This is a genomic window from Sphingobacterium sp. MYb382 (assembly GCF_037572665.1).
In the GTDB taxonomy this organism is placed as follows: domain Bacteria; phylum Bacteroidota; class Bacteroidia; order Sphingobacteriales; family Sphingobacteriaceae; genus Sphingobacterium.
In genome coordinates, this window is the sequence record NZ_JBBGZT010000012.1 from 461,372 (window position 1) to 519,042 (window position 57,671).

Sequence of the window (57,671 nt, forward strand, 5' to 3'; positions counted from 1 at the left end):
TTCAATCGTGAATACTCCGTCGCCTCCTTCCCACTGTGGTGGAATCTGGAACGAGAATTTACCGTCTTTAAGCTGAATATGTGACACTGGACGATTGCTCCCTGCATCGGCCACGAAAGCACCAACAAGCGTATTGAATCCTGAAAGCTTTACTTCTAGCCATGAAGGCACTTCTTTACCCTCTTTGTCAACGGTTAGATCCCAGCGTCCAAGCAAGCCTTTGGCTTCTTCAGGAATCGTTTGTGTAGCGGCATTATGGATTTCTTCTTTTTGCTTCTCCGTTTTTGTTTCAGTACAGGATAGCGCCAAGCTTGCTAAAGCACATAGCATGGTTCCCATGCTTAGGTATCTTTTTAACATATCTTTATGAGGTTAGATTTATAAACTACTAAACTACAAAAATTATTCTCCTTTTCATCGGAATTACATACAAATCAAGGGTTTTCAAAGCTAAATGCAAGGCATATTTTTCTTGGCTAGGATTTTGTGTTACGATTCACGTTACTGGCTAAAATGACAGTTCTAGCCTATATAAACAAATAAATATCGACGATTAACTATAAAATTCTTACTTTGTTGTATATTAAAAATTAACATGAAATACCGTCAAATAAATAACAACTCTATCAATCAGGTAATGTTGATTATCACCATCCTCCTTATCAGTGTGTTGGTGTTCAAAAATCTATTGTATTACCTACCCGGATTTTTAGGAGCTATTACTTTATACATTCTCTTTCGACAATCGTACACCAAGTTTACCACCATCCGCGGATGGAATAAACCATTGACCAGTATACTCTACATCTTGCTATCCATCGTCTTTATTGTCCTTCCTGTTTGGGCATTGATCGACTACATGGTTCCGCAGATAAATGAATTTTTAAGCAATAGAGATCTTATTGTCGAAAAATTTAACACCTTGAAGGTGTACCTATCGGACAAGCCTTTCTTAAAAGATATTGACATGTCGGATGCAGCCTTACTCTCCTTTTTACAGAGTCTAGCGCGCTTTATCCCGAATATCCTAAACTCTGTCGTGGAGGTAGTTATTAATATCGTGGTGACATTCTTTGTCCTCTACTTTATGCAGGTGCATTCCAAACGTATGGAAACGGTTATTTATAATGCAGTACCTTTCAGCCATACCAGCAAAAAAGAAATTTGGGATGAGATAAACTTGATGGTACGCTCCAATGCTATTGGTATTCCCATCTTAGGCTTTATCCAAGGGGTGGTTGCCATGATTGGTTATTGGATTTTTGGCGTCGACAATTATGTGATGCTTGGTATATTAACGGGAGTATCTTCTATCGTACCTATATTAGGAACCATGACCATCTATGTGCCCATCTGTGTGATGAGCTTCGCCACTGGCGATACTTACCATGCTATTGCACTGACGCTTTACTGTTTCTTCCTGGTAGGTGGTATTGATAATATCTTGCGTTTCTCCATCCTCAAAAGCATTGGTGATGTGCCGCCAATGATTACCGTATTTGGGGTATTACTAGGATTAAATATGTTCGGAATGCTAGGCTTAATATTTGGTCCTTTGATTCTTTCCTCCATTGGTGTACTCATAAAAGTGTATGGCAATGAATATGGTCGACGAAAATCAACACCCGAGGCCATCATCGCAGAGGAACTACCTCCAACGCCAACGAGCGAAGTCCAAGAATAAAAAAAACGTCCGGCTGTCAAATAGACAACCGGACGTTTTTCTGTGTAGTGATGCTACTTAGCGCGCTAAATAACCACCATCTACCGGATAGTAACCTCCTGTTGCAAAACTAGCCTGCTCGGAAGCTAACCATGCCACTAAGCTAGCGACCTCCTCTGGTCTACCTAAACGCTGCATGGCATGCGCACTCGCTAAATATTTATGTTTGCTATCATCTTCATCACCTCCAATCAGTGGTGTCGAAATAAATCCCGGTCCTACCGCATTGATGCGTACACCTTTGGTACCGTACTCCCATGCTGCCGTTTTCGTTAAACCTACGACACCATGCTTGGCCGCTACATAAGCGGAAGAATTCGCAAAACCTACAGCTCCCAAAATAGAGGCCATATTGATAATGGAACCACCAACTTTCTCAATCTCTGGCAACTGGTAATGCATACCGTAGAACACACCATTCAAGTTAATGGCAATAACCTTATCCCACGATTCAATTTGATATTCGCCTACTGGAGCCGTCGGCCCACTAATACCGGCATTATTAACGGCAATATGAAGATGTCCAAAATTTTCAATAGCGGCATCAACAATACGCTTATTATCTTCAGCAGATGAAGCATCTGCCTTTACGAACAATACATTCCCCTCCCCCAAGCTATTCACTAACTCATGGCCGAGTTTGTCATTCAAATCTGCAATGACAACTTTAGCGCCTTCTTTCACAAAAAGCTCCACAATCGCTTTACCAATACCCGATGCTCCACCGGTAACAATAGCGACTTTATCTTTCAACTGTTTCATACTATTTTCCTTTTGGTTTATATACAATGTAAGCATAATAAACCGGTGGATTAGCGCGATAATAAGGCTATGACAGCAAGATGATTGTAAGCTGACAAAAACAAGATAATCTGTGACTTAGCTCACTTTTACGATGGTACGGAAGGTTAAATTTATCCGTGGTGTAGCTATTTTTGTGGTGGGTGGCAAACGATGTAACCAATGGTCTTGGGTTTCATCTTTCATGATTAATAAACTGCCATGAGCCAGTGGAAAAGAAACCGTTTCTTTGCTTTCTTTATGCTTAAAGGCAAACTTACGCTCCGCACCAAAAGTTAAGGAAGCGATAGCGCCATGTTTCTTTAAATCGCGCTCGCTATCACTATGCCAAGCCATGCCTTCGGAGCCATCATGGTATAGATTGCACAGGCATGCATTGAAAGTTTCCTGACAGCGTTCCTCCACAGCTTTCTTTATGGCAAGTAAAGGCTCTTCCCAAAGCAGCGCTGTTTTTTGTATCCCCGAATAGGTATATGAAAAAGGAATGTCACCATACCAAGCTACTTTACGTTTGGTAAAAAGATGTTTCCCAAAGATGACAGCCTCATCATTTTTCCACGCTAAGTCCGTAAACAAGGTTTGAAAATAAGCATCACTTTCTTCCTTCGTGAATAAAGTGCCATAATAGTTTACCGTCCCATCATAAGGAAGGTAATTTTTCTCGGTATCGAAATTATCGTCAAAAAGCTTCATTAGGAGTTTGTTCTTAGGTTTTCTTCATGAGCACCTTCCCAGCCTATCAACGCGGACTTGCGATTCACACCCCAGCGATAACCGCCTAAAAGACCAGAGCTCTGAATAACGCGATGGCAAGGGATTAAAAAAGCTACAGGATTTCTACCGATCGCATTACCAACGGCACGCGATGACTTATCATGATTTATTTGTTGCGCTATATGTTGATAGGTACTTAACTTGCCAGCAGGAATCTTCAATAGGGCTTCCCATACTTTAAGCTGAAAATCGGTACCACGCAAGTGCAGCTTAACCGTCGAGAGCTCCTGCCAATCTTTCGCGAAGAATGCCAAAACAGGTTGATGCAACGTATGCTCCGCTTCCACACAGTTGGCTTCAGGGTACATCTTTTGTAAAGCCGCCAAGGCGTCCCGTTCCTTTTCTTCAAAGGCCACATAGCATATCCCCTTCTCCGTTGATGCGACGAGCAATTCGCCAAACAAAGTCGGGTAATGGGCATAGCTTATCAGCAGGTTACGTCCTCCGTTTTTATACTCTGCAGGTGTCATTCCTTCGATTTGTACAAACATATCGTGCAAACGACTGGTGCTCGAAAGTCCGAGCTCATGCGTCGCATCAAACAGGCTCAACTGCTTGTCGGCTAGTAAATGCTTCGCATGATACAAATCTATGTATTGCAAAAATTTCTTCGGACTGGTACCTGCCCAATCTTGAAATAAACGTTGAAAATGATCGGGGCTAACATGAACATGTTCGGCGATTGTAGCCAATGAAGGCTGACGCTGATAATGCGTTTTCACAAAATCAATCGCGGCTTCAATCCGCTCATAGTTAAGCATATCTTGTGTTGTAAACATATACAAATATCCTTCCTTCGCCCCAATTAAAAAATCTGATTCTTGCGAACCTTTAGGCTTAATCTTTTTGTATGATTGCTAAAGCTTCGGCAACAACAAAATTGCTACCACCAATGAAAATTAAATCGCCTTCGGCATATGCAGCTTTCGCTGCCGCCAATGCGTCACCTATTGTTCTATACACATCGCCATGCATACCTAAATCTGCTGCTTGTGCCTTAAGCATATCGGCAGGCATTGCCCGCGGCATGGTAGGGCTACAGAAATAATAATTAGCATCATTGGGCAACAAAGGAAGCATATGGCTTAAATCTTTATCGCGCATAGCACCAATCACAACATGTAATCGCTTGAAAGTGGTTAATGCTAGGTTTTTCACCACCTCACGCACGCCATCTTCATTATGTCCTGTATCGCAGATGATTCGAGGTTCTTCAGATAGGGTTTGCCAACGGCCTTGCAAGCCTGTAGCCGTTTGCACAGCCTGTAAACCTGCTTGCACCTGGGCATCACTCAGCTTCCACCCTTGCGCACGCATCTCCTCTACAACCGTCAAGACACCGAGAATATTTTTCTGCTGGTAGGAACCCGCTAGGTCTAAGAACCACGTTTTAGTTTCTTTTGTGGCACGCTGCTCAATGGTAATTACCTGCCCTCCGTTTTCGCGTTCTACCTGTTTAACGGCTAAATGCTCGACAGCAAAACTTAAAGGAGCATCTAAAGAGGCTGCACGATCTGTAAATAAACTAGTCAATTTGGGATCATTCTCCGAAACAACAACCGGCGTATGTGCTTTGATGATACCAGCCTTTTCGAACGCTATCTCTTCCAAAGTATCGCCCAAAAGGTTCATATGGTCCATACCAATATTGGTAATCAAAGAGACTTCCGGCTGAATGATATTGGTGCTATCCAATCGTCCGCCCAGTCCTACTTCAATAATGGCAATATCCACCTTTTCTTTAGCGAAGTAATCGAAGGCCATCGCTACCGTTACCTCAAAGAAAGAAGGTTCTAAGGTTTCAATATAATCTTTATGCTGATTGATAAAAGCAACCACCTCAGCTTCTGGAATCATAGCGCCATTGATGCGGATACGTTCGCGGAAGTCTAGTAAGTGTGGTGAAGTATACAAAGCAGTCTTATAGCCCGCAGCCGCAAAAATAGATGCCAGCATGTGGGATGAAGAACCTTTACCGTTGGTTCCTGCAATATGTATACTTTTAAACTTTTGATGTGGGTTGTCAAGGACTTGACAAAATTGTAGGGTATTATCGACGTCTTTTTTGATGGCTGCCGCCCCATCACGCGTAAACATTGGTAATCGAGCATATAGATACTCGATTACCGCTGCATATGTATTCATCATGGATGTTTATCTTAATTTGAAGTTGAAAACGATCACGCCCGTTTGCGAATCAGGTGCATTAGGCAGTTGATTCAAGCGAGCGCCCATCACAGCACGTTCACATTTTTCGAGTAACGTACGACTAGAAATTGTCGTTCCTTTTACTCCGGCACGTGCATAGGTCACGACACCGCTTCTATTTACTTTAAATTCAACGGCTACACGTCCGGCTTGCTGTCCATCATCTTGCAGCGTAGGGCGCACTTCAAAGCGTCTGTTTGCAATAGTCAACATCATGTTGCCATCACCAGAACCACCTTCGCCATAGTTGCTCGCCAATGGATCACCTAGGGCACTACCTTGATTACCTGGCGTACTCCCCGTACCGTCGCCACTACCTAAACCGTCATTCTTCTTACCTTTATATAAGGCATTCGGATTAACAGCAGGCGTTGCATTTTTCTTTTCTACCGTCGCTACTTCAGCGTTGGCTTTCACTGGTTTCTCCTTCTTCGGCACTGCCGGTGCATCTTCAATATCTTGCGTAGCAACCACTTTATCGGTTACTTGCTGCGATGGTGTAGGCACTGGTGTCGTTTCAGGATCTATTTTATCGGGTTTCACATTATTAGCATTTTCATCAACCGATGGTTCATCAACGCTCATATAATCATCCCCCATTCCTTCGTCGGAGGTACCGTAATTAACAATAATTCCTCCCATACCGTACTGCGGAGTATCACCTCCGAAGACAATAAAAAAACCAATTAAAACCAATACACCCATTACCAAGGCTGAAATGCCAAAGGCTTTAGGTAGATTGTTTTCTTCTCGGGAAGCGTAATGCATAGTTACTATTTCTTTAAATCGTTACTCATATAGACTACTTTCTGGTACTAGCGTTTAAAAACGAAAACCTGAAAAATAACCTTATCCCTTTAATTAGTCTTTTTTAGGCTCTGTGGCTAATACCAATTTCACCTTATTTTTGTTGGCTACGTCCATTACAGAAATAACATTCTGAATTGGCACTGTGCTATCCGCATACAGCATAATGGTTAATTCCTCACCATTGCTTACTTGCGTCTGAATCAAAGGCTCCAGCTGCTCGTAGCTTACTGTTTGCTTATCCACATGGAAAGCCAAATCTGAGGTGATAGAAATTGTCATCGTTTTCTTAGCAACCGACTGCTCGCCAGCGCTTGATTTAGGCAATAACAATTTTACAACCTGCGGATTTGATACCGCAGAAGCCAACAAGAAGAATAGCATCAAGAAAAACATGATGTCATTCAATGCAGCTGTGTGCACCTCTGCGCTAGGTTTATGTCTTCTATTTCTTAAGTTCATGTGCTAATAGATTTTACATTTAAAAATGAAAAGATACCTTATACAAGGCTCTTTCAATTCAAAATTTAAGCGCCTGGCTCGTCTAATAAATCAATAAACTCTACCGCATCCGTTTCCATACGAAGGATAAGACGCTCTACCATCATGTTTAAAACATGGTAACCAATGTAGGCTAAGATACCGACAGTCAATCCACTTGCCGAGGCAATCATCTTCACGTATAAACCTCCAGATACAGCACCGATATCGATACCACCTGCAACCTCTACATCACGGAAAATAAGAATTACCCCGAAGATCGTTCCTACGAATCCCAACATCGGCGCAATACCAGCTACGATACCTAAGATGTTAATATTTTTCTCCAATTTGGAAACTTCCAATTTACCAGCGTTCTCAATGGCACCTTCGATATCTTTAATCGGGCGACCAACGCGGCTTAAACCTTTTTGCAACATGCGCGACAAAGCGGAATTACTAGAGCGACATACTGCGATAGCAGCATCTAAGCGACCAGACAACACGTTACTTTTAATCTGCGCCATCAAGTTAGAATCTGAACGTGATGCCTTACGAATGGTGATATACCGCTCAAAGAAAATAACTAAAGCCAAAAACAATAGGAAAATGATAGGAATCATAATCCATCCACCTTTCATCAGGATCTGAATCAAATTAAGATTATCATCAGTTGTCGCTAGCGCAACCGCTTGCTGTTGAACGGAATTTAAAGAGTCTACTGTAACAGTTTCTTGCATAAATGACATAGTCGTTTGTAATAATATAGGGTTGTTGTTATTTGTTTATTTTATCCTGCCACGCATCTTTGATGATATGTTTCTTCACATAAATCGCCGCTGAGTCTACTTGGTCTTTGGTTTCATACGAATCCCAAATTACTTTTTTCTTATTTTTTGCTAAGTTGCTCGGCACGACACGTACATGCGGATAACCGGCTTTATTGTACGATTCTGCTTGCGTGTATGCTTGTGCTAATGTCGCGTGTGTTCCAATAACCAATTGCCATTCATGTTTCGGGTTGGTCTTGAAAGTCTCTTCTTTAACTTCTGGTTTTTCCGTTTTCACGCTATCTACCTGTACGCTGTCTACGGCTGCATGGTTCATATCTGCAGAGTCTGCTTCAAGAACCACAGTCGCTGTGTCCACTAGTGGCACCTCCAAAGCAGTGGTATCCGCAGGAACATTAGCTGGGAACAGCTGGATGTTGTTGTTCATCACGTACAAACCGCCCATCACGCCCAATCCAACAAGGATAAGCAAGATGTACCAAATGGTATTAGACTTCTTGCGGGTTTCAAATTCTTCCTCTTCGAAAGGCTCTTCTTCCGCTGCCGCGGGAATGTCGGCTGGCTGTGCTACCGGCGTTTCGGCAACGATAGAGGTCGCTTCTGCCGGAGCCGCTTCTACATCCGCCGCAGGCGAAGTCTCTACATTATCGATAAGTAAAGATTCAAAAGCAGGATTTTCAGCTATCACGACAGGCTCTTCCTCAGGTGGTACTTCCGCTACAGGAGCTTCTTCCCTAGCCTCAATGAAGATATCCCCGACAAATGGAGGCTCAATAGTAGGTTCCTCCTCTTTTATACATGCTGGATTAACAGCAACAGCCTCCAAATGGAAACCTGAAAGGTCGAGCGGTTTAAACACATAGGCTTCTCCGTAGCTCACTAGATAACCGAGGTCATCTAACTTTACTTGCCCCTCTTCAGTAATATGCTGCTTTATGATAGTGACCGCTTGGCTGACTTGATTGTCAGCCTCCGTGCGTTCAATTTCGTTTAACTGTTGAATGTACTGGATAAAATCGTAGCCCTCCAAACTTGCTTGATCAAAATCAAGATAAGCAATAGGCGGAAGATAGACGTTGTTCTTCTCGTCAAATGCGGAAGAGGTCAGGTTTCTTTTAAAAGAACCAAGACCTTTCACATAGACTTTCGTCTGTCTTTTTAAGAGGTTAAATACGTTTCTACCTAAATTCATTCAATTGTAATAATATGCAAATTTATAATCTTCTACGCTTAAAATGAAAAATTTAAGCCACCAATAAGATTAAAGCCCAATTTAGGGTAATACATGTATGTTTGATATTCTTTATTGAAGATGTTATTTGCTTTCACAAAGATGCCTAATTGTTTAGTCGCTTTGTATTCCGCGCCAGCGCTCAAGTCGAAGAACGAAGGAACATCACGCTTCACATAAGGTGTCTGAATAGTTACAGGCGTTGTTGAAGCATCATAGTTGTATACTTTCGCTTTAGACACTCCGTGGAATAACGCCTCTGCATCGATATACAATTTCTCCGATAGCGTAAAACGTGCATTAGCCGCCAACCTCATTTTTGGTGTGTGCCATGCTTCTTCCTCTTGAGCAGTAGTATACTGATCGATATTCAAACGACCGCCTAAGTTAACTAACTCCGATAAACGAATGTTAATTTCACCTTCTAAGCCAACATGTTTCGTTGATTTATCGCCGTTACCATCGTATACCAAGTCAAAAAGGAATGGTTTATCCATGTTGTTCACAAACAAAGGCATACCTTCTAGTTTACGGTAAATAGCTTTCACCTTGTAGCCGAAAGTAGCACCAGCATTACCTTTAATACCTCCGAAGAAGCTCAAACGCTCTACCATATTTTGGATGGTTTGGTCTGGCCCTAAGAAAGGATTTTGACGTGCAAAATCACGGTAAGATGCTTTTTTAACCGAGCCGTTCACTCCCCCGAAAATATGTAAATATTCGGGCGCTAAAGCAAAGTCAAGTTCCGCAGCAGGGAACACATTAAAACTTGTGCTATCACCAAACTCAGGAATTAAATTAGCACCTAAAGTCAAGTTATAGTTGTCGCCTTTGAAACGGATATACGGATTGATTACCGCTAAAGAGTTTTTCGTTGTTCCTTTTTTCGTACCATCTACGGTATTTAAATCAGCACTCAAATTAACTCCTATATTAAAAGCACGTACACGCTTGTTCAAGAAAGCAGATATCGCTACGGATGTTTCTTTGGCTTTATAATTATCCGAGAAAGTATAAGCATCCAATTTAGCGGAGTAGCTTAATGCCTCTTCATTTTTAGGGTCGTAATTACTCTTTAACTCACCTGTAAAATAGATATCGTTGAATGTCTGCTTATCTGGCGTAGGGTTCAACAAGGTTGTTTTATCTATAGCATAAGGAATACCATAGAAATTCGTCGCATAGCGATTGTAACCGATTAATCCATCTACGGTAAACATAGGGAATATACGACTTCCAAATACGCCTACCTCTTGTTTAGAGAATTTCTGCTGATTAAGGCTTCCTTTTTGGCTTAGGTGTTTCACAAAACCACCGACACGCATATCTTCATAGGCATCGTAGGAGAAATATCCTTCACCAAGCAGGGTATTCAAGTTGCCCAATCCAAATTTCACATAGTTGCTATTTGGATCTTGCCAAGCGACAAAAGGAGTTTCTTGAACATTCAGTTCTTTCAAACCAGTGTTGATATCCAACTTTTTATCAGGCACATTTCCGTAGCTAAGCTTCGGCATGTAGCTGCGTTTATTCGTCATGTCTGGGCTACGGCGAATTTTTACCGCATCCGCAAGAAGAGGCTTATAATCACGAACTACATCAAAAGAATCAATGGTTACCGGTTTTTCAGGCGTTACCTGAGCACTAGCTTCAAACCCAAAACCAAGCAACAAGGCCACGGTGGCGTAATTCTTAAATACTGTTTTATGCAATTTCATCGTTCTTCCTATTCTTGTTATTTAAGTTTGTCTAATCGTGCCTTTGCTTCTTTCAACACGTCATCTTTTTTATTGTCGTAGTTCGACATCACACTCTCTAGTGTGGACTTCGCTTGGAACTTATCACCTTTTCCAAGGTAAGCATCAGCCATTATGATAAATCCTTTAGCTACCCAATAATCATACGAAGAGAAGTTATTAGAAATATCAAACGCCGACTCGATTGCTTTGTCATATTGCTTAGCTTTCAGCTGTTGGTCCGCCACGCGGTAACGTGCCTCAGCACCAATAATCGTTTTGCTCTTCAAGGCCGCCAAGTTGAACTCTTTTAATGCATCAGCCGACTTGTTGGTTGCTGCATAAGCTTTACCGGAGTATAAGTGTGCTAAAGCGATATCCTCTTCCGAAGACTTACTATTTTCTTTCACCAATTTGGCATAGTTCTGTGTTTCCACGAAATCACCAATATTGAAGTAACAGATTAATAAATTATTGATAGCGAAGCCATAGTTAGACTTGTACTCAGAAGTAAGCTCTAGTTTTTTCAACACTTGAGTTGCTTCGTTATATGCTTTCTTGTTTAAGTGCAATTTAGCAACGCTCAACAATGTCTGCTCCGTATAAGCACTCGTCCAATCATTCATAATGATATTGAAATCGTGCAAAGCATCGTTATCCTGACCTAGTTTAGCATAACTCTCTCCACGGATGAAACGAGCATGCTTCTCATTGATTGGTTTCGGAAATTTATCGAAATAAGCGTTTACCGCTTCTACAGCTCCTTGGAAATTACCACGATCGAATAATGTTTTCGCTACGCTGAAGCTATGTCCATCTTGTTGTGCTGTACTTAAGTCACCAATATTTGTGCTTGTCGCATAACGGATATAACCTGTTGCATCGCCTTTATCTAAGTAGATATTCTCGATGGAACGCATCGCTTGTTTTGCTTCGTCGGTTGTTGCATATTGATCAACAACACGCTGGAAGGTTTTCAAAGCGGCATCGTTGTCGTCTTTATTATATTGTACAAGACCAATCGTAACTAAGGCACGTGGAACGTAGCTGCTACGTGGATATTGCTCAATCATTTTCTGTAAACCTGAAATCGCTGCATCATGGTTACCCATCATAAAGTACGTATAAGGAACCTCGAAAGCTACGTCATCGGCATAGTTTGATTTCGGGAACATACGCACCACAGACTGTAAAGTAGCGATCTTTCCGTTGCTATCACCTTGCAAACCTTGAATGATACCACGTTGGAATAAGGCATAATCTTGACTCGCTGCTTTTGCGCTGATAAGACGGTTGTATTGCTCTAAAGCTTTACCGTAGTTTTTCATTCCGAAGTATGAATCGGCTAAACGTGCGACAGCGTCATTACGTGTATTCACTTCCAAACCGTCCTTACCACCACTTGCTAGGAAACGCTCAAAGTAGTTCGCTGCTGTGCTGTAACGGTCATTACGGAATGCTGCATACGCCAAAGCGTAGTTTGCGTAGCTATACACATCGGTATTACGTGCTGCAGGCAACTGTAGGAACTTATTGAAGTTCGTTACCGCTTCGCCATACTTACGTACTTCATACATAGCTTCTGCTTTCCAATACGTAGAAAGGGCAAAAATTTCCTCATCGTTACGGTTCGCTTCGGAACGCATAAACATAGAGATAGCATTCTCAAAAGCACGCTCGTTATAGAACTCCAAACCACGGTAGTAGGTTACCTTCTGGTAGGCTGTGTTTGCTTCTTTACCACGCTTGCCGATACTCTCTAGAATATCTACCGCAGCACGGTAATTTTTAGTACTCAATAATACTTCGGCTAATAAGGTTTTAGCCTCTTCAGAACGTTTCGTATTTGGATAAGTATCTAAATATTCTTGTGTAGCTTCTAGGGCTACTTGGTGGAACTCTAATTCGTAAGAAAGCTTCGCATAGTTGAACAAACCTTCTTCCTTCAATTGCGGATCGAAATCCAATTTTGAAGCACGGAAGAATGCATTACGCGCACTCTGCTTATTCCCAGTTTTTAGGAAGGAATCACCCAACGTAATCATCGCACTCTGGAAGTACGCATCAGGCTCTGTTAATTTTTCTAACTCTTGGATAGCTTTCGGATAGTCGCCCAATTTGTAAGCGATGTAACCAATTTGGTAGCTATCTTGGTTATTTTGCGTTTTCCCTTGATCTTGCGCTTGGAACTTATCGTAGAAGTTTTTCGACTTCTGTAAGTCTCCCTTGATAAAGTAAGTAGCAGCTACCACACGGAACATTTCTGTTTCATGCTCTTGTTTCGTACGATCCAAGATTGGCAACGCATAGCTTAACACATCATCGTAACGCTTATCTAAGAAATATAAAGCCGTGATGTAATACGGATAGCTATTTTCATAAGTCTTCGACCCATTCAAACGCTCAAACTCATTCAAGGCTGTTTTATATTCTTGATTTAAGTAACATAAGTAAGCGTAGTAGTAGATTGATGCTTCTTGAAAAACACCAGACTCGTCTTTCAAACGCTCAAAAAGAGGCTTTGAAGAAGTGTAATCACCTGTCATAAATTGAGCGTAACCCAACTTAAAACGGTATTCTCTATTTTCAGCTCCCGCTAAATTTTTACTATCTATTTTTTGAAACCACTCAATGGCTTTAGGGTAATCTTTCTTCGCGTAGTAGGACTTTCCAATTTGGAAATATGCAGCTTTCGCATTTGCGCTTGCTGGGTAATCTTTAATATATTTCAAAAAGCCTGCTTCAGCATTTGAATCGCCCAGCTCCAATGCACAAATAGCTTGATAATAGCGTACATTCTCCTTGATCAGCGTTAACTCTTCGGTTTCATCTAGCTGTAATGTAGATTTCGTCCGTAAGCTTTCAACTCGATCAAATTGCTTTGCTGCCGAGCTGTATTTCCCACGCTCAAACAACTCCATTCCCGTCTTGTAGGCGTTGTTGATTTGTTGCCATGCTGTTTCCTGTGCAAAAGCAGCAGAACCCATCAAACTTAATGCAACACCGACCCCATAAACTTTTTTATACATGCTATGTGTTAAGTAAAAGTGAAAACTCAATATATCTTCAACGTACTAAATTAAAACTAAAGTTCCATGTTTTCCTCAAAAGTTCTTAACATCTGTTAAAAACCATAAGTATAACGTCTTTTTTACAAAAAAAATATGCCTGACTGTTAAAGCCAAGCATATTTTTTCATAAACCCGCTGTAGACTAGCCGCGTTGACCAGCCAATAAATAGAGAACTGCCATACGCACAGCGACTCCATTTTCTACTTGGTCTAAAATAATCGCTTGTTTACTATCCGCTACATCGGAAGTTATCTCCACACCGCGGTTGATTGGACCTGGGTGCATCACAATAATCTCTTTATCGAGGTTATCTAAAATCTCTTTATTTAATCCGTAAAGCATGGAATATTCACGCAATGATGGAAAATAAGCAATATCTTGACGCTCTAACTGGATGCGCAACATGTTGGCTACATCACACCAGTTTAAAGCCTTCATCAAGTCGTGTTCCACACGTACACCTAAAGATTTTATATATTTAGGAATCAACGTTGTCGGCCCACAAACCATCACCTCCGCTCCTTGCTTTTGCAAGCATAGAATATTAGAAAGTGCTACACGCGAGTGCAAAACATCACCTATAATCGCTACTTTCTTGCCGGCCAAATCACCTAGGCGCTCACGGATAGAGAATGAATCTAATAACGCTTGCGTAGGGTGCTCATGCGCTCCATCGCCCGCATTGACAATCTGCGCATCAACATGACGGCTTAAGAAAACTCCCGCCCCTGCATAAGGGTGGCGCATCACAATCATATCTACTTTCATCGCTAAGATATTGTTGACCGTATCGATCAACGTTTCTCCTTTACTCACCGACGAGGATGAAGCTGCGAAATTGACGATATCCGCCGATAGGCGTTTCTCGGCCAATTCAAAAGAAAGACGTGTACGTGTAGAATTTTCAAAAAATACGTTGGCAATCGTAATGTCCCGTAAGGAAGGGACTTTCTTTATCGGTCGATTAAGTACTTCTTTAAAGTTAGCAGCCGTATCCAGAATCAACTGAATATCGTTCTCGTTCAAATCTTTTATGCCTAAAAGATGTCTCGTACTAAGCTGCTCGGTTGTTGTTGACATGGTTATATATTTCTAGCGCAATTATTTTATTCAGTAACAAGGACTATACTATCAGCAGGGTCTACATCTTCCCAACTCACAATAACGCGTTGCGAGTCTATAGAATCCACTTGAATGCCTATATAATCGGGTTCAATAGGTATCTGGCGTGAGAAACGACGATCAACAAGAACCATCAATTCCATCTTCGCGGCACGACCAAAAGCCTGCATCGCATCCATCGCCGAACGAATGGTGCGTCCAGTCCATAAAACGTCGTCTACAAGGATTACATCTTTATCATCGATCAAAAAATCAATCTCCGTGCTGTTGGCCGCCAATGGAGCTGCACCTTTAACACGGAAGTCATCACGATAGAAAGTGATATCTAAAATACCCAACTGTATCTCGGTACCCGTCATCGCTAAGATTTCTTTCTGAATACGTTTCGCTAAGAATGTACCGCGTGGCTGGATACCAATTAAGACAGCTTTAGAAAAATCGCCGTGATTCTCAATCAGCTGTTGACAAAGACGTTTTAATGTAATCTGAAACTTGGTTCCTTCTAGTAAAATCGATTGTTTCATTAATTAATATTTAAATAACTGATTTTAAGCACACTTTATCAAAACACAACGTAATACGCTAACTGTAAAGACCGAGGTGCTACCTTCGCCCTTTTAGCAGACTATGCTATTCCCTGCAAATCTCGTGAATAATCGGCTAAATCCCTACCCATAAGGCTATGTTTTTTTCAAGATTATCCCCAAAAAAATGTTAAAAACCATATAAAAGGCGACCTCGTCCAGATATTTGTTAAAATACTAAAGCAGTACTAGCAATTTAGCACAGTTACAGGAAACAAAAATCACCGATTTTAAGGATAAAACAAGCTATGGAAACGTACATTTCACAAGCTAATCACAGGTCTTACACTCCAGACTACAGAAAGATTAATTCGTTCCTTAAAACTGAAAGTATACGCTAACTCTTGGTTACTGTAAGTCTACTTAATACTAACTCCAAATAAAGATATCCCCAACACCACTTTGCGCAAAAAAAGCGACTTAATTTTTGGTAAAAAACACGATAAATTAACTCTCATTTTTTGGTTTTATACGATACAAAATATTTTTTTTAACATTTTTTTACAAAAAAAACAATCCAATTACGCACCATATCTCCCACTTTATAGAGACCAGTGAGAGCAACTATTTTCTAAAAAGAAGATTTATTCATTTAAAATAAATCACAGATAGTTGCATGAACCACTTCAAAATAAAAATAACTCTGAGATATCTACAACGAAATAAAAACTAGCTCATTACCAAATTTAAATTCAATAATATGTCCTTATTTTTCACAAATAATCGAAAAAACGTCATTTCAAACGCATAAACATAAACCGAATATTCTTATTCATCTAAGAACTTTTAATCCTATTTAAAATCACAGGAATTGAAAAGGCTTAATTCAAATTAAGCTATTATTTCATAACAAAAAAAAAGAACAAAATTTAATTATTAAGAAAATTTTAAGGTTTAATTTAGAGTAATTAATATTGCACAAAAACAAGTAATATGCTATTTCTAACGCTAAAACAAAATCAGAAATAGGTTTTGCAAAAACGTTTAAGCATTTTGTCGTTAATAGGGAAATTATTCATTTTCCGCATCCTTGGATAAAGTAAGATTAACGAACAACACTCACCTTTCATACAAACTTTATCTCAAAAATACACAAAACCTAAAAATGGGGCTAAACAAAGATTAAGGCATAAAAAAAGAACAAAACTAGTATTCAATCTATTGTTTATGCAACGATAAAAAACATAAATAGTTGAAAAAACAATTAACGAACTCGTCTTCTCCAACATTCAATTCACACGTTTTTTATTTTTTTTTAGTAAGCAGGACAGTGCAGGATGGTTGATATTATTTCATATAATATATTTGGGCACTAACCAAAAAAACATAGATCCTCTTAACGACCTAATCATCTTAATTAGCATTAAGACCTGATTTATGTTTTTACGAATTAATAAAAAAAATAAACCTAACTAAATTACTAAACCAATGCTTAAACAGTTACCATTTAAGATGCGGCTCGTACGTTTATTATTTTTTACGACAGTCACCACATTCATCGTGGCGAGTGCTTGTAAAGATAAAAACGAGGTGGAAAGGGAGGAAATTCCTTACGACGCTAGCAAACCGATTAAACTAGACTTAGTTTATCCCGATTCAGGAAAGTACCTAGAAAAGGTTATGATTACTGGCGAAAATTTCGGGAACGATCCCGAGCAAATTAGAGTGTGGTTTAATGGCCGAAAAGCAGCTGTCGTTGGATCCACAGGAAACAAAATGTATGTCCTAGCACCTAGATTGCCTGGAGACACCTGTAAAATAGCTATCGCTATCGGGAACGATTCCGTTATCTACAAAAAAGACTTTTACTACAAGACTTCCGTAACCGTAACAACAATTGCTGGAAACGGTAGCCGCGCGAGTTATCGCGATGGCGACCTTTCGCAATCGATTGTTGCACCTCGTTATGTATGTGTAGACAAAGAAGACAACATCTTCATGATTAACCGAGTTGATGGTTTCGAACATATTGCTCGAATCGATGAAGAAAAGAACGAATTGATTACCATAGCTAGAAATGTACGTGCCAATGTACCTGCGGCAGATCCAGAAACTGGAGTCGTTAGTTTTCCTACAGAAACAACGGTAGGCTCTTACTACTCTTTAGATCCAAAAGAATTCTGGGCACCACGCGTTCGGGAGATGAAATGGCCTGCTGAAGGAGATCGACCAGCACAAGGATGGAAACACTCTATGGTGTTCAACCCGACTGACGGCTTTATCTACACCCGTTATTATTATGGTCAAATCGTTAAGATCAACCCAAGGACTTACGAGGTAGAAACCATTTACAAAACAGAACAAGGAGATAGTTTTGGACTAACTTTCACACCAAACAAGCCGAACATTCTTTATTTATCTTTCAACTCAGGCAGTGGTGTTAACGCAAATAGTATTTGTAGTATTGACGTAACTAATCCAACAACCACTTTCAAAAAACTATCGGGTTCTACCGCTGGTGGCCACCGCGATGGTAAATTGGAAGTTGCCCAATTTAGAGACCCATCACAGATTTTTACCGATGCTGACGGCAATATGTATGTCGCAGATAGTGGGAACCATTGTATTCGGAAAATTAGTCCTGAAGGATTAGTTGAAACCGTATTGGGAATGCCAGGTACTGCAGGATGGAGAGATGGTGGTAAGAAAGATGCTTTATTCAATAATCCTACAGGAATTGGTATCAGCAAAGATGGCTCTGTATACGTAGCAGACTTCAACAACAACCGGGTCAGAAAACTTTCAATAAACTAACCTTACCTAATTAACCTAGAAATGAAATTAAAAAACCTATTCGTATGGGTACTATTAGTAGTATCCGTGGTTTTTACTGCATATGGTCAAGATAATTCGCTTGTAACTGGGGTTGTAGTGGATGAAACTGAAGAACCTATTGCTAGTGTAACCGTATATCTACGTGACAAAATAAGTATCGGAACATCTTCTGACGCCAAAGGTAAATTTTCCATAAAGGCTGCTAAAGGAGATATGTTGGTCTTCAAATACATCGGATATAAAGATGTTGAGTATTTGGTAACAGACACAAAAGCAAACATAAAAATACAATTTTTCGAAAAAGCTGATGCCATCGACGAAGTCGTGGTCGTAGGTCTAGGTGGTACACAACGGAAGATTTCCAATGTGGCTGCCGTAACGAGCGTCGATGTAAAAACTTTACAAACGCCAGCTACCTCCATCGCAAACCTACTTGGTGGTAGAGCAGCCGGTGTAATTTCACTGCAAGGTAGTGGTGAACCCGGAAAAAACATCTCCGAATTTTGGGTTCGTGGTATTGGTACCTTCGGTGCAAATTCTAGCGCCTTAGTTTTAATTGATGGACTAGAAGGAAGCATCAACACGATTGATCCTGCCGATGTGGAGAGTTTTTCCATCTTAAAGGATGCCTCTGCAACTGCGGTTTATGGTGTTCGTGGTGCCAATGGGGTTGTTCTTGTAACGACTAAACGTGGTCAAGCGGGTAAATTAAACATCACCGGTAGGGTAAATGCTACAGCAAACTTCCTACCTCGCTTACCGAACTATTTACGTGCCTACGATTACGCGAAATTAGCCAATGAAGCTCGCGCCGTACGTGGTGAAACAGATATCTATTCTAATGTAGAGCTAGACATTATCCGTGATGGATTGGACAGAGATATGTATCCTGATGTGAACTGGCAAGAGCAGGTGATGCGTGATAACGGATTTAGAAATAGCTTTTATGCGAGTGCGCGAGGTGGTGCACAAGTAGCACGTTATTTCTTAAGTCTTGGTATGAGCGATGAGACAGCTGCCTATAAGTTTGATAAGAACAGTGTTTACGCCGCAAATTCAGGTTACAAAACGTACAACTATAGAACAAATATAGACTTAGAGCTATCGCCTACCTCCACGTTATACTTTGGTACAGATGGTTTTCTTTCTGTAAACAACATGCCTGGAGTTGCCAATACGGATTATATATGGAGGGCACAAGCGAATTTAAATCCTTTGTTGATTCCAACACGGTATTCAGATGGCAAACTACCGGCTAGTTCAAGTATAGGATCCTTAGCCTCCCCGCTCGTCATGATTAACCATATGGGCCGTAAATCAAACCAAGAATTTAGAGGTAAATTTACCTTAGCCCTAGATCAAAAATTAAATTTCATCCTACCGGGATTAAAAATTAGAGGTCAAGGGGCTTATGATATTGTAAGTTTTTTTGATGAAAACCGTTTATTAGCACCTGCACTATACCAAGCTGTAGGTCGTAACCAACTGGGAGAGCTTATTACCATTGAGCGTTCTCCATCTATACCTGTGATGTATGTAAACAATACGAATCAGTATAGAAAATATCACTTTGAGAGTACGTTGAACTATGAGAAACGCATCGGATCAGACCATAGAACATCGGCATTGATCTATTATTACTTAAGCGATCAAAAGGAAACCAAAAAAAGTCTTAGCAACCTAAGCGCCATTCCAATTCGCTACCAAGGGGTATCCAGTAGGTTCACTTATGGATTTAGAGATACTTATATGGTAGATGTAAACTTTGGATATACGGGTTCAGAAAACTTCCAGCCTGGTAAACAGTACGGATTCTTCCCGTCTATAGCTGGGGGTTGGGTGCCTACGAACTACGAATATGTTAAAGAAAACCTGCCTTGGATTAGCTTCTTAAAATTCAGAGGTTCATACGGTACAGTTGGTAATGACCGTATTACCGATGACCGTAGATTTCCGTACTTAACTATGGTAAACCGATCCATATCATCGCCATGGGGCACATCTGCCCTCATGGAAAGTGTAAATGAAAATATCATCGGTGCCGATAATTTACAATGGGAAAAAGCGATAAAAGCCAATGTCGGTATGGAGTTGAACTTGTTCAACGATAAACTAAACTTTATTGTTGACGTATTCAATGATCAACGGAATGGAATTTTTATGCAACGTGTTCAAGTTCCTGAATACGCTGGTCTAGTATCTATGCCTTATGGTAATGTTGGAAAAATGAAAAGCTTAGGTGCTGATGGAAGTGCGTCCTTCAGACAACAGTTAAACAAAGACATGAGTTTTACCCTACGTGGTAATTTCACCTACTCTAAAAATAACGTCCAAAACTGGGAAGAGGCAAATCCGAAATACCCATATCAAGAGATTTCTGGCTATCCACATAATGCCACCAGAGGCTATCAATCGTTAGGGTTCTTTAAAGATTGGGACGATGTGAATAACAGTCCTGCCCAATTTGGTAAAGTAATGCCTGGAGATATTAAATACAGAGATGTTAATGGTGATGGTGTCATTAATACGGACGATATGGTTCCGATTGCACATAGTAAATTCCCATTACTGATGTACGGCTTTGGGGGTGAATTTTCGTACAAAAGCTTTACCGTTGGTGTTTTGTTTAAAGGTACAGGTAAAACAGATTTCTTCTACTCTGGCAATGGAATCGGAACAGGCTATGTGCCTTTCTATGGTGGTGTTAATGGTAATGTTTTGGATATCGCTAACGACCCTAAAAACCGTTGGATTCCGAAAGAGTTTGCTGCATCCCATGGTATTGATCCTTCCTTAGCGGAAAACCCAAATGCAAAGTTCCCTAGATTAACCTATGGTAACAACAACAATAACTCCCAACTTTCAGACTTCTGGAAGGGAGATGCGCGCTATTTAAGACTTCAAGAGGTAAATATCAATTACAACTTAAAATCTAGTTTTTTACAGCGCATGAAAATATCATCTATTGATATGCAGTTTGTTGCAAACAACCTAGTTATCTGGGATAAGGTTAAAATCTTCGACCCAGAATTAGCTTATAAAAATGGAGAGGTTTACCCAATCCCAACCTCTTACATTCTACAATTGTACATCAACTTATAAGCCTACAAATTATGAAGTTATTAAATAAAAACAGCTATAGAATCGCCTTAATACCTTTATTATTAGCTATGGTATTGAGCACTATTTCATGCAAGAAATTCCTAAGTGTTGATAATTACTTTAGTGATGAGCTAAAATTAGACACTGTATTTGCAGAAACCAGGTATATAAAAGCATACCTATGGGGCGCTGCAGCCATGTTTCCTGATGAAGGGGGCTTGCAATACAATAGCCATACGCCAGGCCCTTACGCTACGGATGAAGGTTTCACGTCTTTCCTATCGAATGGCTACAGCGGAATACGCTTTATATTGGGCGAAATAACACCGAGCAACTTGTATTCTTTAAACCGTTGGGGAGATTATTACAAAATCATCCGGAAGTGTAATACCATTTTCACCCGCATTGATGAAGCGAAAGATATGAAGACACAGGATCGCTTCACGATTTTAGCTAATGCTCGTTTTATCCGTGCCTATGCGTATTACAATATTTTAGTGGATTTTGGTCCTCCTATTATCCTAGGCGACGAAATAATTGAATCAAATGGAACATTACAATCGTATAATCGATCAAGAAGTACCTATGATGAAGCCGTAGAGTATATATGTAAAGAGTTGGAAGAAGCAGCAACATTCTTACCCAACACACTGCCTTTAGTTGAATTTGGTTTACCAACGAAAGGTGCTGCGTATGGATTGATTGCACGTATCCGGTTGATACATGCGAGCCCACTATTTAATGGTGGGGATGCAGCACGCTCCTACTTCGGGACATGGAGAAGAACGAGTGATAACGCACAATATGTATCACAAACTTACGATGAGAAAAGATGGGCTGTTGCAGCAGCGGCTGCCAAACGCATTATCGATATGGGCGACGGTGGTATCTTCCGTTTGCATACCGTTCCTGCAGATAGTGAAACTCCAGCATTACCTGCTGGTGTAACATCCGACCCTAATTACTACCAAGAATGGCCGAATGGGGCTAACGGTATTGACCCATATCGTTCCTATTCTGAAATGTTTAATGGCGAGGCTGTAATTCCGGTAAATCCAGAATATGTGTGGGGAAGACGTAGTCCGCAACTTGTTTCTGAAACACGGACCTCATTTCCACAAAAATTAGATGGATGGAATGGCGCTGGCGTTCCTCAAAAAATCATCGACAACTACACGATGATTGATGGTCACGATATTGCCAATTCAAGCACAAATTATCCATATACAGAAACAGGATTTACAAACTCCGTAAAAATATTCTCTGGTTACAGATTAAACTCCAATGTGAGCAATATGTACGCCAACCGTGAGCCCCGTTTCTACGCAAGTATTGGCTTCTCGGGAGCTTATTGGCCAATGACGTCGTCTACTTCTTCAGGTTTTTTCAACCAGACAATTGAGTACTTCTTTGACTCTCCAAATGGTAAAGGATCTGTAAGTAGCCCTGTTGACTTCCCGATTACAGGATATGTGGTAAAGAAATTTATCCACCCTACTGATGCTTGGGGAGGAACAAACAATCGTCGAATGGACAAAGCGTTCCCAATCATTCGCTATGCGGAAATTTTACTTTCTTATGCGGAAGCTTTAAACAATTTAGATGGCTCACACGCAGCGGAGATAAATGGTTCATCCCAAAATTTCTCTAGAGACATGAATCAGATTAAAAAAGCCTTTAATCAAGTTAGATATAGAGCAGGCTTGCCAGGACTTAGTGGTAACGAAGATAAGGCTACCCTTCAGCGCTTAATTGAGAAAGAAAGAATGTCTGAATTCTTGTTTGAAAATAGACGTTACTATGATGTAAGAAGATGGGGTATTATGGAACAAGTAGAAAGTGAACCTATACGTGGTATGAATACTGAAGGGTCTAGAGATGTTTATTTCAATAGAGTTATTCCAAATACATCAAGAATTGGTGCGCGTGTCGTCAATAAGCGATTAGCCTTTTTACCAATACCATTGAATGAAATCAGATTACTTCCATCTTTAAATCAAAATCCAGGCTGGGATAACTAACAACCATTTGAAATTATTATGAAAAAATTAACAGCAAAACAGCTAAAAGCAAAATGCTCCATAGTTTGTTCTTTTTTAGGGATTTCAATAGGCTTATTGGGCTTGCAGTCCTGTAATGATGATGAAGTTTTCGAAAAAGAGCAATACAAAAATGTATTCGCGTTGATTAGTGAATCCGATAACGTAGCTAGAAAATTTCACTTTTTAGGTAAAGAGTCAACGGGTTACATTGCGGCTTCCTTGGGAGGCACAAAACCTACAGAAAAAGATATACAAGTGAATTTAGTGGAGGATAAAAGTCTTATCGATCAATTTAACAAGATCAATTTTGACAACGACGCTTCGAAGTATATCCGACCAATGCCGAAGGATAAATATGATATCGCTAGCATGTCGTTCACGATTCCTGCTGGCGAGATTAGTGGACGTCTACCGATTAAGATTAGACCCGATGGTTTATCTCCTGACTCTGCTTATTTTATTCCTTTGCGGGTGAATTCCTTCTCTGACTATGAGGCTAATCCTAAAAAGAACTACATCTTATACCGTGTAAAAACGAAAAACTACTATGCCTTATCGGATGGTACAACTTTGTATAGCATGCGTGGAAAATATAGACAGCAGGGATCTGCTTCCGAGCTAGAAATGCCCGGTAACAAAGTTATGCATCCAATAACGACGAATAGTATCCGTGTTATGGCCGGAAATGAAGCCTATTTATCAGACATAAGCACCTTTAACCGTGCGGCTATTGTGGTGACTATAGGAACGGATAACAAGGTTACGATTAAACCATATCGCAATCTTGTCGTTACGCAGGTAAATGGAGACCCTGACTTTCCGAATATTTTCAGAATTGAAAACGATGGATTTAAAACCTACAAAACATTCTTACTAAGATACAACTACGTAGCAGATGGTACGGTCGTTGAATTTAAGGAGGAGTTAAGGTTAGAGTTTAAAGCAGAAGATGAAGTGGAGAATTAAACAGCTCTACTGCTATTCAAAATAATCTAAAAAATAAACGAATGAACAACTATATTTTAAAATTCGCATTTGGAATAAGTATCCTGCTCTTGCTAAATAGCTGCAATGAGTTTAAGCGTACAGAAGTCGTTCCAGAGATTTATGTCGATAAATCCTCGTTTACGGGGTTTATTGGCGATGAGCTTCAACTAACAGCGAGTCCTACGAATGTAAATCACCATTTCGAATGGTCATCTGAAGATAGTAAAGTAGCCACTGTCTCCAGCGATGGTAAGGTTAAACTAATCGGTGAAGGCTTCACAAAAATTGTGGTCAATGCTGGAAACCTACAACGCAAAGTGGAAATCAACGCCTTGACTAAAATCCCTTTGGTAGATGTTGTGTTAAGTGATCAACGCTTAGATTTAACACCAAATGCTTCAAAAACAATCACTGTAAAACGTATTCCTGAAAATGCGAATAACTTAACAACAGCGATATGGACTTCAGAAAACAACAATGTCGCTACGGTAAATGAAATCGGACAGATTGTAGGTATGACTGAAGGTGAAACATCTATAAGCTACACCTTGGGAACAATTACAAAAAAGGTTAAAGTATCAGTTTCTTTTACACGACCGTTTAATGGGCCTCATGAGCTGAAAGCTGGTGTTGAAAAATTTATCAATGCGGCTGATTTCGATTTCGGTGGTTTAAACAGAGCATTCTTTGATAATGGAACAGGCGCAGCAGGATCTGATAGCTACAGAAGAGGTAAAGGAGATACGCAGAGTATTGCTGTTACGATTGAGGGTAACGGAACGAATATCGGTTACCTAGCTGCTGGTAAATGGTACCAATATACCGTTGACGTCAAAGATGCTGGTATTTATTTATTTGAGGCTTCTTTATCCGGAAGTGCCGTCGGGAAATACCATATTGAGGTTGATGGTGTAAACGTCACAGGTAATGTGGATGTACCGAGCAATGGAAGCTGGAACTCTTGGGTATTCAACCCGAACCCACCTAAACAAATTAACCTAGCACAAGGTGCTAGAAAGGTGCGATTCGTGATTGATCAATCCGGATTTAACTTTAGAGGCTTACGCTTTAGAAAAATGTAAAAACACATCTATTTCCGCTAAAAAGATTTTTAGCGGGAATACTTAATTTTAAAACTTGGGCAAATAGGCAGATCTCGTATCTGTCTATTTGTATTTTATGCCCTGTTAAAATCTCTATTCGACTTCCCTATTAACATCGACAGCCTCAGTAATCATTGCTTTAAAAGAGGCTCGCTTACCACCTAATTGAAGTAAGAAGTCGGTTATTACCGGATTACAACATCTTAGCAAATCTTAGATAAAACACGAGTAGAACACCAAACATCCGAACCATATGTCATACTATAAATTTCATTATCCGCGTGCCCTTAAGTCCCCGTCCTTTATAGAAAGAAAGACCTTATCTAGCAGCACTTCCTTCAAGCAGGAAGTATTATCTCAAGCGCTTCGTTAACCTTTAATATTAGGAAGTGTTATATTACCACTATCCATAAAAAAAGCCCTTTCCGATAACGAAAAGGGCTTTTTAAAAAACTGAAAATTCAGTATACAGAGCGTCTTACTTATTTAGCAGGTTGCTCAAAGTAATGTTTATATTGCGCATATAAAGCATCAACTTCTTTCTTCACATCGGGCTGATTTACTTCATCCATCAACTGTTTGTAACGTTGAATAGAAAGTAAACCGTAACGCATATTTCTAAACTCTAAGTTCGATTTATCGCTCGACACAGCTTCGTAATACGTCATATTCTCACGAATAAACTTCAAATTACGCTGTACTAAATCATTTGCTTTAGCAGTCTCTCCTACTTTATACATCGCATCAATAAGCGTTAAATAACTCATTGCTTCAGACATTAAGTAAGTTTTCTTCGGCATATTATCGTATGCATTAACCACCAATTTCTTCGCTTTATCTTTCTCGCCACCAGCGATTAACTGCTGTGCTGTCTGTCCGTAAATAGAACCTACAAACATGCTGATATAACGGTATGAATCAGGGTCTACGTAAGAAGCTTTACCGATATTTCCCCAAGAGAATTTATCCATAATGTTGGTATACGTCTGATCCACGTTAAGGATAGCGCTACCATCTTCTTCTTTCAAGCCGAAGTCTACAGGCATCAAGCGTAAAGCAAAACCTTCATTAACCAAGTAACGATCTAAACCGATATAGTTTTCTTCTGGTGTTGTCACCGTGAAGTAAATCGGACGTTTCCAGTTGTTGTTTGCTAAGATAGACATGATAGAAAGTTCGGCACGGCTAACATAGTTTTGGCTATATGTCCAACGCATAGTATCAACAATAGCGTCTTCCCATTCTTTAGGAACCACATGATTGGTTAATACAGATTGCTTATCAACACCCAACTCCATTTTTTTCGTTGGCAATAAGTTCACAAACTCACCATTTTGCAACTGTGCTTTGTTTTGTGGATTATCAGAAAGCATTACTTTCAATAAGTCCTGTACAGGCACGTAGCTTGGAATTTTATAATCTTGGTAGTAAATAACATCGCGCACACCATCCTTAATTAACTCAGGGTCGATTTGTATTGGTAATGCATCGGCATTATTCACCTTCTGCATCATTTGTTTCATATACCAATCAGCGCTTAATAAACTTAAGTTTACCACACGCACATCCGTACGGAATCCTTCTACCTCTTGCACATACCATAATGGGTACGTATCATTATCACCATAGCTAAACAAGATCGCATTTGGCGCACAGGACTCTAAATAGTTGCGTGCCATATCGCGCGCTAGGCTCTTCTCCGAGCGGTTGTGATCATTGTAGTTGTTAGCCACCAAGATGACAGGACCACCTAACAGACCAAAGGCTGTCGCAGTGTAGGCCGCAGCCTTAGCATTCACTTTCTTCTTCAAGAAATCAGCAATAGCTAACACACCTAGACCAATCCATATACTGAATGCATAGAATGAACCTGCGTAGGCATAATCACGCTCACGTGGTTGCAATGGTGATTGATTTAAGTACAATACAATAGCTAAACCCGTGAAGAAAAACAATAAACCTACAACACCAGCGTCACGTTGTTTTTTACCAAACTGCCAGAATGCACCAATTAAACCTAAAATTAAAGGCAAGAAGAAATACGTATTACGTGCTGGATCTTCTTTCGCCGAAGTAGGTAATGCATTTTGTCCACCTACCAACAGGTTATCAATAGGTTTAATACCACTGATCCAATTACCTTCGGTGTATGAACCCTGACCTTGTTGATCATTTTGACGACCGGCGAAATTCCATAAGAAATAACGTCCATACATATGTCCAATTTGATAACCGAAGAAGAACTTCAAGTTGTCAGAGAACGTTGGCGTCTCATTAGGGCCTAGACCTAAGTACTCTCTATAATAGTCTGGGTGCCCATTTTTCTCACTGTAAATACGTGGGAAAATTGTTTCTCTATCGTAAGAATATACCGAAGTGCGTTTCGCAACAGCATACTTATCGTTATCCTTACGGTATATCTTCTTACCTTCTTGCACATCTGTAGGGCGAGAATCGAAGTACTTACCTTTAAACAATGGTTCATCACCATATTGCTCACGGTTAAGGTAGCTTAAGAAGCTAAATACGTTGTCTGGATCACTATTATTCAAGGTAGGATTAGCCTTCGCACGAATGGTAATCATCGCAAAAGAACTGTAACCAAATAAGATAAAAGCGATACTAACGAAGATAATATTTAATAAAGGTTTTGCCTTTTTAATAGAATATACGATACCGTAAACCAATCCACCAATCACTAAAAATGCAAAAACTGTCGTTCCTACACCAAAGCCAGTACCTAAAGTATTGACGAAGAAAAGGTCGAAATAAGCAGCAAATTTAATCGTGTATTGAATCACTCCCCACAATGTAAAGCCTAACACGACAACACCTAGACCCAAAGCCTTAAGCATGCCTGCTGTTGTACTTTCCTTCGTTTTACGGAAGTAGATAACCATGGCAATAGCAGGAATAACCAATAAGTTCAACAAATGGACACCTATAGAAAGACCCATCACATAAGCGATAAGCACCAACCAACGGTCAGCACCGGGCTCATCAGCACGCACCTCCCATTTTAAAATCGCCCAAAATACAACGGCTGTACACAATGAAGACATCGCATATACTTCCGATTCTACGGCCGAGAACCAAAAGGTATCGGTAAAAGCATAAGCCAAAGCACCAACAACACCCGATGCCATAGTGATAAACAACTGACCACTATTTAATGGGGCATGACGGTCGACTCCCGTAAAAGCTTTACGTGCCAAGGCTGTGATACTCCAAAATAAAAAGAGAATGGTTAAACCACTGGAAACGGCAGAACCAATATTCATCCAAAAGGCGATACGTGTACCATCACCTAGCGCAAAGTTGGAGAATATATTTTGCAGCATTAAAAATAATGGTGCCCCTGGCTGGTGGACGATCTGCATTTTGAAAGCCGAGGCGATAAACTCACCACAGTCCCACCAACTAGCTGTGCGCTCAACGGTCATGACATACACTATCGTAGCGATGGCCGCACAGACCCAACCTATGAGGTTGTTAATCTTATTGTAATTCATTCGTGTATTGATAAAAGGTTATCCTACTAAAAATTATTCTCCGAAAATAAGGAATACTATCCTACAATGAAACATTATTAACAAATTTTAATGTAAGAACATCGATAGGTAGCTTATATTGTTGTAAACATCATTAAACCGAAATCCTAAAACAAAAAATATCACCCTGAAAATCAACATAAACAGCATAAAGAGCAAAAAAAGTTTTGGAACTAATAAAAACAGGCGTATATTTGCATCGTCAAAACAATCAAACGCTGATTGCTCTGACAAAAAGCTTGTCCTATAGTATAATGGTAGTACGACAGTTTTTGGTGCTGTTTGTCTTGGTTCGAATCCAGGTGGGACAACAAAAAAGAGGATAGATATCCTATCCTCTTTTTTCAAGCTTTTAAAACGTAATTTTATAAATTACAAAACACAACAAGTTAATCTTGTTACAACAATGTCCTATAGTATAATGGTAGTACGACAGTTTTTGGTGCTGTTTGTCTTGGTTCGAATCCAGGTGGGACAACAAAAAGAGGTAAGCTAAGCTTGCCTCTTTTTTTGTTTTATACCCCCTCTTTAAATTATGCAAAGCCCTTGAAAAACAATTTTGTTTTCACAAACATTTGGCTAACTTTGTGAGCAATAATTACAGACTGGACCTGATTTTCAGGTACTAGTTTTTTGTTGAGTTTTGTCCCATAGTATAAGGGTAGTACAAGCGATTTTGGTTCGAATCCAAATGGGGCAACTTTCTCAAAATTTGATGTGATAACAAAGTGAAAGTATTCAAGTTAACCCAACATAAAATTACGCACGATGCCTTTGCAATTTAACACGGTAAAGCTGTTCGCCGGCTCTGGAACAGAAGAATTAGCAGGAAAAATCGCTAAATCTTACGGTAAACCACTAGGTGATAAAACTTTATCCAAGTTTAGTGATGGAGAAATCCAACCTTTTTACAATGAATCCGTCCGCGGAAGCGATGTATTCCTAATCCAATCTACCAACCAACCTTCCGACAATCTTCTTGAACTTTTGCTGATGATTGATGCAGCAAAAAGAGCTTCGGCCCACTACATTACTGTAGTCGTTCCTTATTTCGGTTATGCGCGTCAGGATAGAAAGGACAAACCACGTGTGGCTATCGGTGCTAAATTGATTGCTAATCTAATTATGGCTGCCGGTGCACACCGCATCATGACAATGGATTTGCACGCTGCACAAATTCAAGGATTTTTTGACATCCCTGTAGACCACTTAGATGGTTCTATCATCTTCGTTCCGTACATCAAATCATTAAACCTACCTAACTTGACGATAGCATCGCCAGATATGGGTGGTTCTTACCGTGCGCGTACGTTTGCTAAGTTCTTCAACGCAGAAGTTATCATCTGTGACAAACGTCGTAAACGTGCTAACGAAATTGAATCGATGTCTATCATCGGAGATGTAAAAGGTCAAGACATCGTTTTGATTGATGACATCTGCGACACGGCAGGTACTTTATCGAAAGCGGCAGCTTTGATTATGGAAAATGGTGCTAACTCCGTAAGAGCGGTATGTACACATGCTGTACTTTCTGGTAATGCTTATGAAACCATTGAAAACTCTGTATTGACAGAAATGATCGTTACGGATACCATTCAATTGGATGCTGAGAAAGTTAAAAACTCAACGAAAATTAGACCGTTATCTACAGCGGATCTATTTGCAAATGCTATTAAAAACATTAACGAACACAGTTCAATCTCTGACTTGTTCGACATTAAATAAAAATTTAAAATAGGCGTCTCCAAAAAGACGCCTATTTTTTTAATAAATTTTTGTTTATCAAAACTTAAACCTATCTTTGCAACTCAAAATTTTAATTTAAAAAAAATGAAATCAATTGCTATTAGCGGTTCTGTAAGACAGAACGTAGGGAAAAGAGATGCAAAAGAATTGCGTTACCAAGGAAACATTCCAGCAGTTCTTTACGGTGGTCAAGATCAAACTCACCTTTCTGTATCCGCAGCTGATTTGAAACCAGTTCTTTACACTCCAGATGTTGTTTTCGTAGAATTAAACATCGACGGTAAAAAAACAAGAGCTATCGTTCAAGAAGCACAATTCCACCCACTTACTGACTTGGTTACGCACATCGACTTTTTAGAGTTATTCGACGATAAAGAAGTTGCTGTAAATATCCCTGTTAAATTAACTGGTACTTCTCCAGGTGTTAAAATGGGTGGTAAATTAGTACAAAAATTACGTAACCTACGTGTTAAAGCTTTACCTAACAACTTGCCTCAAGTAATCGAAGTTCCTATGGAATCTTTAGAAGTTGGTAAATCTTTCCGCGTTGCACAAGCTGCTTTAACTGACGCTAAAATCTTGAATAACTCTGACGATACAATCGTTTCTGTTATCATGTCACGTGCTTTACGTCAAGCAGAGCAAGAAGCTGCGAAAGCAACTAAAGGTGGTAAAAAATAATTTATCCCTTCGGGAAATAAAAAAGGCATCGAGAAATCGATGCCTTTTTTTGTATACAAAAAGAACACTGGCAAAAGAAAAGGTTTATCTAAGCCTATTCAAAGCTTAACCAACCATAATTCTTATACATTCTACATCCACCTCTTCATATTTTTTACATTACGCTTAAAGTCTATATGTAAACGATTGCTGAACAAGGGGGAAAATCTATTTTGTTTTTTTTATTTTTGCAGCATGAACTATTTAATTGTTGGATTAGGGAATATTGGTAAAGAGTATGAAGATACACGTCACAATATTGGATTTATGGTCCTTGACGAAGTTGCGAAACAAGCAGGCAGCTCTTGGTCTTTACTTCGATTAGCATACTACAGCGATTTCAAACTACGCGGAAAAAACGTATATATGATTAAACCGACCACCTTTATGAATTTAAGTGGTAAGGCGGTCAACTATTGGATGAAAGAGTTGAAAGTACCGATAGAGAACGTATTGGTCGTTGTTGATGACTTGGCCATCCCTTTCTCTTCATTACGCATCAAGCCTAAAGGATCGGCCGCAGGCCATAACGGATTGAAATCTATTGAGGAGCTGTGTGGCGGTCAAAACTACCCACGCTTACGTTTCGGCATTGGTGACAACTATCCGAAAGGTAGACAGGTAGACTACGTATTAGGTCCGTTTGATAAAGAAGAACAAAAAGATCTTCCGGCACTGATTGACCATGCCGTAAAAATGATTCAAAGTTTTGTTCAAATTGGTATTGAACTTACGATGACCAACTTGAACACGAAATAAATACGTCAAAGTAGATAATAAAAAAACGCGCTAAGCTCTTAAAGAGCTTAGCGCGTTTTTTTATTATTACCGGTATTGGAATACGACTATAACGTTTCGTTTAACCAACCGAAGAACTCTCGTTGCCATACTTGTGCATTATGACCAGAAAGTACCCAGTGGTTCTCATCCGGTAAGTATACCAATCTACTTTTTATACGTTTCAATTGTGCCGCTTGGAAGGCTTCTAAACCTTGACCAATTGGTACACGGAAATCTTTACCTCCTTGAATAATCATAATCGGTGTGTTCCACTTATCGACATGCTTAATCGGATTAAACTCCGTATATGTTTTCTCATTTGCTTTATCCCAGTAAGGGCCGCCTAGATCATGATTAGCAAAGAATAACTCTTCTGTTGTGCCATACCATGAAGTCATATCAAACAAACCACAGTGAGAGATGAACGTCTTAAAACGTCCTTCATGCACTCCTGCCAACATAAATACCGAGTAACCGCCGTAGCTAGCACCTATAGCGCCGATACGTGCTTTATCAACATAAGGCTCTTTGCTAAAATCATCTATTGCCGACAAGTAGTCACGAATCGCTTGTCCGCCCCAATCTTTAGAAATATCCTCATTCCATTTTGTTCCCCATCCTGGCATTCCTCTTCTATTTGGCAAGATAACGATATAGCCCTGTGAAGCCATCAGCTGGAAATTCCAACGGAAAGAGTAGCCTAACGTCGTTGCCGATTGTGGTCCTCCTTGACAAAACAACAAAGTCGGATACTTCTTCTTTGGGTCGAAGTTCGGTGGATAAATTACCCACGAGAATAAATCTTGCCCATCGGAAGCCTTCGTAAATCGTCCTTCTACCTTTGTTTCAGCTAAACCAGCATATACCTGATCATTAACGCCTGTAATAGGTGTTAATTTCTTCTGCTGTAAATGATACACAAAAAGCTCCGTAGCACGTGTCATCGTTGTAGACGTAACGACCAATCCGCCATCTGTCTCTCCCACGATTCCACTAATATCAAATTGACCGTCACTAATTTGCTGAATCTTAGGAAGGGCTTTATTTTTCAAGTTCGAAGGTACTTCAATGACAAACAACTGAACAGTACCACGCACAGGTGCCGTGAAATAGATTTTACGATTGTCTTTACTCCATATAAAAGAATTTACCGTTCCATCCCAATGTCCTGTCAAATTAATACGTTGTGAACTCCCTTTATCAAACAATAGAATATCTACTTTGTCGGCTTCGTATCCATCGGTTTTCATGCTTAACCAAGTCAAGCGTTGTCCATCAGGACTATATACCGGATGTGTATCGTAGCCCACCAAGCCATCGGTTAAATTCACCGTATTACCCGATGCCAAATCATAACGATAAATATCTGTATTGGTGCTTACCGCATAGTCATTACCAAACTTCTTCTTACATACATAAAGTACAGCTTTGCTGTCTGGCGACCAAGCGAAGTCATCGGCTCCACCAAAAGGTGCTTGTGGACTGTAGTAAGGTTCATCTTTCAAGATGTCAATGGCTTCACCAATTTGACCATCCGTATAAGATGCCACAAAAGGATGCTCAAAGCGACCGTCATTGAAGCTATCCCAGTGTCTATAGTCTAAGTTATCATATACGTAAACATTAGACTTCGTCAAATCAGCATATTTATCGGTGCTATGGTATGTTTTCAACAATACCGCACGACTAAACAAAATATGTTTCTTATCAGGTGATAGCACAACATTCGACAAACCTCCTTCGATAGAAGTCAACTGACGAGGCTCGCCACCTTGCAGGCTTTTTTGCCATAATTGACCTTGATAAAGATAAATTACATGGCCATCAGCGGTAATCTCAACCACAGATTCACCACCTAAACCAGACGTAAACTGCGTTGGCTGCCCTCCTTTTACGGAAGTGACAAAAAGATTTTTCTCCGACTTATTTTCCGCAAAATTGTATTGGGAAACGCCATAAACAACTTGCTTACCATCGGCCGATAAACCCTCAGCCGACACACGACCGAGCTTCCATAGTGTTTCAGCGGTCATTAAATCTTTACCTAAATGCTGCATTTTATCTGTAATCAATGATTTGTCGATCTTTACTTCCGGTGCCCGTTGTGCGCTCACCGACGAGCTCAAGCAGATCGCTGCGACTAAAACAGAAATTTTATTCATAAATAATACGCTTTTTTCAAGTTTGCAAGTTAAGAAATTAAAAGCTTTATCTGAACTTACGCCTGCCAACAAACGGCCGAACTGAACAACAAATTCTCAATTGTAACAATTGGAAATATTTCAATTACTTTTTTAAAAAAATAACTACTTTTACAATTGCACTCGCCCGAGTACACTATTTTTCTAAAATTGAAAAACTATTAAGCAATGAGAAAAAAAATCATCTCAAACAGAATTAACCTCATTTTTCTGTCAGTATTACTCATGTTGGGCGCTTGTTCTAAAAATGAAGGCCCCACTCAAGTTCCAAATCCCGAACCGCCTATAACTGGCCCAACCGATGGAATCGTACGGATATTGGCTATTGGAAATAGCTTCTCCGAAGATGCTGTAGAGTCCCACCTGTATGAACTAGCAAAAGAAAAAAAACAAAAGGTTATTATTGGAAACCTTTACCTTTCAGGTTCATCCCTCGAGCAGCACAAATTAAACATCGAGAATAACGAGGGAACCTACCAGTATAGAAAAATCGACACAACTGGCATAAGGATAAACAACAAGAACAAGTCCATCGCATTTGCCTTGGTTGATGAACCTTGGGATTACATTTCTTTTCAAGAAGGCAGTGCTAACTCGGGCAAACTAGAAACCGTTCAAAAATATTTACCTGCGGTTTACAATTTTGTAAAAACTAATGCGACAAATCCACATGTAAAATACGTTTACCATCAAACTTGGGCTTACGCTAAAAATTCAACGCATAGTGCTTTTCCAAACTACAATAGGGATCAATTGACCATGTACAATGCTATCGCGAATGTATCGCAACAAGTAAAAAATATCGTACCTATCGATATCATCATCCCTACAGGTACGGCTATCCAAAACGGACGCACCTCATCTATTGGGGATAATTTCACACGTGACGGTTACCACTTATCCAAACCGATGGGTAGATACACTGCTGCTTGCACCTGGTTTGAAGCAATTTTTAATCATTCGACGGTTGGTATGATCTACAAACCAAATGATTTCTCTGCTTCTGAAACAGCCATCGCTCAAAATGCGGCACATATGGCGAACTTAAAGCCATATGCAATAACAAATATGTCTAATTTCTAAAACAATTTTCTATTTATATTAATGAAATGACTGTCACCAAAAAACTGTTTTGTTTTTAATGACAGTCATTTTTTTGTTCACTACCTCATAAAGAGAAAACGCAATCTGATTATTATATAAATACGCATATATAAGTCCATAGCCTATCTTGTTAAGAAACCTTAGCTCCGTCCTTCTTTACCATCCAACTGATTCCAGTTGACACGAATCGACAAACGCATCAATACAGCAAGAATAATAAACACACCAATTGCTCCAGCAATCAAAGCATAATCTTGCAACTGCATCAAAGCGAAAACAAAAACATAGAAAACACTTAAAATACCAGCAAAAATAAGTGACGTCTTTTTATCCTTCGTAATACCATATACAAAGGAAACAATCAACCCTATCGTCGCTAAAGCAGCTACAAAATAGCTCCAGTTAAAACCTAGGTGCTCTCCTATAGCTAATAACAAAGCATAAAATAAGACCATCGCACAACCGATAAGTATATACTGTACAAAATGAACGCGCTGTTTTTTAAGAATCTCCGTAAAGAATAAAGAAGTAAAGGTCAATAGGATAACCAAAGCACCATACTTAGCGACCCGCGTTGTCTTCTGATAGTTATTAACAGACTCTAGAAAACTTACTTGCACCATGTCTTGCTCTGAAGCTAAAACGGAACTACTCGCTGCCGCAGGTTCTCTATACTCCGCATAGTAATTGACATCCCGAGCTTCTAAGGCATACATTAACTTATTCCCACCCGACCACTGCTGTGGAAAACTACGATTGAAACCCATCACATGCCAATCCGCAGCAAACTTATCTTTCCCTACTTCTCGATTCTCTGGTAAAAATCCACCATCGAAACTCGGATTACTCCATGCGCCATTGATTTTTATTGCCGTCTCCGCTGCTGTTGGGAACACCGTTAATGTTTTTGTTCCGCGCAACTCAGCCGTTATCGCAAAAGTTCCCTTCGTAGAGTGATTTGATAAATCTACAGGAACGGAAAGTACCTGCTCAAAAAGTTTCACCTCGTCTTGATCGACTTGGAAAGAAAGGTTGTCATTTCCCCATTTTAACGATGGATTTCCCTTTAAGCCTTTTAGATCACTAAGACCAATAAAAAGCTTAGCCTCCTGCCACAATAAATCTTCCTTACGAATATTCTCCTTGGATAAATCTAACTCAGCAAACTCACCACTAGCCTGCAAATCGGCATTATAGACTACAGACTGATAGATTCCTCTTTTAAGGTATTCTGGCTTTATCGTCGACGTAATTTGTGTCTTATTAGCGGTTAAAAAAACATAATCCCTTACCCATACAATCTCCGTTTTTGTCTTTCCTTTAGTATCTTCCGTCTGCACTTTCTCTTGACGCATAAAAGGAACTCCTACTATAGGCCCCGAAAAGACTTGTGCTCCACCCCATTTACTGGAAATCTCCGCGCTAACGCTGCGCTCTCGTTGGCTTCGCTCTTGAATCAAATCCTGAACCAAGTTCAAAGGAATTAACAAAAACAATACTAGAATAAGGGTCACCCCTAGCCTAAACCCAATAGAGCTAAAAACTCTTTCTAAAAATGACACCTGAATTTCTGGCTTAACTTCAGGCTTTGGTGTTTCTAAATTTTCCATAATTATAATTTTAAAAGTACTTTGTTTTTCAAAGTTGTTGGGTAAAAAATTTTATTTATACTGTAGTTTTATTAAATTTTCAAGCGCAGCCAAATGCTGTTCAAATGCTTTTTGTCCTTTATCAGTCTTTTTATAACGTGTATTAGGCTTTCTCTCGACGAAGCTTTTCTCCACAAGGATATAGCCTTCTTTCTCTAAAGTCTTCAAATTGGAGGCTAGATTACCATCGGTGACCTCCAACAAGTCCTTCAGCGAACTAAAATCGTACTCTTCATTGGCCAAGAGTACCCCCATAATCTGCAGGCGTACCCTATTTTCAAATACTTTATTATATAACGACAGATCCAATCCCACTTTATTCGTATTTCTTATAAACAATCAATCCATAGATGATATGCAACAGACCGAAGCCTAGCACCCAAAACCACAATCCGTAGCCAGGAAACAACAATGCCGTTAAGCCTAATAGAATTTCTAAAACACCCAACCAACGTACTTCTTTAAATGTGTAGCTGCTACCAGCGAGCAAAGCTAATCCATAAAACAATAATAAACTAGAAGCAATAAGTCCATATTGCCCTTTTATTATTAATATCAGGGAAAAAAGTCCGCCCGTCACTAAGGGCCCAGCGACTGCCAGCAACAAAGTTTTGCTCGTCACATTCCATATGGACTGCTTTATACGCTTCGCTTTTCGCTTCGCCATCAACAAACCCGTCGCTAAAGAAGCCACCAAAACAACAAAAGCGACGACAAGTAAATAACAAATCACCGGTTCTTCCATCACATAATGGTCGCGATATTCAAAAGTACTGGCAAAACCATACACTCTAACATAGGCAAAGCCTGCTCCTATCAAGGCATAAAGACCAATCAAAACTCCGGATAAACCCGAAATAGAAATGAATTTTGACGATTTTTCCATCAAGGACTTGATTTGTCCGATCTCTTTTAATAAATCTTTATGTTCCATTTAAAGCACTTTGAAATTCAAAGTAAATGAATATAAAACACTTATGCAAGAGCAAAAAATTATTTTATTTTTTTTATCATTTTTTTTCAAAAAAGACTTGCGAGATATGCTTTTCGTTTCTATCTTTGTGGCACAATAAAAGTCCTAAACAACTGCGGAAGTGGCGTAATTGGTAGCCGCACCAGACTTAGGATCTGGCGCCGCAAGGCGTGGGGGTTCGAGTCCCTTCTTCCGCACTTGATATCCTCCCGAACTTAATAAACTCGGGAGGATTTTTTTTGTAATGCGTTAAAGCTATAAAAAGAGTATGAACATTTCACACCACAAACTTGACGATGTCAATGCGAACATCAAGGTTGAATTAACACCAGAAGATTACAACCCATCCGTAGATAAGGCGATCAAAGAACAAGCTAAAAAGGCGAAATTACCTGGATTCCGTCCGGGATTAGTACCTACAGCTCATATTAGACGTACTTACGGTAAAGCAATCTTACTTGACGAAATCAACAGAGTAGTTAACGATAAAATCACTGCATACATCGGTGAGAACAAATTAGAAGTATTAGGTCAACCACTTCCAGTAGAAAGTGACACTGATGCAAACTACAACTGGGACTTCAAAGATACTTTCTCATTCAACTACGAAATTGGTATCGCTCCTGAATTTGAAATTCCATTCACAAAAGAAACAGCATTCACTTCATATGCTATCAAAGCTGACGAAGCTACTTTAGCAGAACGCGTAAAAAACTTACGTCGTAGCTACGGTAAAATGACAAACCCTGAAGTTTCTGAAGAAGGTGATGTTATCTACGGTACATTAACACAAGAAAAAGAAGAAGGTATTGAAAAAACTACTTCTATTCGTACAGATATTATCGAGGATGCGAAAATCAAAAAATCTTTAGCTGGCTTAAAGAAAGATGATACCGTAAAAATCGATGTTAAAAAAGCATTCACAGTAGCTGACTTAGGTCGTATCTTAGGTGTTAGCGAAGAAGAAGCTGCAGCATTAGATGTTACTAAATTCACGTTAGAAGTTAAAAACGTAAACCGTTTAGAAGAATCTGACTTGAACCAAGAATTCTTTGATAAGTTATTCCCTGCTGGTGAAGTAACAACTGAAGAAGATTTCAATGCTAAAGTTAAAGAAGAAGTAGAAAACTTATTCCAACAAAACGCTGATCAGAAATTACGTAATGATATGTATTCTTTCGGTATGGATAAAGTTAAGGTTACTTTCCCGGAGACTTTCTTGAAAAAATGGTTAAAATCTACAAACCCTAATATCAACGAGCAAGAGTTGGAAGAAGGTTTCGCTGATTTCTTAAGTAATTTGAAATGGACGATCATCGAAAACCGTATCGTTACTGCAAATAACTTAGAGGTTAAATATGACGAGGTTGTTAACCTTGCTAAAGAGCGTATCTACGCGCAAATCAAGATGTACAACATCAATGACGAGCCTACAGATGAGCAATTAAATCAATTTGCTATGCAATTGCTTCAAGACAGAGAACAAGCTAACCGTTTGTTTGAAGAGTCTAAAGCATTGAAAGTATTTGATTACTTAAAAGAAAACGTGACATTAAACAGTCAAGATATCAACTTCGTTGATTTCGAGAAACTAGATAAGTAGTATTTCGCGCGCAAGCGCAATTAACTACCAACAAACGGTCATCGTAAAGCTTGTACACCATAGTACTTGTTTTACGATGACTTTTTTTATAGCTACCTTTATACTTTAATCCGACTATCTATGATTATATGTAGACCCGCCAAACGAGAAGATGCTTCGAAAATAGCTCCTATTATGCTCTTAGCAATGGAAGAAATCGCCTATTACTTTATCGGCGAGCGCAACCAAGAGAAAGCCGTTGCCCTATTGAAGCTGTTTATTGAAAGAACGGATAATCAATATGGTTATAATCATATCATCGTTGCCGAAGAGGAAGGTGAAATATGGGGTCAACTATGCCTTTATGATGGAGCAAAGCTGGATGAGCTCCGTCAGCCAATCCTTGATTATCTTGAAGAAACCCATGCGGTGACGATTCCAAGCGAAGATAAGGAAACGCAAGCAGGAGAAATTTATATCGATACCATTGCCGTATCGCCGAAGGCACAAGGAAAAGGAATTGGCAAACTCCTTTTAAACTATGCCATCGAGACATATGTCAAGGATCAAGGAAAAACATTAGGTCTACTTGTTGATCAAGATAATCCTGCGGCAAAACGACTATACCTCAACATGGGTTTCAAAATCGTTAAACCACTTCATATATTCAAAAAGAATATGGAACATTTACAATATACGCTAGCGCAGGAATCTTAAACTGCGCTGGCTTAAAAACGTACATTATAGCCTACCGACAACCGAGCACTCGGATAGGTATGCTTAAAATCCGTAAACTTATCATCTTTGTAGTGCCCTTCAAGCACAAAGTAACCCGAGCTCAAGCTAACGGAAAAATCCTTAAGCACACGTAAGCTTGCTTCCACAGTACCTGCATGCAGAATAAAATAAGCATCATTACCGCTTAGCGTATAAAAGAAACCACCGTTGTAATCAGCAATAACGCGTAGGCGCTTCAGCACGCTAAGTTCTGCACGGTAACGATAACTCGCTCCAGATCCATAATTGTAATTACGGTCCTCGCCAAAATGGAGATAGGGATCCGGAACCGCAGCCAACAACACGGCCCCCAAACCTAAGGTCATCCGCAAACTATTTTCTTTTTTATACCTAAACAATGAGTTCCAGCTATAGGTCAAACTTTGCCCGCCATAGAAAAAGGCATCATTATTATACATATCATAATTGGCACGCAGCACGCCACGATGGGTGCTATTCTTACCTTCAAAAAAATCATGTCCATACAGCAGGGCATGCACATTCACCGCGTTAATGAACGTACTATCCCCTTTTCCCATTTCTATATTCACATAAAACTGATCAAAAGGTCTCGTAATATTATTGGGACCGGCGCTATACCATAGTTGTAACCGTCCATAAGAACCATTTTTACCTCTATGCAAAATATCGCCATCACGCGCATCAAAACGACGTATTCCTAAATTCACCTCTGCCCAGATACTGGATGAATCAATCGCATTGTATGCATCCTCCTTCCCCCATTTACCATCTAGAAAGCGGTTAAAGCCATTAATAGGGTTAACTAAAAAAGCACCAATTTCGTTGGGTATGCGCGCGGAACGGTTGCGGCTTCCTCTTCCCAGAATATTACGTGCTATACGATGCGTGATTTCCCCTAAAACGATACCTCCAAAAGTAGTATTTACCAAATCATTGATAGAAGGCCTTTCCATCTCTCCTCCAGTTTCCCACATATAGCTTCCTGCCAATGTTGCGATACTAGATTGATATAGATTATAGCCATTGCTACGAAAGCTATTAAAATAAAGCTGACCATGGTATGGATGTGCCATTTGGTTCGTCGTGAACTGGTTATCATCCCAAGTCCAAGCGGAGAGACGCTGATGATCAAAAAAGTTCTTGAACGAGATATAAGCCCATGGTTCCTTAGCAACAAATCGATTGAAACTCGCGGGAATAGCCTGCATCAACAACCACTCTCCTCCAGCACGCCAAAATCGCTTTTTCCGCTTTATACCGAAAACACCATCGGTTAAGGTGACCGTAGAATCTAGCAGTCGATACTTTTCAAATTTTTCCAATACCAAGCTATCAGGCCCATTAAAAGCGGGGTTAATATGTGTTTGGGGAGGTGTATATTGGGCATAAGCAGGAAGCTCAACGGCAAGCCATACAAAGAAAAACAAAAAAACAATCCTAAATACTCTTATCATAAAAAGCGTTTGAAACACGGTGAGGGAAGCCCCTTCCTAGTTATTTAGCTAATAAAAAAACCTAAAAACAGATTTTTATACATATATTAAGCTGATTACCAATATATAAACCATCTTAAAGAACAAAAAAAATGAAAAAAATTACCCTCTATTTATTTTCTATTCTGTTATTGCCATTCATTAGTCTAGGCCAAAAATCAGAAAATCTGCAAGGTGCTTTTCTTTCTTCTGTAGATAACAAACAAATTTTATGGTTGTTTGTCGATAAATATTTTTCTCAAATAGTTTATAGTGAAAATAAATACATAGCGACCAAAGGTGGCCCCTTCACTTTCGATGGAAAGCAGCTAAACGTACACCTAGAGTACGATGATGAAGACCCTACACAAGTTGGGACCAATTTGGTGATTTCGGTGAGAAAAAATCAGGAGAACTTAAAACAAGGGCAAGAACTCTTCGAGCGACAAGCTTCTAAACAACAAGCTTTAGATGGCCTTTGGCGAATCACAGGAAGGCAACAAGGAGCCACACGACAAGAAATTCAACGTGGAGACCGCAAAACCATTAAGATTCTTGTAGATGGCTACTTTCAGTGGATAGCTATCAATCCAGCGCAAAAAGGATTCTATGGTACTGGAGGAGGCCTATACAGCTTTATTAATTCAACCTATACGGAGCATATACTTTTCTTCTCGCGGGATAATAGTCGCGTAGGAAACGAGCTTAATTTTAACGGAGAAATAATAGATGGGGCATGGCATCACCATGGGAAAAGCTCTAAAGGTGATCCCATCCATTAAATATGGAGTCGTGATAATTAAAAAAGCTACTGACAAACTGTTGTCATAATCGACACTACTTTTGAGCCATACAAAAAGCAAATAAATAGATTATGACAAACACAAACAGCGTACTACAGAAAGATGAATTGTTAAAAAATTGGCAGAGCCACCGTGCGATTACACGTCGCACAATCGAGAAATTTGAAGAGAAAGATCTTTTTGAATTCTCCATCGGAAGCATGCGTACTTTTTCAGAAATCGTCAGCGAACTATTAGCCATCGCAGCACCTTCATTAGAAAGTATGGCTACCGGAGTCCCAATTAAATACAGCCAGCAGGCGTACAAAAGCAAGGACGAGATTTTAAAAGCATGGGACGAATCAACTGTGTTAATCGATCGCTACTACGATCAAATTCCAGTGGAGCGTTTTCAAGAGGTTTTCAACTTGTATGGAGAATATAATTACAAAATTGTAGACAACATCTTCTACTTTATTGACAACGAAATTCATCATCGTGGTCAAGGCTACGTTTACTTAAGAGCTTTAGGTATCGAGCCTCCTTTTTTCTGGGAGCGCGCATAACTCCTAAGACCGAATGTCACAAAAAAGCCCGAAAACAACTTAGTCTTTCGGGCTTTGTATTTCTACATCATCCAGCTCCATCAAGCGTAGCTGTTCTTTTAAGAGCGCGCGTACCCGTTCGCGTAGCGCTTCTGGTTTAATAATTTTTACACCATCACCAAACATCAAGATCCACCGATCAAAACCCGTAGCGCCATCACGATAGTTAAAAGTCATCTCCAGTTTATTATCAGCGATTTCCCTTTCGAAGAGAAAACCATAGTAACCACGGTCCCAATCCATATAACGAGCCATTTTTTTTGTAACTTGAATCACCACCTCTTGGGTCTCCACAGGCTGTTTTTTCAGTTCCAAATAATAAGAAAGCTCTTCATGCTGCTTCGAGAAGCGCTGATTGGGCACCAATTTAATCGCTTGAATACGATCTAACCTAAACTGTCGATAATCGGATCGCAACAGACAAAAAGCCATTATATACCAAAAATTATTCTCATAGAAAAGGCCAATGGGCTCTATTAAACGATCTTCAGGATGATCTGAAGCTGGCTTTAGGTACTCCATGGCTACGGCTTGTTTTTGCGCAATACTTTGTAATAATAACGAAAGCGCCCCCGGCACCTTTTGGTTAAAGGTATAAGGTTTGGGGCTTAAGAAAACCTGATCTTCCACCGAGGCTACTTGATCTTTCTCGCTACTCCGCAAGCCTGCTCTCATTTTAAATAAAGCCGATGAAAAATGTAAATAAAGATCTTTATCAAAATAATTCGCAATAAGCTTTTCGGCAGCAGCAAAGCTCAACGACTCCTCTTTGGTAAAACTGACCGCTGGAATGCGATAGCCTTCTACCAAACCGTAACCAACACCAGCTTCGCCATACAGCGGAATACCGGCAGCCTGCAACGATTGGATATCCCGATAAATGGTACGTATACTCACCCCGAAACGGTCAGACAGCTCATGTGCACGCACCAAAGGCTTCGCTTGCAGCTGCATATAAATCGCCAAAATGCGATCAAATCGCTTCTTTATTTCCATCTAAACTTTAAACAGATCGGAACTTAAATAACGATCACCACGGTCACAAGAAATAAAAACAATAACACCTTCCTCAATCTCATTTGCCAATTGCAAAGCCGCATGGAAAGCACCTCCTGTACTCATACCTGCAAAGACTCCCTCTTGACGTACCAAAGCTCGTGCTTTTTCTGTTGCATCTACTTGCGACACATCGATCACGCGATCTACCCGTGCAGGATCAAATATCTTTGGTAGGTAGGCAGCAGGCCAACGACGAATGCCTGGAATGGATGATTCTTCGGTCGGCTGACAGCCTACAATCTGAATCGCTGGATTCTGCTCTTTCAAATAAATAGAACAGCCCATAATTGTACCTGTTGTTCCCATGGCACTTACAAAATGGGTAATTTTACCTTCCGTGTCGCGCCATATTTCGGGACCTGTAGATTTTATATGTGCCCCATAATTGTCGGGGTTAGCAAACTGATTTAAGATATAATATTCACCCGTTGCAGCCTTCTCTTCGGCGTAATCACGACATATTTCCATGGATTCAAGAAGGGTAATCTTGGCGCCATAGGCTTCCATGGTAAGCACACGCTCCTGTGTCGAGCTTGAAGGCATGACCAGCTCAAGCTCCATCTCATAAAGACTAGCAATCATCGCCAAGGCAATACCGGTGTTTCCAGAAGTAGCCTCAATAAGTTTGCTTCCTTTGCGGATATCGCCTCGCTCTACTGCCGAACGAATCATATTTAACGCAGCACGATCCTTTACCGAACCTGCCGGATTATTGCCTTCCATTTTGGCAAAGATTTTCACCTTGGGCGATTGGTGAAAACTACGGATTTCAACCAATGGCGTATTTCCAATTGTATCTATAAGATTTCCCATTATATGACAGGTTTAGCATCAACAAATTTTGAATTCGGCTGGTGGTATACTGTCGTATATGGAGCAACGCTACTCGTCAGCCACACATTACCACCAATGGTAGCATGATGACCAATCACTGTTTCTCCGCCCAAAATAGTAGCACCAGCATAAATAATAACATGATCTTCAATCGTCGGATGACGTTTGGTATGCGCCATACTTTTATCCACGCTCAAAGCTCCTAGTGTAACACCTTGATACAGCTTTACATGATTCCCTATCACACAAGTCTCCCCAATCACTAAACCGGTACCATGATCAATATATAAGTACTCCCCAATTGTTGCACCAGGGTTGATATCAACACCCGTTTTAGAATGCGCATGCTCCGTTAGGATGCGTGGGATCAAAGGAACCCCCGACGACCACAGCTCATGTGCAATACGATACATGCATATCGCGGTAAACCCCGGATAGGTACGAATCACTTCCCGCAGACTCTGTGCTGCAGGGTCGCCGTCCATAATCGCTTGTGCATCCGTCAACATAACGCGATATAAATCAGGGAGCTTTTCATGAAAAAGCTTGGCAATTTCTTTATTATCGCATTGGGAACAAGCCTTTGTTTTCACGAGTAGCTCTAACAATTCGCTCTCGGAGTCTGCAAAAGCGGCCTCTACTTCCTTGATGCTCTCAAAGCCGGGTGCTCCACGATCAGGAAACAATAGATGTAACAGTCCCGTAGCCCAACTTGCGATACGCTTGTTGCTTGGCATGTTCTGTACCTCCAACTGCTTATCAAAAATATGTTGATAAAATTTATCCATTTTTATTATCTCTCCCTCCAATCAAAAATACCCCCCAGCAGCTTTGATTCAAGCCTGTTTTAAAGTACTAATCTACTAAACAATTCGTCTAATGTATCTGCTGCCGACAAACAAATGCCTGGATGTGATACTGAGCATTGGATGATGGTACTTCGCTTCGCCGTTAACCAACGGAAGCGCTCCGCCTGTTCCAACGTTGCCAAGCGTCCTCCTTGCTTATCGCCTTCACATATCCATTTAAAAGATTCCAAGTGTCGATAAATTAATTCTAAATCAACCGATGGATCAATAGCTTTACACTTAGCCTCATCGACAAATATCCGTACTGCAGCAAACTTCTGCCTTCTACAGAAAAGGGCGACCCCTACATTGATAAACTCATCGCGTTCAACACGAGGGACTACCCGCACTACAGCATACTCATATACCGTTCTTTCGCTCATGTTCAATTTGATTTATAAATATATCGGCATTCGCCAGTCGTTTCAATAAAAAGGATGCATACACATCACGTGCCTGATCGGCGGTTAAATCATGTCCTTCATGCAGCAACCATTCATCAGGAATTACATTTAAGACATTACGAATATGTTCCTCCGTAAAAAGAGGTGCATATTTCTCCTGCACAGCAGCCACCTCACTAGCATACTTCAACAGCACATGATCTTTAATCTGTACAAAAGGCTTCACCGCCTGCTCCTCCCAGTTGTCCCAGCTATGGTGGAAATACAAGGATGCTCCATGGTCAATCAACCATAATTCACGATTCCACACCAACATATTAGTATTGCGCACCGTACGGTCAACATTCATTAACAAGGCATCTAGCCAGACAATTTTTGAAGCTTCCTCTGCCGACACTTTATCTACATTAGCATCAAAAGTAATCGCTCCATTCAGGAAATGAACGCCTAAATTTTGACCTACCGAAAAGCGTAATAAGTCTTGAATTTCTTCATCAGGCTCTGTGCGTGCGAAAGACTCATCGAGATCTGCAAACACCAACTCCGGCATACGCAAGTCAAGAAATCGGGCCAACTCACCACCAATAAGATCAGCTACTAGCGCTTTCTTTCCTTGGCCTGCACCTCTAAATTTTATTACATAACTAAATCCGTCGTCTGCATCGACAAGCGCAGGCAAAGAACCTCCCTCCCGGAAGGGCTGCACATAGCGCGTAATCGTAACCTGACGTATTTCTGGTTTGAAATCTTTCATCTACTCCATATAATTTAATAAACCCACATAGGGGTCTCCTTCAATACCTAATAACTGTGCAAAGGCAGGTTCTGTTTTTATGCCTTTGGTTTTTAAAGCTATGATTTCAGCTTTAAAACTCTGTCCTTTTTTCGTAAGAATTGTATCCTCAATACGCATATGGCGATAACCATTCTGCATCTTTACCGGAATAGGCTGGCAAAAGAGCTCTACTTCAAAGCTTTCTACATAAAAATTAACCAAAACCGTATCCTGACCTTGCAACTGCAAACGCTGCATCTTAAAACCGGAATAGCCACAAAACTCACCTTCCACGTATTCTTCAAAAGAATCTAAGTCTACCGCCTGACAGGAAATATCCAAATCACTTCCCGCGACAGCGATGTCAATAGGAATAGTACCGACTAAAATAGCCCCAAAATCAGACAACTTTTCAATGACTTGAGACTTGTATAGCACAGCATAAGCCTCTTGTTGTACAGCCGTACCTATCCGCAGGTAATCATAACCATCAAACTTATCCATCGCTACTCATTTAGTACATCAAAATTAATCAATTATTTCAGCCGATGATTAAATAGTATACAAATGTGACCTAGGCAAATAACATATTCTACCTATATTTGTATGTTTCTTGATCAAAAAAGGCTAAAAACTTACATGGATACAACCGCATCATACAATAACGTCATCACTTACTGCAAAGATTTATTCTTAAAAAAGACCAAAGACTACGGAACAGCGTGGCGCATTATGCGTCCCTCTTCGATTACAGACCAGCTTTACATCAAAGCGCAACGTATCCGTACGCTAGAGATAAAAAAAGTATCGAAGGTTGGTGAAGGCATCTTAGACGAATATGTGGCTATTGTAAACTACTGCGTCATCGCTATCATGCAATTAGAAATTCCAGAAGAAGATGGTGAAAACCTAGACTTCGACCGTGTTGACCAGTTGTATACCGAAAAAGTCAATGAAACACGCGACCTCATGCTCGCAAAAAACCATGATTATGGTGAAGCTTGGCGTGACATGCGCATCTCTTCCCTAACGGATCTTATCCTCATGAAGTTGCACCGTGTCAAACAAATTGAAGACAACCAAGGTCAAACTTTAGTGTCCGAAGGCTTGAAAGCCAACTATCAAGATATGTTAAACTACGCTGTATTTGCATTAATCAAATCAGGATTAGCTCAATAAAATAATTCTATGGAAACGAACTTCAACCCTTCACAAAAAAAATCGACTAACTTTATCGATATACTACTTGGATTCAGTCGCATTTTCGTTGGCGCCTTATTTATTTTATCAGGCTTTATCAAAGCCAATGATCCTACAGGATTTGGCTATAAATTGCAAGAGTATTTCCATGTCTTTCATACCGACTTCCTCAACGACTATAGCACCTGGATTGCCATCATAATTTGTGGTTTTGAAATCGCTATGGGCGTATTCCTCTTATTGGGTATTTACCGCAAAACCGTAGCTTGGGGATTATTATTACTGATTATCTTCTTCACCTTCCTAACTTTCTATTCTGCTTTCTTTGAAGTAGTAAGTTCTTGTGGTTGTTTTGGAGATGCAATACCGCTTACCCCATGGGAATCTTTCGGAAAAGACTTAGTGCTGTTGGTTTTCATCCTTATTATTTTTAAGTACAGAAACCGGATAAAACCACTTATCACGAGCAGTGGTAAACGTAGCTTTGCAGCATTCTTGACCCTTGTTATTTCCTTCGGTATCGGTATATACACGTTATTTTTCTTGCCTTTCATTGACTTCTTACCTTATAAAGTAGGTAATGACATCCCTAAATTGATGGTACTCCCTGAAGGTGAAGAAAGCGATGTATTTGAATATATCTACGAGATTAAAAATAAATCTACAGGCGAGACTAAGAAAGTAACTGACAAAGAATATATGGCCGGTATTTGGGAAGATGATAACTGGGAGGTTATAGGTGAACCTGCTTCACGCCTCGTGAAAAAAGGATATCAAATTCCAATTCCTGATTTATTGATTTCTAATGCAGAAGGTGACGATGTTACGCACGAAATCATCGAAAATCCATATTACAACTTTATCGTAGTAAGCACCTATATTGATAAACTTTCTACAGCCGATGTTATCGCTTTAGACCGTATCAACTCGACTATTCGTGATTTATCAAGCGACTACAACCTAAGAGCGGTCTTGCTTACGGCAAGCTCTTCCGACACAGCGCAGAAGCTTAACACTGAAATGGACTTAATGCTAGAAACATTCTACGCAGATGCCGTTCCGCTAAAAAGTATGGTACGCTCCAATCCTGGGGTTCTGCTATTGCAAAATGGTGTAGTGATTAAAAAATGGTCTAAACTTACCTTTCCTTCGAAAGAAGAGTTAGAAAAAACATACCTACAAAAATAATGAGCAAGCCTGTTTTCTTAATCGGTTTTATGGGCAGCGGCAAGACAACTTTAGGAAAAAAGTTGGCTAGCCGCCTGAATAAAAAATTTATTGACCTTGACCAACTCTTAGTAGAGCGTGTAGGCATGTCTATACCTGAATACTTCGAGCAACATGGTGAGGCAAATTTCAGAACCTTAGAAAGCCAGCTCCTGAAAGAGCAAACAACGGAAGACACCATTGTATCCACCGGAGGTGGAAGCCCTTGTTTTTTTGACAATATGGAATGGATGAAGCAGCATGGCCTCCCTTTGTACCTCAACCTGAGTGCTAAAGCATTATATGATCGTCTTCGGCAGTCTAACATTGCCAGCAGGCCCGCACTAAAAGGCCTACAGGGTGAAGACCTGCTTGCCTTTGTGACAGAAAAATTGGCCGAACGTGCCCCCTTTTATGAAAAAGCACCCCTACATGTTGACCAAATAAATACTTCAATAGAAAACATCAGTATATTGATTGAAAATCATGACAGCTAACATCAAAAAATATAAAGCTATTTTTTTGATGGCTTTTGCACTACTGCTGAGTTCCTGCTTCAGGAGCAACTCTCCAGCAGATATGGTGCATGTAAGCAATCACAATCAGATTTTCGACTTTGAAACGGTCGATGATTTACATAAATTTTTGACCTACTCTGAAAAAAGAGTCCCCCTCATCAGTGCACACCGTGGTGGACCAGCGGCAGACTATCCCGAAAATGCAATGGAAACATTCCAACGTATAGCCTATAAAACGCCCGCCATTATTGAATGTGATATCGCGATGAGCAAAGACTCGGTCTTGATATTGATGCATGACGAAACCTTGCAACGTACCAGCACGGGTAAGGGCGCCGTCAACAAACATACCCTCGAAGAGCTTAAAGCACTAAACCTAAAAGATACAGACGGAAAAATAACGAACTATAAAATCCCTACCCTGGAAGAAACACTACGCTGGGGCATTGGAAAAGTTATATTCACCTTAGATGTAAAGCGCAATGTTCCATACCGCTTGGTGGTCGATGCCATTCGTAAAACAGGAGCAGAAGCCTATTCAATCATCATCACATACAATGCTGACCAAGCTTCATTGGTGCACAACTTAGCGCCCGAATTGATGATATCAGCACCTATACGTAGTGCTGACGACTTACTGCGACTGAGTGATAGAGATGTACCCGACACACGCGTAGTCGCTTTCTTAGGCACATCCATGGTGGAGAAATCTGTTACCGACCTTTTACATCAACATGGGATAATGTGTATATTAGGCACAATGGGTAACCTCGATAAGCAAGCGCGTCAATCAGGGGACCAACGTTATGCTGAATTTATTGACCAGGGAGCCGATATTATCAGTACAAATCGCCCTATACAAGCGGGAAAAGCATTAAGCTATTATATTAAAAAAAGAAAGTTATCTTCCCCTTACATTAACTAATATGGCCATAAAAGTAACGCAACTAAGCAAAGTTTACGGTGAGCAGATTGCAGTGAATGACCTTAGTTTTGAAATAAAAACAAACCGTATTGTCGGCTTTTTAGGTCCCAATGGCGCGGGGAAGTCGACGACCATGAAAATATTAGCTGGCATTTTAGCGCCTAGCCAAGGTAGCTGTACCATTGATGGTATTGATGTGCAGAAAAATCCACTAGCGGTAAAAAAAAATCTAGGCTTTCTTCCTGAAAATAACCCGCTATACTTAGATATGTATGTACGGGAGATATTAGCTTTTGAAGCCGACACGCATGGCATAAAAAATAAAAAACAACGTATCGACGAAGTCATCAAACTGACTGGTTTATCCGTTGAACAGCATAAAAAAGTACAACAGCTATCCAAAGGCTATCGTCAGCGTGTAGCCATCGCGCTATGCATCCTTCACGATCCTAAAGTACTGATTCTTGATGAGCCAACCACCGGATTAGACCCTAATCAGATTTTGGAAATACGTGCTTTAATCAAAGAACTTGGTAAAGAAAAGACCGTTCTTATCTCTACACATATCATGCAAGAGGTAGAAGCGATTTGCGATGAAGTACTTATTTTAAACAAAGGAATCCTCCGTGAACAAGGTGATATGGAAACCCTAAAAGCCAAATATCCTAACCAATCCCTCGAAGAAATTTTCGTTAATTTGACAAATAAGTAAACTTTTTTCATTCTATGGTGTTATTCAATAAAACTTAACACGTAATATTTATGAAAAAAACTTTATTATCAGCAGCTTTGTTAAGCGTGATGGCTTTAGGTGCTCAGGCGCAAAAGATTGAAACTAGGCCGCAAACAAGTGCTAACGTAGGATTAACTCCCATAAAAACGGGCAATTGGATGGTAGGTGGGTCTTTGGCAAATATGGGTTACAGTTTTGAAGGAAAAGCCTTTAATGTTGCCGTTCAACCAAGAGCAGGTTATTTTGTATCCGATGGTATCGCTGTAGGTGCGCAAGCTAACTTAGGATTAATAGCCGTTAAGGACTATGATAACGTATGGAACTATGGTATTGCACCATTTGTACGTTACTATTTTCCTGAAGGTTCATCTTCAACAGGTAGATTCTTCGGACAAGGAGATATTGGTATCGCTGGAAGTTCAGCAGGAAAAAGTGTTTCCTTGGCTTTAGGCGCGAACGTTGGTTATGCACATTTTATCACGCAGACTGTTGCTTTAGAAGTAACGGCTGGCTACAACTACACAAAAGCTAATGTTAACTTAGGCGAGAAATCCTCGGGATTAGGTGTGGGATTAGGTTTCCAAATCTATTTACCGGGTAAAAGATAAATCGCATTATTTACAACTTTTTAAGAGAAAGCACTATCCGCGAGGGATAGTGCTTTCTTGTTTTACAGCAATGATTTTACTAATTTCGAGCAACCAAATCAGAACAAATTGTTTAGTATTTATAAAAAAGAGGTCGCCTCTTACTTTAATGCGCTTATTGGATACCTGGCTATAGCGTTTTTCTTACTCATCACCGGATTGGTGCTGTGGATTTTTCCAGACACCTCCCTACTCGAAGCGGGCGAAGCTTCTTTAAATGGATTCTTTAGTATTGCTCCTTATCTTTTTATGTTTCTTATTCCGGCCATCGCTATGCGCAGTATTGCTGGCGAAAAGGTCGAAGGAACATACGAGCTGCTATTAAGTAGACCCTTCACTTTCCTCGATATTGTAATCGGAAAATACTTAGGTATCGTCAGTATCGGTTTATTAGCCATACTGCCGACAATAATTTATGCGATATCGATTTATTTTTTAGCCATTCCTGTTGGAAACATTGATATTGGAGCTATCATAGGCTCTTATGTAGGTTTATTTTTTCTTATGTGCAGCTATGCTGCAATCGGCATCTTCACTTCTAGCATCAGTAACAATCCCATCATCGCCTTTCTACTTGCTGTATTTGCTTGTTTTTTCGCCTACTATGGTTTTGATGCTATCAGCCAACTCTCGGCTTTAAATACACAAGAAGATTTCATTCAAAACTTAGGTATACAAGCACATTACGAAAGCTTAAGTCGAGGTGTATTAACGCTTGCAGATTTCACTTATTTCTTGAGCCTATCTTTTTTATTCTTAGTTTTCACCCATGGACATCTAGGTCGTACCTTCCGTAAACGTAAAAAAACATTATCTGTTTATGCCTTAACGATTCTAGCTTTCTTTCTACTAAACAGCAGTACTATTATACCTGCATCTTGGCGAATAGACTTTACCGAGGATAAGCGTTTCACGCTATCTGACACGAGCAAACAAATTTTAAGTAACCTCCAGCAGGATGTTTATATCACGGTATTTTTAGATGGTAACTTACCGAGCAGCTTTGAGCGCTTAAAGAAATCCACCATCGCCACGCTTACCGACCTCAAGGCTTTTTCTAAAGGAAAATTAAAATTTACTTTCATCGATCCCCTTTCGGGAAATCAGGAAGAGCAAGAAACGTTTATTCAAGCACTGCATGAAAGAGGCATTAGCCCAACCAACTTAAGTGTAAAAACGGATGCAGGGCTTACACAAAAGCTTATCTTCCCTACTGCTATTGTTAACAGTGGCGATCAGGAAATAGTAGTCAACCTACTTCAACAGAAAATGGGACTGCGACCAGAAGAAGCATTAAACAACTCTATCCAGAATTTGGAATATGCCTTCTTATCGTCAATAAATAGTGCTATACAAAAAGAAACGACTTTTATAGGTTTTACGGAAGGACATGGCGAACCTACCGATCTAGAACTGCAGGATGCTATGCACAGCCTGATGCCCGCCAATCAAGCAGGACGCGTGCGCTTAGACAAAGTTACCTTTGCTTCCCTGCAGCAGATTAAAATTCTATTTATTGTCAAACCTACCCAACCATTCTCGGAGGCCGATAAATATAAAATCGATTATTTTATCCGTCAAGGGGGGCAAGTGGTATGGGCTATTGACCAAATTGATGCTAGCTTAGATCGTTTACGCAAAGAAGGAAGTCAACCTTTATTAGCTAGAAACTTAAATTTAGACGATCAACTTTTTCTTTATGGGGCCCGTTTAAACTACAACACCGTTGCCGACTTAAACTGTAGCCAGATACCACTATCGGTAGGCAATATTGCAGGACAAATGCAGATAGAGCTTGTTCCTTGGTATTTCTTCCCTATCCTAATGCCAAACTCTAGCAATCCGATTGTTAAGAACCTCGATGGTATCCGTACGGAGTTCATAGGTACCGTTGATACCGTGGAAAATGCGCAGATTAAAAAAGAAATACTACTCAGCACCTCCCCTTTTGTAAAGACTTTAACGCCACCAAGTCCGATTTCCTTACAGATGGTAGAAGAGGCTCCAGATCCTAAGAAATTTAGAGCACAACCACTTCCGGTAGCGGTACTCTTATCGGGTAATTTTCCGAATATCTTCGAAAATAGACCCCTGCCTTTAGGGATATCAGAGGCTGCTCCTACCATCGCGAGCAAAGCAAGTAAAATGGTGGTTATGGCCGACGGTGATTGGCTTATAAACCAAATAAGTGGGAAAGATCAATCGGCCTACCCATTAGGTTGGGATCGTTTTACAGAGAAACAGTTTGCCAACAAAACGTTACTTCTTAATATGGTAGACTACCTTTTACATGACGACCGCTTAATTCAGCTTCGCAATCGAGAAGTGAAACTCCGCCTGTTAGATAGCGCTAAAGTAAAAGAAGAGAAGCTATTCTGGCAAGTAAACAATGTGGTATCACCGCTTATCATACTTAGCCTTATCGCTGCATTACAGCAGTATCGACGAAAACGTAAATATGCATATACAAAACGAGCATCCTCTTAAGGGATGCTCGTTTTATTTTCAAGGATCTTCATTGACGAAACTAAGCTTTCTTCATGCTTCCGGTTTCATTCAAACGAATATGCCAGCTGAACGCCTCTTCTAGCAAATGTGGTGTATGTCCGCCTCGTGCACAAGCACGGTCGAAATAAGACTGTAGCTCCTCCCGATAATCTGGATGCACACAGTTATCAATAATCTTTTGCGCGCGCTCACGAGGCGCTAAACCACGTAAATCAGCCAATCCAACATCGGTTACTAAGATATCGACATCATGCTCATTGTGATCCACGTGTGAAACCATCGGTAACACATGCGAAATCGCATTCTCTTTTGAGGAAGCTTGCGTCACGAAAATACTTAAATATGAATTTCGTGCAAAATCGCCCGATCCACCAATACCATTCATAATCTTAGTACCTCCGATATGTGTAGAATTCACATTACCATAGATATCAAACTCAATCGCTGTATTGATAGCAATAATACCTAAACGACGAATTAACCCTGGTGTATTGGAAATGTTTTGCGGGCGCAATACAATTTTATCGCGGTACTTATCTAAATTCCCAAACACACGCTCATAACATTCCGAAGAAACAGTAATCGATGATGCCGATGCAAAAGACAATTTACCTGAATCAATAAGGTCAAAAGTACTATCCTGCAATACTTCCGAAAACATCGTTAAATCATAGAAATTGCTTTCCTTAAAGCCCATCAGTACGGCATTAGCAACTTTACCAATACCTGCCTGTAAAGGCAGCAAGCGATCGGTCAAATGGCCTAAAAGTACTTCGTTTTCAAAAAATGCTAAAATATGACTCGCAATGGCCGTTGTCTTTTCGTCAGGCTCCGCAATATCTGCTGGACTATCTTTAAGATTCGTAAAAACAATACCTACAATCTTATCTGGATCCACAGGAATAGTGCGTCGTCCAATTTTATTCCATGGAGCAACAATAGGTATAACATTACGGTATGGGTAATCTTCAGCTTTATAAATATCATGAATACCATAAATATTCATCGGAATAGCCGTATTAATCTCGATAATTACCTTATCAGCAAGCTCCGCAAAAGTGGCCGAGTTTCCTACCGAAGTAGTAGGCACTAAGCTTCCGTCACGATCAATATAAGCAACTTCAATAATAGCAATATCCACCGGAGGCAAATTTTTATTATGCAATAGCTCGGCACTTTCACTCAAGTGCTGGTCTATAAACAAAACCTCTCCCGAATTAATTTTATTACGTAAAGTACGGTCAACTTGAAAAGGCATACGCTTCTTCAACGCACCAGCAGCAGCAAGCTTCCCATCCGTATCATGCCCCAAAGAAGCACCGGTCATTAAAGTAACTTTAATGGTTTCATGCTTAGCACGCTCCGCCAATTCTGCAAGCACGGCCTTACTGTCGCCTGCTTTTGTGAAGCCACTCGCGCCAACCACCATATCATGTTCAATAAACTGCACCGCCTCTTGGGCAGTCATCACTTTATCTTTTAGTTTTTCTAACTTAATTCTATCGTATGACATACTCTATTATTAAATAAACGATTGTCTATAAAAATATTACATTAACTACAATTATAAGCATAATATACCCTTAGGTTTTATTATATATAGCCATTATTTATCAACAAGTGACCAAAATCACAAAAAACTAATAACCAAACACTTAATTAACACCTCAATTATAGGCCAAAGCAAAATAAACACGTAATCAGCTATTTATACAATCCATACGTAAAGTGAGCACTAACTTGATGTGCAAAAAATCAAGAATCAGCAGTAAGTACACCCTTACTTTTTTGGTTATCTCGTTTAAAAACAGGAAATTTGCTGTTACACATAGTGAAGAATCATGGACAATAAGCAATACGTTGACAAATATTATATGACAGAGGTAGACTCCTTTGAAGATAGTATCTATTGTCATCATGCCATGATGGGCGAGCAGTTTATCACGGAGCACACGCATCATAAAGATCAATTTTTATATACCGAAGGAGGTATCGTCTTTTTAAAGACAGAAGAGAAGTCATATTTCCTTCCTGCACGCCATTATATATGGATTCCTGCCGGTGTAAAGCATAGCATTCATCCCAGCAGTCCTGAGGTTGTTATGCGTAATCTTTATTTCCCGAAATTTGAAACTGATAGCGCCTTCTACAATAAAGTAAACATCTATCCGGTGAATGATCTTCTTATCGAATTCATCATGTTTACAAACCGATGGAACGGTAATATTTTCCCTGTGGAGGAACCTAAATATTCCATTGCTAAAGCTTTTAAGCTCTTACTTCCCGAAATATCACAAACGGAACTTCCGCTTGCCCTTCCTTATCCGAAGCATGAGAAACTTAAGGAAATCGTTAAATTTTTGGAAAGTAAGATTGATGAGAATATTGGCTTCAAAGCTATAGCAAGTCAGTTTGATGTTAGCGAACGTACATTAGCGAGGTTGTTTCAGAAGGAACTCAATATGTCGTTCATACAATACTATACTATTCTACGGATGTTGACTGCTTTAAAGCTACTCCTTGATGAGAAAATGAGTGTTAATGAGGTAGCCATGCGCGTAGGCTACAGCAGCCTACCAACCTTTAGTAATACGTTCAATAAAATTATAGGAATACGCCCAAGCGAATATGTGAAAAATAAAAATCTACTGTTATAAACCTAAAACCAAACTTATGCGATTCAACAGATGGAAACTTTGGACAGCTGCCGGGATTCTGGTAGGCTGCATGAGTAGCTCGGCACTCTCTACGG

49 protein-coding genes and 3 tRNA genes (2 of these 52 running past the window's edge) are annotated in these 57,671 nt (G+C 40.0%); 26 read left to right on the top strand and 26 right to left on the bottom strand.

Features of this window, described 5'->3' with window-relative positions:
• Positions 1-360, bottom strand: the 5' portion of a protein-coding gene (locus WH223_RS07115) for a 3-keto-disaccharide hydrolase (protein WP_340046852.1). 639 nt of this gene lie to the left of the window's left edge; 360 of the gene's 999 nt are visible here — the first part of the coding sequence; its start codon is at positions 358-360; its stop codon lies beyond the left edge, outside the window.
• Positions 361-595: 235 nt separating this feature from the next.
• Here WH223_RS07115 and WH223_RS07120 point away from each other — a divergent pair, with 235 nt between their 5' ends.
• Entirely contained in the window at positions 596-1,684 is a 1,089-nt protein-coding gene (locus WH223_RS07120; RefSeq protein ID WP_340046853.1) for an AI-2E family transporter, read from the top strand.
• Positions 1,685-1,741: 57 nt separating this feature from the next.
• Here the strand turns inward: WH223_RS07120 and WH223_RS07125 are convergent, their stop codons facing one another.
• The 12 genes from WH223_RS07125 to pyrR form a co-directional block, all read right to left on the bottom strand.
• The gene (locus WH223_RS07125; RefSeq protein WP_340046854.1) at positions 1,742-2,485 is read right to left on the bottom strand and encodes an SDR family NAD(P)-dependent oxidoreductase; all 744 of its coding nucleotides are present in this window, start codon (positions 2,483-2,485) and stop codon (positions 1,742-1,744) included.
• 117 nt (positions 2,486-2,602) lie between these two features.
• A complete protein-coding gene (locus WH223_RS07130; RefSeq protein WP_340046855.1) occupies positions 2,603-3,217 on the bottom strand; it encodes an alpha-ketoglutarate-dependent dioxygenase AlkB family protein in 615 nt (204 codons plus the stop codon).
• Positions 3,217-4,077 (bottom strand): methylated-DNA--[protein]-cysteine S-methyltransferase, encoded by an 861-nt coding sequence (locus tag WH223_RS07135; RefSeq protein ID WP_340046856.1) that lies wholly within the window; start codon positions 4,075-4,077, stop codon positions 3,217-3,219. Before WH223_RS07135 ends, WH223_RS07130 begins: the two co-directional genes overlap by 1 nt.
• Positions 4,078-4,135: 58 nt before the next feature.
• A complete protein-coding gene (locus WH223_RS07140) occupies positions 4,136-5,446 on the bottom strand; it encodes a bifunctional folylpolyglutamate synthase/dihydrofolate synthase (protein WP_340046857.1) in 1,311 nt (436 codons plus the stop codon).
• A 6-nt stretch (positions 5,447-5,452) separates the two neighbouring features.
• Complete coding sequence (locus tag WH223_RS07145) at positions 5,453-6,274, bottom strand: energy transducer TonB (RefSeq protein WP_340046859.1); 822 nt, start codon at positions 6,272-6,274, stop codon at positions 5,453-5,455.
• Between the two features lie 93 nt (positions 6,275-6,367).
• Entirely contained in the window at positions 6,368-6,775 is a 408-nt protein-coding gene (locus tag WH223_RS07150) for an ExbD/TolR family protein (RefSeq protein WP_340046861.1), read from the bottom strand.
• Between the two features lie 65 nt (positions 6,776-6,840).
• Positions 6,841-7,542: a MotA/TolQ/ExbB proton channel family protein gene (locus WH223_RS07155; protein ID WP_340046862.1), complete on the bottom strand. Its 702-nt coding sequence runs from the start codon at positions 7,540-7,542 to the stop codon at positions 6,841-6,843.
• A gap of 28 nt (positions 7,543-7,570) precedes the next feature.
• Complete coding sequence (locus WH223_RS07160) at positions 7,571-8,776, bottom strand: hypothetical protein (protein ID WP_340046863.1); 1,206 nt, start codon at positions 8,774-8,776, stop codon at positions 7,571-7,573.
• A 38-nt stretch (positions 8,777-8,814) separates the two neighbouring features.
• Positions 8,815-10,533, bottom strand: coding sequence for a hypothetical protein (locus tag WH223_RS07165; protein WP_340046864.1), 1,719 nt, complete (start codon positions 10,531-10,533; stop codon positions 8,815-8,817).
• Positions 10,534-10,550: 17 nt separating this feature from the next.
• On the bottom strand, positions 10,551-13,580 hold the full coding sequence (locus tag WH223_RS07170) for a tetratricopeptide repeat protein (RefSeq protein WP_340046865.1): 3,030 nt from the start codon (positions 13,578-13,580) through the stop codon (positions 10,551-10,553).
• A 184-nt stretch (positions 13,581-13,764) separates the two neighbouring features.
• Positions 13,765-14,703, bottom strand: coding sequence for an aspartate carbamoyltransferase catalytic subunit (locus WH223_RS07175; RefSeq protein ID WP_340046866.1), 939 nt, complete (start codon positions 14,701-14,703; stop codon positions 13,765-13,767).
• Positions 14,704-14,729: 26 nt separating this feature from the next.
• Positions 14,730-15,269: a bifunctional pyr operon transcriptional regulator/uracil phosphoribosyltransferase PyrR gene (gene pyrR / locus WH223_RS07180; RefSeq protein ID WP_340046867.1), complete on the bottom strand. Its 540-nt coding sequence runs from the start codon at positions 15,267-15,269 to the stop codon at positions 14,730-14,732.
• Between the two features lie 1,488 nt (positions 15,270-16,757).
• On the opposite strand from pyrR, the gene WH223_RS07185 reads away from it, so the two are divergent.
• From WH223_RS07185 to WH223_RS07205, 5 genes are read left to right on the top strand one after another with little or no spacing between them, the layout of a single operon-like run.
• Positions 16,758-18,083, top strand: a complete 1,326-nt coding sequence (locus tag WH223_RS07185; protein WP_340046868.1) for an IPT/TIG domain-containing protein — start codon at positions 16,758-16,760, stop codon at positions 18,081-18,083.
• Positions 18,084-18,104: 21 nt separating this feature from the next.
• Positions 18,105-21,206: a SusC/RagA family TonB-linked outer membrane protein gene (locus WH223_RS07190; protein ID WP_340046869.1), complete on the top strand. Its 3,102-nt coding sequence runs from the start codon at positions 18,105-18,107 to the stop codon at positions 21,204-21,206.
• Between the two features lie 11 nt (positions 21,207-21,217).
• Positions 21,218-23,227, top strand: a complete 2,010-nt coding sequence (locus tag WH223_RS07195; RefSeq protein WP_340046870.1) for a RagB/SusD family nutrient uptake outer membrane protein — start codon at positions 21,218-21,220, stop codon at positions 23,225-23,227.
• A gap of 18 nt (positions 23,228-23,245) precedes the next feature.
• Positions 23,246-24,214 carry a BT_3987 domain-containing protein gene (locus WH223_RS07200; RefSeq protein WP_340046871.1) on the top strand — a complete coding sequence of 323 codons (969 nt, stop codon included), beginning with the start codon at positions 23,246-23,248 and terminating at the stop codon, positions 24,212-24,214.
• Positions 24,215-24,255: 41 nt separating this feature from the next.
• A complete protein-coding gene (locus WH223_RS07205; RefSeq protein WP_340046872.1) occupies positions 24,256-25,317 on the top strand; it encodes a carbohydrate-binding protein in 1,062 nt (353 codons plus the stop codon).
• A gap of 503 nt (positions 25,318-25,820) precedes the next feature.
• Here WH223_RS07205 and WH223_RS07210 read toward each other — a convergent pair.
• Positions 25,821-28,850, bottom strand: coding sequence for a DUF2723 domain-containing protein (locus WH223_RS07210; protein ID WP_340046873.1), 3,030 nt, complete (start codon positions 28,848-28,850; stop codon positions 25,821-25,823).
• 279 nt (positions 28,851-29,129) lie between these two features.
• On the opposite strand from WH223_RS07210, the gene WH223_RS07215 reads away from it, so the two are divergent.
• The 5 genes from WH223_RS07215 to pth all read left to right on the top strand — a co-directional run bounded on the left by WH223_RS07215 (position 29,130) and on the right by pth (position 32,114).
• Positions 29,130-29,200 (top strand) — tRNA-Gln (locus WH223_RS07215).
• A gap of 96 nt (positions 29,201-29,296) precedes the next feature.
• Positions 29,297-29,367 (top strand) — tRNA-Gln (locus tag WH223_RS07220).
• Between the two features lie 290 nt (positions 29,368-29,657).
• Positions 29,658-30,614, top strand: a complete 957-nt coding sequence (locus WH223_RS07225; protein WP_340046874.1) for a ribose-phosphate pyrophosphokinase — start codon at positions 29,658-29,660, stop codon at positions 30,612-30,614.
• Between the two features lie 105 nt (positions 30,615-30,719).
• Positions 30,720-31,316, top strand: coding sequence for a 50S ribosomal protein L25/general stress protein Ctc (locus tag WH223_RS07230; RefSeq protein WP_340046875.1), 597 nt, complete (start codon positions 30,720-30,722; stop codon positions 31,314-31,316).
• Positions 31,317-31,550: 234 nt separating this feature from the next.
• Positions 31,551-32,114: an aminoacyl-tRNA hydrolase gene (pth, locus tag WH223_RS07235; protein ID WP_340046876.1), complete on the top strand. Its 564-nt coding sequence runs from the start codon at positions 31,551-31,553 to the stop codon at positions 32,112-32,114.
• An 86-nt stretch (positions 32,115-32,200) separates the two neighbouring features.
• On the opposite strand, the gene WH223_RS07240 is transcribed toward pth, so the two are convergent.
• Positions 32,201-34,297, bottom strand: coding sequence for a S9 family peptidase (locus tag WH223_RS07240; RefSeq protein WP_340046877.1), 2,097 nt, complete (start codon positions 34,295-34,297; stop codon positions 32,201-32,203).
• Between the two features lie 207 nt (positions 34,298-34,504).
• Here WH223_RS07240 and WH223_RS07245 point away from each other — a divergent pair, with 207 nt between their 5' ends.
• Entirely contained in the window at positions 34,505-35,419 is a 915-nt protein-coding gene (locus tag WH223_RS07245; RefSeq protein WP_340046878.1) for a DUF4886 domain-containing protein, read from the top strand.
• A gap of 161 nt (positions 35,420-35,580) precedes the next feature.
• Here WH223_RS07245 and creD read toward each other — a convergent pair whose 3' ends face one another.
• From creD to WH223_RS07260, 3 genes are read right to left on the bottom strand one after another with little or no spacing between them, the layout of a single operon-like run.
• Complete coding sequence (gene creD / locus WH223_RS07250; RefSeq protein ID WP_340046879.1) at positions 35,581-37,050, bottom strand: cell envelope integrity protein CreD; 1,470 nt, start codon at positions 37,048-37,050, stop codon at positions 35,581-35,583.
• Positions 37,051-37,101: 51 nt separating this feature from the next.
• Positions 37,102-37,404, bottom strand: coding sequence for a winged helix-turn-helix domain-containing protein (locus WH223_RS07255; protein WP_340046880.1), 303 nt, complete (start codon positions 37,402-37,404; stop codon positions 37,102-37,104).
• A gap of 1 nt (position 37,405) precedes the next feature.
• Positions 37,406-38,023, bottom strand: a complete 618-nt coding sequence (locus WH223_RS07260) for a hypothetical protein (protein WP_340046881.1) — start codon at positions 38,021-38,023, stop codon at positions 37,406-37,408.
• A gap of 154 nt (positions 38,024-38,177) precedes the next feature.
• Here WH223_RS07260 and WH223_RS07265 point away from each other — a divergent pair.
• From WH223_RS07265 to WH223_RS07275, 3 genes are all read left to right on the top strand, one after another.
• Positions 38,178-38,259, top strand: a tRNA-Leu gene (locus WH223_RS07265).
• A gap of 71 nt (positions 38,260-38,330) precedes the next feature.
• Positions 38,331-39,665, top strand: a complete 1,335-nt coding sequence (locus tag WH223_RS07270; RefSeq protein WP_340046883.1) for a trigger factor — start codon at positions 38,331-38,333, stop codon at positions 39,663-39,665.
• 120 nt (positions 39,666-39,785) lie between these two features.
• A complete protein-coding gene (locus WH223_RS07275) occupies positions 39,786-40,361 on the top strand; it encodes a GNAT family N-acetyltransferase (RefSeq protein WP_340046884.1) in 576 nt (191 codons plus the stop codon).
• A gap of 11 nt (positions 40,362-40,372) precedes the next feature.
• Here WH223_RS07275 and WH223_RS07280 read toward each other — a convergent pair whose 3' ends face one another.
• Positions 40,373-41,857: a DUF3943 domain-containing protein gene (locus WH223_RS07280; RefSeq protein WP_340046885.1), complete on the bottom strand. Its 1,485-nt coding sequence runs from the start codon at positions 41,855-41,857 to the stop codon at positions 40,373-40,375.
• Positions 41,858-41,988: 131 nt separating this feature from the next.
• Here WH223_RS07280 and WH223_RS07285 point away from each other — a divergent pair, with 131 nt between their 5' ends.
• Both WH223_RS07285 and WH223_RS07290 read left to right on the top strand, forming a co-directional pair.
• Positions 41,989-42,657 (top strand): hypothetical protein, encoded by a 669-nt coding sequence (locus WH223_RS07285; RefSeq protein ID WP_340046886.1) that lies wholly within the window; start codon positions 41,989-41,991, stop codon positions 42,655-42,657.
• A gap of 92 nt (positions 42,658-42,749) precedes the next feature.
• Positions 42,750-43,223: a DinB family protein gene (locus WH223_RS07290; RefSeq protein WP_340046887.1), complete on the top strand. Its 474-nt coding sequence runs from the start codon at positions 42,750-42,752 to the stop codon at positions 43,221-43,223.
• Between the two features lie 39 nt (positions 43,224-43,262).
• Here the strand turns inward: WH223_RS07290 and WH223_RS07295 are convergent, their stop codons facing one another.
• From WH223_RS07295 to WH223_RS07320, 6 genes are read right to left on the bottom strand one after another with little or no spacing between them, the layout of a single operon-like run.
• Positions 43,263-44,258: a helix-turn-helix transcriptional regulator gene (locus WH223_RS07295; RefSeq protein WP_340046888.1), complete on the bottom strand. Its 996-nt coding sequence runs from the start codon at positions 44,256-44,258 to the stop codon at positions 43,263-43,265.
• On the bottom strand, positions 44,259-45,134 hold the full coding sequence (cysM, locus tag WH223_RS07300; protein ID WP_340046889.1) for a cysteine synthase CysM: 876 nt from the start codon (positions 45,132-45,134) through the stop codon (positions 44,259-44,261).
• On the bottom strand, positions 45,134-45,943 hold the full coding sequence (gene epsC, locus WH223_RS07305) for a serine O-acetyltransferase EpsC (RefSeq protein ID WP_340046890.1): 810 nt from the start codon (positions 45,941-45,943) through the stop codon (positions 45,134-45,136). Before epsC ends, cysM begins: the two co-directional genes overlap by 1 nt.
• Before the next feature lie 59 nt (positions 45,944-46,002).
• Positions 46,003-46,386 carry a DUF3037 domain-containing protein gene (locus WH223_RS07310; protein WP_340046891.1) on the bottom strand — a complete coding sequence of 128 codons (384 nt, stop codon included), beginning with the start codon at positions 46,384-46,386 and terminating at the stop codon, positions 46,003-46,005.
• Complete coding sequence (locus WH223_RS07315; protein ID WP_340046892.1) at positions 46,364-47,161, bottom strand: HipA family kinase; 798 nt, start codon at positions 47,159-47,161, stop codon at positions 46,364-46,366. Before WH223_RS07315 ends, WH223_RS07310 begins: the two co-directional genes overlap by 23 nt.
• Positions 47,162-47,686: a DUF4269 domain-containing protein gene (locus tag WH223_RS07320; protein WP_340046893.1), complete on the bottom strand. Its 525-nt coding sequence runs from the start codon at positions 47,684-47,686 to the stop codon at positions 47,162-47,164.
• Positions 47,687-47,821: 135 nt separating this feature from the next.
• Here WH223_RS07320 and WH223_RS07325 point away from each other — a divergent pair, with 135 nt between their 5' ends.
• The 7 genes from WH223_RS07325 to gldG all read left to right on the top strand — a co-directional run bounded on the left by WH223_RS07325 (position 47,822) and on the right by gldG (position 54,898).
• Positions 47,822-48,361 (top strand): DUF1599 domain-containing protein, encoded by a 540-nt coding sequence (locus WH223_RS07325; protein WP_340046894.1) that lies wholly within the window; start codon positions 47,822-47,824, stop codon positions 48,359-48,361.
• A 9-nt stretch (positions 48,362-48,370) separates the two neighbouring features.
• Positions 48,371-49,570 carry a BT_3928 family protein gene (locus WH223_RS07330; protein WP_340046895.1) on the top strand — a complete coding sequence of 400 codons (1,200 nt, stop codon included), beginning with the start codon at positions 48,371-48,373 and terminating at the stop codon, positions 49,568-49,570.
• Positions 49,570-50,085, top strand: a complete 516-nt coding sequence (locus WH223_RS07335; RefSeq protein ID WP_340046896.1) for a shikimate kinase — start codon at positions 49,570-49,572, stop codon at positions 50,083-50,085. Before WH223_RS07330 ends, WH223_RS07335 begins: the two co-directional genes overlap by 1 nt.
• Positions 50,086-50,113: 28 nt before the next feature.
• Positions 50,114-51,031: a glycerophosphodiester phosphodiesterase family protein gene (locus WH223_RS07340; RefSeq protein WP_340046897.1), complete on the top strand. Its 918-nt coding sequence runs from the start codon at positions 50,114-50,116 to the stop codon at positions 51,029-51,031.
• A 1-nt stretch (position 51,032) separates the two neighbouring features.
• Positions 51,033-51,743 (top strand): ATP-binding cassette domain-containing protein, encoded by a 711-nt coding sequence (locus WH223_RS07345; protein ID WP_340046898.1) that lies wholly within the window; start codon positions 51,033-51,035, stop codon positions 51,741-51,743.
• Between the two features lie 50 nt (positions 51,744-51,793).
• Positions 51,794-52,372 carry a hypothetical protein gene (locus WH223_RS07350; protein WP_340046899.1) on the top strand — a complete coding sequence of 193 codons (579 nt, stop codon included), beginning with the start codon at positions 51,794-51,796 and terminating at the stop codon, positions 52,370-52,372.
• A 108-nt stretch (positions 52,373-52,480) separates the two neighbouring features.
• A complete protein-coding gene (gene gldG / locus WH223_RS07355; protein ID WP_340046900.1) occupies positions 52,481-54,898 on the top strand; it encodes a gliding motility-associated ABC transporter substrate-binding protein GldG in 2,418 nt (805 codons plus the stop codon).
• Between the two features lie 40 nt (positions 54,899-54,938).
• On the opposite strand, the gene WH223_RS07360 is transcribed toward gldG, so the two are convergent.
• Positions 54,939-56,432 carry an acetyl-CoA hydrolase/transferase family protein gene (locus WH223_RS07360; RefSeq protein ID WP_340046901.1) on the bottom strand — a complete coding sequence of 498 codons (1,494 nt, stop codon included), beginning with the start codon at positions 56,430-56,432 and terminating at the stop codon, positions 54,939-54,941.
• Between the two features lie 328 nt (positions 56,433-56,760).
• Here WH223_RS07360 and WH223_RS07365 point away from each other — a divergent pair, with 328 nt between their 5' ends.
• Together WH223_RS07365 and WH223_RS07370 are read left to right on the top strand one after the other, a co-directional pair.
• Complete coding sequence (locus WH223_RS07365; protein WP_340046902.1) at positions 56,761-57,576, top strand: helix-turn-helix transcriptional regulator; 816 nt, start codon at positions 56,761-56,763, stop codon at positions 57,574-57,576.
• Between the two features lie 16 nt (positions 57,577-57,592).
• Positions 57,593-57,671, top strand: the start of a protein-coding gene (locus WH223_RS07370) for a 3-keto-disaccharide hydrolase (protein WP_340046903.1). 776 nt of this gene lie beyond the right edge of the window; 79 of the gene's 855 nt are visible here — the first part of the coding sequence; its start codon is at positions 57,593-57,595; the stop codon falls past the right edge of the window.

Bases quoted from the DNA above. Each gene is read 5' to 3' on its own strand.
- WH223_RS07120 (WP_340046853.1), top strand. From the start codon at position 596: ATGAAATACCGTCAAATAAATAACAACTCTATCAATCAGGTAATGTTG.
- WH223_RS07125 (WP_340046854.1), bottom strand. From the start codon at position 2,485: ATGAAACAGTTGAAAGATAAAGTCGCTATTGTTACCGGTGGAGCATCG.
- WH223_RS07130 (WP_340046855.1), bottom strand. From the start codon at position 3,217: ATGAAGCTTTTTGACGATAATTTCGATACCGAGAAAAATTACCTTCCT.
- WH223_RS07135 (WP_340046856.1), bottom strand. From the start codon at position 4,077: ATGTTTACAACACAAGATATGCTTAACTATGAGCGGATTGAAGCCGCG.
- WH223_RS07140 (WP_340046857.1), bottom strand. From the start codon at position 5,446: ATGATGAATACATATGCAGCGGTAATCGAGTATCTATATGCTCGATTA.
- WH223_RS07145 (WP_340046859.1), bottom strand. From the start codon at position 6,274: ATGCATTACGCTTCCCGAGAAGAAAACAATCTACCTAAAGCCTTTGGC.
- WH223_RS07150 (WP_340046861.1), bottom strand. From the start codon at position 6,775: ATGAACTTAAGAAATAGAAGACATAAACCTAGCGCAGAGGTGCACACA.
- WH223_RS07155 (WP_340046862.1), bottom strand. From the start codon at position 7,542: ATGTCATTTATGCAAGAAACTGTTACAGTAGACTCTTTAAATTCCGTT.
- WH223_RS07160 (WP_340046863.1), bottom strand. From the start codon at position 8,776: ATGAATTTAGGTAGAAACGTATTTAACCTCTTAAAAAGACAGACGAAA.
- WH223_RS07165 (WP_340046864.1), bottom strand. From the start codon at position 10,533: ATGAAATTGCATAAAACAGTATTTAAGAATTACGCCACCGTGGCCTTG.
- WH223_RS07170 (WP_340046865.1), bottom strand. From the start codon at position 13,580: ATGTATAAAAAAGTTTATGGGGTCGGTGTTGCATTAAGTTTGATGGGT.
- WH223_RS07175 (WP_340046866.1), bottom strand. From the start codon at position 14,703: ATGTCAACAACAACCGAGCAGCTTAGTACGAGACATCTTTTAGGCATA.
- pyrR (WP_340046867.1), bottom strand. From the start codon at position 15,269: ATGAAACAATCGATTTTACTAGAAGGAACCAAGTTTCAGATTACATTA.
- WH223_RS07185 (WP_340046868.1), top strand. From the start codon at position 16,758: ATGCTTAAACAGTTACCATTTAAGATGCGGCTCGTACGTTTATTATTT.
- WH223_RS07190 (WP_340046869.1), top strand. From the start codon at position 18,105: ATGAAATTAAAAAACCTATTCGTATGGGTACTATTAGTAGTATCCGTG.
- WH223_RS07195 (WP_340046870.1), top strand. From the start codon at position 21,218: ATGAAGTTATTAAATAAAAACAGCTATAGAATCGCCTTAATACCTTTA.
- WH223_RS07200 (WP_340046871.1), top strand. From the start codon at position 23,246: ATGAAAAAATTAACAGCAAAACAGCTAAAAGCAAAATGCTCCATAGTT.
- WH223_RS07205 (WP_340046872.1), top strand. From the start codon at position 24,256: ATGAACAACTATATTTTAAAATTCGCATTTGGAATAAGTATCCTGCTC.
- WH223_RS07210 (WP_340046873.1), bottom strand. From the start codon at position 28,850: ATGAATTACAATAAGATTAACAACCTCATAGGTTGGGTCTGTGCGGCC.
- WH223_RS07225 (WP_340046874.1), top strand. From the start codon at position 29,658: ATGCCTTTGCAATTTAACACGGTAAAGCTGTTCGCCGGCTCTGGAACA.
- WH223_RS07230 (WP_340046875.1), top strand. From the start codon at position 30,720: ATGAAATCAATTGCTATTAGCGGTTCTGTAAGACAGAACGTAGGGAAA.
- pth (WP_340046876.1), top strand. From the start codon at position 31,551: ATGAACTATTTAATTGTTGGATTAGGGAATATTGGTAAAGAGTATGAA.
- WH223_RS07240 (WP_340046877.1), bottom strand. From the start codon at position 34,297: ATGAATAAAATTTCTGTTTTAGTCGCAGCGATCTGCTTGAGCTCGTCG.
- WH223_RS07245 (WP_340046878.1), top strand. From the start codon at position 34,505: ATGAGAAAAAAAATCATCTCAAACAGAATTAACCTCATTTTTCTGTCA.
- creD (WP_340046879.1), bottom strand. From the start codon at position 37,050: ATGGAAAATTTAGAAACACCAAAGCCTGAAGTTAAGCCAGAAATTCAG.
- WH223_RS07260 (WP_340046881.1), bottom strand. From the start codon at position 38,023: ATGGAACATAAAGATTTATTAAAAGAGATCGGACAAATCAAGTCCTTG.
- WH223_RS07270 (WP_340046883.1), top strand. From the start codon at position 38,331: ATGAACATTTCACACCACAAACTTGACGATGTCAATGCGAACATCAAG.
- WH223_RS07275 (WP_340046884.1), top strand. From the start codon at position 39,786: ATGATTATATGTAGACCCGCCAAACGAGAAGATGCTTCGAAAATAGCT.
- WH223_RS07280 (WP_340046885.1), bottom strand. From the start codon at position 41,857: ATGATAAGAGTATTTAGGATTGTTTTTTTGTTTTTCTTTGTATGGCTT.
- WH223_RS07285 (WP_340046886.1), top strand. From the start codon at position 41,989: ATGAAAAAAATTACCCTCTATTTATTTTCTATTCTGTTATTGCCATTC.
- WH223_RS07290 (WP_340046887.1), top strand. From the start codon at position 42,750: ATGACAAACACAAACAGCGTACTACAGAAAGATGAATTGTTAAAAAAT.
- WH223_RS07295 (WP_340046888.1), bottom strand. From the start codon at position 44,258: ATGGAAATAAAGAAGCGATTTGATCGCATTTTGGCGATTTATATGCAG.
- cysM (WP_340046889.1), bottom strand. From the start codon at position 45,134: ATGGGAAATCTTATAGATACAATTGGAAATACGCCATTGGTTGAAATC.
- epsC (WP_340046890.1), bottom strand. From the start codon at position 45,943: ATGGATAAATTTTATCAACATATTTTTGATAAGCAGTTGGAGGTACAG.
- WH223_RS07310 (WP_340046891.1), bottom strand. From the start codon at position 46,386: ATGAGCGAAAGAACGGTATATGAGTATGCTGTAGTGCGGGTAGTCCCT.
- WH223_RS07315 (WP_340046892.1), bottom strand. From the start codon at position 47,161: ATGAAAGATTTCAAACCAGAAATACGTCAGGTTACGATTACGCGCTAT.
- WH223_RS07320 (WP_340046893.1), bottom strand. From the start codon at position 47,686: ATGGATAAGTTTGATGGTTATGATTACCTGCGGATAGGTACGGCTGTA.
- WH223_RS07325 (WP_340046894.1), top strand. From the start codon at position 47,822: ATGGATACAACCGCATCATACAATAACGTCATCACTTACTGCAAAGAT.
- WH223_RS07330 (WP_340046895.1), top strand. From the start codon at position 48,371: ATGGAAACGAACTTCAACCCTTCACAAAAAAAATCGACTAACTTTATC.
- WH223_RS07335 (WP_340046896.1), top strand. From the start codon at position 49,570: ATGAGCAAGCCTGTTTTCTTAATCGGTTTTATGGGCAGCGGCAAGACA.
- WH223_RS07340 (WP_340046897.1), top strand. From the start codon at position 50,114: ATGGCTTTTGCACTACTGCTGAGTTCCTGCTTCAGGAGCAACTCTCCA.
- WH223_RS07345 (WP_340046898.1), top strand. From the start codon at position 51,033: ATGGCCATAAAAGTAACGCAACTAAGCAAAGTTTACGGTGAGCAGATT.
- WH223_RS07350 (WP_340046899.1), top strand. From the start codon at position 51,794: ATGAAAAAAACTTTATTATCAGCAGCTTTGTTAAGCGTGATGGCTTTA.
- WH223_RS07360 (WP_340046901.1), bottom strand. From the start codon at position 56,432: ATGTCATACGATAGAATTAAGTTAGAAAAACTAAAAGATAAAGTGATG.
- WH223_RS07365 (WP_340046902.1), top strand. From the start codon at position 56,761: ATGGACAATAAGCAATACGTTGACAAATATTATATGACAGAGGTAGAC.